This window comes from Shinella zoogloeoides (genome assembly GCF_033705735.1).
Lineage (GTDB): Bacteria > Pseudomonadota > Alphaproteobacteria > Rhizobiales > Rhizobiaceae > Shinella > Shinella zoogloeoides_A.
In genome coordinates, this window is the sequence record NZ_CP131130.1 from 540,906 (window position 1) to 594,576 (window position 53,671).

Consider the following 53,671-nt stretch of genomic DNA (forward strand, 5'->3'; position numbering starts at 1 on the left):
CTACCGCAACGCCCGCCCGAAATACCTCGAAGCCTTCGTCGACAGCCTGATCAACTGGGACTACGTCCTGGAGCGCTACGAAGCCGCAACGAAGTAAGCTTTCGGCTTATCGGATTTTGGAAACCCCGGTCGGAAACGGCCGGGGTTTTTGTTTGGCTAGCCTTCTTCTCCAGCTGCCGAAAAGGAACGGGTTTTTCAATTTCGTCCGATGTGTGATATTGTGCTGGCATGTACACAAGCCAGTACGGATGGCCACCATGAGCAGCACGACGATGACGATCCGCGTCAGCACCGACATCAAGGAAAAGCTCGACAGGCTGGCGGCGGACACGCGCCGCAGCCGCTCCTTCCTCGCCGCCGAGGCGGTCTCGGCCTATGTCGCAAGGGAACTGGCGATCGTAGAGGGCATCAGCGAAGGCCTTGAGGACGTTCGCAAGGGGCGGACGGTTTCGCATGAGGAAGCCATGTCCGAACTCGCCTCCGCGATCGATACGGCTGAGCGCGACCGGTCGTGAAGCGTCCCGTCCGATGGTCCAGCGCGGCCCTCGATGACCTGAAGCAGCAGGTCCGCCACATCGCGAAGGACGATCCCGCAGCGGCACGCTCGGTTGCCGCGCGGATCGGTGCGGCGGCGGTCCTGCTGGGCGAACGCGCCGTCGGCCGGCCGGGCCGGGTCGGCGGCACCTACGAGAAATCGGTGAGCGGTCTTCCCTATGTTCTCGCCTATTGCATGAAGATGACCGAGGGGCGGGAGACCCTGTTCATCCTGCGTGTCATCCATGCCGCGCGGCAATGGCCGCGCGAGGAATGGCCGGAATAGGGCAAATCCCGCAAAAGTGCATCGCGGTTTTTCGTCCGGAATGCGTGAAACGCTTAGGAACCTGTCGCCGCCCGGTTCTCCGCCCAGCCGGAAATCCAGATCTGCCGCAGCCCGTCGCCTTCGCCGCGAAAGTGCCCGCCCGTCGCTTCGCAGGCCTCCACCCGGTCCGCGCGGAAATTGCGGATGGCCTGGCGCAGCTCGCACCAGGCGACGATGTTCGCCGTTTCCGAATAGTAGATGAGCGCGATGGGGCGGATGGTGCGCTCGGTGGCGCGGGCATATTCGTCGCGGTAGTCGATGAGCAGCTTCTCCTCGTCGCGGATCGCCCGGCGCACCGTGGCAAGGTCGATGCCCTCGGGCTGGCGCGGCGCGGTGCCCCAGGCGTGCAGCGCGCGGGCGGAAAGCGTTTGGCGCAGCGGCGGCGGCACGGCGCCGGCGACCTTCTCGCCCACCCTTCTGGCGGCCGCCTTCAGCTCCGCGTCCCCTGTTCGCTCCAGAAGGGCGAGCGCCAGCACCACGGCCTCCGTCTCCTCGATGGTGAACATCAGCGGCGGCAGGTCGAAGCCGGGACGCAGGATATAGCCGATGCCGCGCTCGCCCTCGACCGGCACGCGCATCGCCTGCAGCGCGGCGATGTCGCGGTAGATCGAGCGCGCCGTCACCTCCAGCCGTTCGGCGATCTCGGCCGCGGTCACCGGCTGGCGGGCGAGCCTGAGGATCTGGATGATCTCGAAGAGCCGGGATGCCTTGCGCATGGTTTTCTCCGTCACAACTGACACACCCCTGTCAGTTGGCCTTCGCTATAGCACGCCTCAAGCGCTTGAAACGAAAGGCAGCATAGGGCTGCGGCGCGGCAAAAGGCAACGGCCAACTGACATGACCTATAGCGAAAACCTCTGGCTCTTCTTCCTGCTCGTCTCCGGCATCATCATCGTGCCGGGCATGGACATGGTCTTCGTGCTGGCAAGCGCGCTTTCCGGCGGTCGCAGGGCGGGGCTCTCGGCGACCTTCGGCATCATGGCGGGCGGTCTGGTGCACACGCTTTATGCCGCCCTCGGCGTCGGCATGCTGCTGCATTTCGCGCCGAAACTCTTCAACGGGCTGCTGGTGCTCGGTGCGGCCTATGTCGCCTTCATCGGCTGGCAACTCTTCCGCAGCTCCATCGTCATCGGCGACGTCGATGGCCTCGAGCGGCGCGGCCTTGCCACGCGTTTCCGCCAGGGCGCGCTGACGAGCCTCATGAACCCCAAGGCCTATCTCTTCATGCTCGCCGTCTTCCCGCAGTTCCTGCGCCCGGAATTCGGGCCGCTCTGGCGCCAGACGCTCGTCATGCTGCTGATGATCTGGGCGACGCAGCTTGCCGTCTATGGCGGCCTCGCATTCGCCGCCGCCAAGAGCCGCGCCGCGCTCGTCGGCAGTCCCGCCGCCACCCGCCTGATCGGCCGCGCGGCGGGCGTGCTGCTCGTCGCGATCGCCATGGTCACGGTATGGCGGGGCTGGGGGACGGTTTGAGGTCTTCGGCCGGTGCCGCGGGCCTTGCCGCGAACAGGCGCTTCAGCGCGACATGCAGGAGAAGGACGACCAATATGGAGGTATAGCCGTCGATCAGGTAGTGCCAGCCGAAGAGCGCCGAGCTCATGAGGATGATGAAGACATAGGCAAAGCCGAGAAAGCCGGCGGTGCGGCTGAATTCCCGCAGGAAGAGGGCGTTCATCATCGTGACGCCGACATGGACGCTCGGGAAGGCGGAAATGCCCGTCCCGAGCCCCGCGACGTCCTGAAGATGGTTCTGCCACAGATAGGTCTGGAAGGCCGCCACCACGCCATTGTCGAGCATCCGCAACTGCGCCGCGAAGCGCGCGGCATCGCCGGTGACGTGCCCGTAGAAGGCGGGACCGGCGGAAAGAAAGAGGCAGGCGAGAAGATTGCCGAGTACCGCCCAGACGAGGGCGAAGCCGAGGCAATAGCGCAGGCGGAAAGCGCCCCTTGCGCGCAGCACGATGAAGAAGAGCGGCACGAAGGCGAAGGCCGTCCAGGCGACGGAATAGTTCCATTCGAGGATGGAGAGGATATGCGGATTGCCGAAGAGCGCCATCAGCCGCGGCCCGGGATCGACGCCGCCGAAGAACAGAGCATCCAGATCGGCCTGCACGCGGTCGTAGGGAAAGCCGTTCCTCAGGGCCGGCATCATCGTCTTGAACGTCGTGAACGATCCCATGAAGAGGATGACGGAGCCGAAGACGGCGGCGGCGCCGGCCAGATGGCCGAGCAGCGCGGGCGTCGGCAGCGTCACCCAGGCGAGCGGCGCCTTCGGGTTGCGGAACACGCCGGCAACGAGCTTGCCGAGGAGGAGAATGGCCGGAAGCCCCAGGAAATAGACCGGGCCGAATTGCGCGGCATATTGCAGGTAGGCCGCCGCCGTGAAATCGGCATGCCAGGTGAGGATGCCGACCACCAGCGCCATATGCGCGAGCACGAAGACATGGAACGGCAGCATCTGCCGCAGGTCGGCGGACAGGGTCTTGAGGAATGCGTTCCGCATGCTGGTGGTCCTCGGACCGATACTGTGTCGATGCCCGAGTTGTGCTTATAAAAGATCAAGAAACGTTGAAGATGCGGCCGCCCGTGGCGTTCCGCGCGTCGCCGGCATCAAAAAGATTTTACTGTCGTGGATTTTCTAAAATGCAATCATGGCCGCGCATCGCAAATCGGCGGCGCGGCCCCGGCCGGCCGCCAGCAACGGGGAGAACTCCATGAAGTTCAGGACTTTGGCGGCCGCGGCCGCGCTTGCAGTCATCGGCGCGGGTGCTGTCGTGGCGGCGGACGAGCCGCAGGTCGTGCGCCAGCAGATGATGAAGAAGGTGGGCGGGGCCATGGGCGCGCTTTCCGGCATCGCCAAGGGCGAGAAGCCCTATGATGCAGAGGTCGTCAAGGCATCGCTGACCACGATGAGCGAGGTGGCGAAGGCCTTCCCGGAGCAGTTCCCCGTAGGCTCCGAGACCGGCCACGACACGGAAGCCAAGGCGACGATCTGGGAAAAGATGGACGACTTCAAGGCCCATGCCGCCAAGCTCGGCGCGGCCGCCGACACGGCCCTTGCGAGCCTTCCGGCGGACCAGACGGGTGTCGTCGCGGCGCTCGGCGCGATCGGCCCCAATTGCGGCGGCTGTCATGAGGTCTACCGCGTCAAGAAGTGACCGCGGTGGACCGGATCATCCCGAAAGAATGAACACCGTCCCGGTGCCGGCCGCCGGGATGGAACCTTTGTGTTTATGCGCCGCGGCCTCTTCGTCGGAAGGGGCGGGCGCAGGCGGGGAGGGCCCATGGCACTCAAAAGACTTCTTGGCGGCGTGGTGCTGCTCGGCGCGATCGGCGCGGGCGCATTCGTTTTCCTGACGGCGCCCGAGCGGCTTCCGGCCGAGACCTGGGCCGCCGCCGGCGAGCCGGACCTTGCCAATGGGGAACGCATCTTCCATGCGGGCGGCTGCGTGAGCTGTCACGCGGCGCCGGGCGCGCCGGACGACCAGAAGCTGGTGCTGGCCGGCGGGCTCGCGCTGAAGAGCCCCTTCGGCACCTTCCATGCGCCGAACATCTCGCCGGACGAGACGGCGGGCATCGGCGCCTGGACGCTGGCGGAATTCGGCGACGCCATGAAGCGCGGCACCGGCCGCGACGGCGAGCACCTCTATCCCTCCTTCCCCTACGCCTCCTATGCGCGCATGACGGTCAAGGACATCGGCGATCTCTACGCCTATCTGAAGACCCTGCCGAAGAGCGGCAATGTCGCGCCGGGGCACGAGCTGCCGTTCCCCTTCAACATCCGCCTCGCGCTCGGCGGCTGGAAGTTGCTCTACCTCAACGAGGCGCCGCGCGTGGCGCTCGCCGATGCCGACGAGACGGTCAGGCACGGCCAGTATCTCGTCGAGGGGCCGGGCCATTGCGGCGAATGCCACACGCCGCGCGACATGCTGGGCGGCCTGAAGATCGACCAGTGGCTCGCCGGCGGGCCGAACCCGGAGGGCGAGGGCCGCATCCCCGACATCACCCCCGTCGAGGGCCGCTTCGGCAGCTGGAGCGCAGGCGATATCGTCAACTATCTCGAAACCGGCTTCACGCCGGAATTCGACAGCGTCGGCGGCGCCATGGTCTCCGTGCAGAAGAACATGGCGCTGCTGCCGAAGGAAGACCGCGAGGCGATCGCCGCCTACCTGAAGGCGATCCCGGCGCGGTGAGGTTCGGGGGCGGGGTCTGGCGGTTTGGGGCCAGGCCTGACGGGGTCTGACGGTTTGGCGGAGCTTGAACGCTCGGTCGGCGGAACGCTCAGCGGGCCGGAACGTTCGGCGGGCCTAAGCGTCCGGTAGGCCCGACGCCCCGTGGGCCTCAACGCCCCGTGAGCCTGAACGCCCGGGGCCTTGCGCGAGCCGCATCCTCTCTGCCGCCTTGACGGGACACTCGCCTCTCCTTTGTCATCCTCGGGCTTGCCCCGAGGATCCATGAGTCACGGCACGACCTGAGCTTGGGGCGTGGGTCCTCGCGGCAATCCCGAGGATGACGATGGAGGATGGGGTGAGCAGCCTCCTGCCGCCGTGCAGGGCATGGCCGCCACCAAGTCGGAATGCTTCAGGCCGGGTGCCCAAGCCGAGATGCCTTCAGGCTGGCGAAATGCCGCCAAGCCGCGACAATGCCGACAAGTCGGGTGCTGCGGCCATCAGGTCCGGCATTTCCGCGGCGCGGTCAGTCGCTCCTGCGTCGTCCGACATGCGTTCCGCGCCAGCCCTCAACACTCCTCAGCCCTTCGCCGCCCATGCTCATCCCCGTACATTGCCAGATAATCCCGCAGCTCCGCCGAGCCGAGACCGATGGCCTCGAGGATTTCGCGGGCGAAGGTGGCGGGTGCCGCGCCGGAGGCGGTGATGACGCCGCGGTCGTTCACTGCCTGCGGCTGGTCGCGGTAATGCGCCGCGCCGCGATAGTCCGGCACGAGCTTGCCGAGCTGGCCGGGATAGTTGCCGGTATGCGCCCGGGTATCGAACAGGCCGAGGCGGGCAAATTCCAGCGTGGCGTCGCAGATCGCCGCCACCGGCTTGCCGGCGCTGACGAAACGCCCGACCGGAGCCGAGAGGTCGGGCGCCGCGCCGGATTGCCATATCGTGCCGCCGCACACGACCAGCACGTCGAAATCGGCGGGCATGGCGGCTTCCGCCTTGCCGGCGGATTTGACGGCGAGGCCGCCGAGCGAGGTGACGTCGGCCCCGCCGGGCGTCAGCACCACGGTCTCCGCCCCGCAGTCGCCCCGCGCGGTCGCCATCAGGAGGGCGCATTCCCAGTCCGCGTAGCCTTCCGTCAGCACGATTGCCAGTCGCTTCGCCATGCCGGCCTCCGTCGCTTCAGCCCAATGCCTGGACGTAGCGCATACCCGTCACCGGGCCGGCGCGGAAGTTCATCTGCTCGTAGAAGCGGTGCGCGCCGAAATTGCCGGTCGCCGCGCTCACCGAGAGGTAGCCGCAGCCGGAGATGCGGGCATGCTCGCGGGCGCGGGAAACGAGATGGCGGCCGATGCCGTGGCCGCGATGGCCGTCGCGCACGAAGATCTGGTGCAGCTCCATGCCGCGCACGCCTTCCATGGCGCGGTACATCGGCACCATCAGCGCGTAGCCGATCAGCCGGCCGCCGGCTTCCGCGACGAGGGCGGTGATCCAGGGATGGGTGCCGAAGAGGTCACGGTCGAGGTCGACGGCGGTGATCTTCGCGGTGTCGCCGTGGCATTCGGCGTGCAGCGCGATCATGTCGAGTATCTGCTGCAGGTCGCCCTGGCGCGCGGCGCGGATGGTCAGCATCGGCGGGCGTTCGACGGCGTGGGGATCGAGCTTGATGACGGTATTCAGCATTTCGGGCTCCTTGGTTTTCGTGCCATCAGGTGCCCTAAAACAACAAAGCCGCCTGATGGCGGCTTGTTGACATGATCGAACAGCCGCTCCTTATCGGAACAGCCAAAAATACGTTGCGGCGATGTGCGTGCTCTTGATCATGATCGCGATATTCTCCCTTTCGTGCCGTTTGTCAACCGGCTTTCTTACGGAAAGAGGAAGGATGAAAGCGAAGGCCGGTCAGGCCTTCGCTTCCTCCGTGCCGGCCGCGGATTGCCCTTCCGCGGGGCCGGCCTGTTGGGTGTCGTCGATGCCCAGCCGCTCCTTGATGGCGCGGCGGATCTCCTCTTCGATCGCGTCGCGCTGCTCGGGTGGCAGCGCGGCGAGGCTCTCCTCGGTGAGGCCCATCGATTCGAGCAGCTCCTTGCGCAGGCGCTCGATCGGGTTCATCTTCGAAAGCTCCATGAAATCGGAGAGAAGCCCCTCGCTCTCCCGCTCGGCCTTCTCCTGCTTGTTGACCCACAGCGCATTGGCAAGGCCGGAAGGCATGGTGGAGGAGGTCTCCACCGTCGGGATGTTGCGTTTCCACGCGCCGCCGCCATCGCCCATGCCATTGGAAAGGCTGTCGCCAGCGCCGGCGGCGGGCCGCTGCCGGCCGAGCGCATAGGCGGAAAGCATGTTGCCGTCGATCTTCATGAAAGGCTCCCTCGAATTCCTTTGGGAAACCATTAGCGGTTGCGGCTTTTGCGAGACTTGTCTCAGGTCTCGCTCTCGATGCGCCCGGCGCCGAGGGTGACGACGTGGTCGAGGGGGGCGATCACGCCTTTCCGGTGGGTGACGGCAAGGATCGTCACGTCGCCGGCAAGGCTGCGGATATGCTGCATGATCTCCGCCTCCGTCGCCTCGTCCAGCGCCGAGCTCGCCTCGTCGAGGAAGAGGAACTGCGGATCGGCATAGAGCGCCCGGGCGATGGCGATGCGCTGGCGCTCGCCGCCGGAGAGCTTCATACCCCGCTCGCCGACTATGGTCTCGAAACCGTCGGGCAGGGCCTCGACGAAGGCGAGGATCGCCGCCTTCTCCGCCGCGCGCCGCAGCCGCTCCGGGTCCATCGGCCGGCCGAGCGCGATGTTGACGGCGAGCGTGTCGTTGAGCAGCGTCGGCTCCTGCGGCACGATGCCGACGGCGGTGTACCAGTCGCGCTGGGAGACGGCTTCGAGGTCCATGCCATCGACGGCGATGCGGCCCGAGGCGGGGCTGAGCGATTTGAGGGCGAGGCGCAGCAGCGTCGACTTGCCCGAGCCGGTTTCGCCGACGAGATAGGTGATGCGCCCGCGCTCCGCCGAAAAGCTGATATCCGCGACGCCCCGGCCGTTTTCATGGGCATAGGAGACCCTCTCGAAGGCGAGGCGGCCGTCTCGCGGCAAGAAGCCGCCGGGCGTTACGGCATCCTCTTCCTCCGGCGCGGCCCAGATGCGGGCGAGCGGCAGCAGCGAGGCCCGGGCGCGCACCACGTCGTCCAGCGCATGGCCGATCATCTCGAAGGGCATGTTGAGCTGGAGCAGCAGCGTGTTGAAGAGGACGAGGTCGCCGACGCTGAGCTCGCCCGCCCGGTAGCGCGGCAGGAGCAGGAGGAAGGTGACGACGAATTGCAGCGCCAGTCCCGCGCCGAGCACCGCGCTGTAGCCGATGCGGCGGCGGCAGAAGGCGGCCCAGTTGTCGCGCTCCTCGCGGGCCTTGTCGGCAAAGCGCGCCTGCATCCAGCCGTGGCTGCCGAAATGGCGCAGCGTCTCCATCGCCGCCATGGCGTTGCCGACGAATTTCGCATTCTCCTGCCCGGCCTCGATGGCCGCGTCGAGGAAGCGGCGCGTGCGGTGGTTGGCAAGGGCGGTGAGGGCGACGAAGCCGGTGCCGTAGACGATGACGATCAGCACGACCTCGATATTGATCGTCGCCCCCAGCATGGCGAGCGCGAGCACGATCTGCGTCGTGCCCGGAATGAAGACGATGAGGCCGAGCTGCACGAGCGTCATCAGCGCGCCCTGTCCGCGCCGCCGCGCGCCTTCGATCTCGGCCGGGTTGTGCTCGACGAAGAAGCCGGCCGTCTTCCTCAGCAGGCGGTCGAACAGGCTGGTGCTGGCGATGAAGCTGAGGTTCTCCGCGCTCATGTAGGAGAGATACTGCACCATATGCTGCAGCGCCGCCGCGATGCCGATGAGCAGGGCATAGACGACGAGGCCGGCGGCCAGTCCCTCGGCGAACCGGTCGGCGGCCATGGTGTCGATGAGGCGCGAGAAGAGATAGGGCGCGGCGACGGCGGAAACGGCCGAAAGAAAGACGATGACCGCGACCAGCGCCAGAAGGCCGCGCGAGGCGCGCCCGTAATTGGCAAGGATGATCTGCACCGGCGCGGCGATCAGCCGCCAGTCGTCTTTCATGGCGAATCTCCCGGGGAGGATGGGCAGGGCGGCATAATGGAAAGACCGGCGCGGAGAGGCAACCCCGCCCGGTATTTCCGTGGTCAAGGCTACGTGAAGTGCTTGCCGCAGCCGCCGCTCTGTCCAGCCGGGCATCTCCCTCATGGAGTTGGACATTGCCGCGCTTTCCTTCTCCCCTCGGGGGGGGTGGCGCGTAGGGCCGGATGAGGGGATAAGGCAGCGTAAGCCTTGCATGCTCGTGCTGGAGAGGCCCCTCATCCGCCTGCCGGGACCTTCTCCCCGAGGGGGAGAAGGGAAAAGCGGCAGCGCCGAATTCCCTGACGGGCAGCCCCTTGTGGAGGAGAAGCCCGGCAGGGCAGACGGGGATGAACCTCACGCCCCCTTACGGCAGCGTATAGGCGATCACGTAATCCCCCGGCTTCGTGCCCACCGAGCCGTGGCCGCCGGCGACGATCAGCACATATTGCTTGTCGCCGACCGTGTAGGTCATGGGCGTCGCCTGTCCGCCGGCGGGAAGGCGGGCTTCCCAGAGCTGGCGGCCGGTGGTCACGTCATAGGCGCGCAGATAATCGTCCACCGCCGCGCCGAGGAAGGCGACGCCGCCCTTGGTCATCATCGGGCCGCCGATGCCGGGCACGCCCACCTTGAAGGGCAGCGGCAGCGGCGTCATGTCCATGACCGTGCCGTTCTTGTGCTTCCAGGCGATCTTGCCGGTGGCAAGGTCAGCGCCCGCGACATAGCCCCATGGCGGCGCCTGGCAGGGAATGCCGAGCGGTCCGAGGAACGGGCCCATATAGACGCCGTAGGGCGCGCCGTCGTTGCGGTTGAGGCCCTGTTCGGAACCCTTCTCGTCCTGCCCCTTCGGCGGCACCTGGTCGCGCGGCACGAGGCGGGAGGTGAAGGCGAGGTAGGTCGGCATGCCGAACATCACCTGCCGCTCGGGATCGACCGCGACCGAGCCCCAGTTGAACGTGCCGAAATTGCCGGGATAGACGATGGTGCCCTCAAGCGAGGGCGGCGTGTAGCGGCCCTCGTATTTCATCGACAGGAAGTCGATGCGGCACATCATCTGGTCGAACATGGTGATGCCCCACATGTTCTTCTCGGTCAGCGGATCGGGCATGAAGGTGAGGTCGGAGACCGGCTGGGTCGGCGCGGAGAAATCCTCCGGGATCGCGCCGGTCGGGGCGGGCACTTCCTTGACCGGGATGATCGGCTCGCCGGTGCGCCGGTCGAGCACGTAGATGTCGCCCTGCTTGGTGGCGCCGACGAGGGCGGGAACGGTCGTGCCGTCCCGGGTGATGTCGATCAGCGCCGGCTGGGCGGGCACGTCCATGTCCCACAGGTCATGATGCACCGTCTGGCGCACCCAGCGCAGCGCGCCGGTCTTGATGTCGAGCGCCACGATGGAGGAGGAGAACTTCTCCACATTCTCGCTGCGCCCCATGCCGAGCTGGTCCGGCACCTGGTTGCCGAGCGGGACATAGACGAGGCCGAGCGCCTCGTCATAACTGAACACCGACCAGGAATTCGGCGAGTTGACGGTGTAGACCTGCCCCTCGGGCAGCGGCGTCGTCACGTCCGGATTGCCGGAATCCCAGTTCCAGACCAGCGCGCCGGAATTGACGTCGAAGGCGCGGATGACGCCGGACTGTTCCTTGGTGGAATAGTTGTCGTTCACCGCCCCGCCGATGATGATCTTGCCGTCGGTGATGACGGGCGGCGAGGTGGAGTAGTAGTAGCCGGCCGGATTGTAGGGCATGCCCTTTTCGAGATGCAGCACGCCGTTCTCGGCAAAGCCGGTGCAGACGTCGCCGGTCTCGGCGTCCAGCGCGATCAGCCGGGCGTCGGAGGTCGGCAGGTAGACGCGCGTGGCGCAGGCCGTGCCGGCGGTGGCGGCGGGGTCGGCATAATATGTCACGCCGCGGCAGGTCTGGTGCTGGCGGTCCGGGTTCATGCCGGAATTGGAATCGTATTTCCATTTCTCCTTGCCGCTTGCCGCGTCGAGCGCGATCGCCCAGTTGTGCGGGGTGCACATGTAGAGCGTGTCGCCGACCTTCAGCGGCGTCACCTGATAGGTGGTCTCGCCGACGTCCGCCGGCTGCTTCACGTCGCCGGTCTGGTACTGCCAGGCGACCTTCAGCGTGGAGACGTTATCGGCATTGATCTGGTCGAGCGGCGAATAGCGCTGGCCGTATTGCGTGCGGCCGTACTGGTGCCATTCGCCGGCCGGCACGTTGCCGCCGAGCGCGGGCGTCGCATTGGCGATCTCCTTCGGCAGGCTGCCGGCAAGGTCGTGCGGGTCCTGCGTCATCGAATAGCCGGCGACCGCGATGGCGACGAGGACGGCGACGGCAAGCGGCATCGCCGAGGCGGGGTAGGGCGTGCCGGTGGGGCTCGCAAAACCGAGCGGCCGGCGGATGGCCGGCAGCATCAGCCACAGGCCGATGAGCACGATGACGCCGCCGCGCGGGCCGAGCTGCCACCAGTCGAAGCCGACCTCCCAGACCGCCCAGCCGAGCGAGCCGAGGACGATGAGGGCATAGAGCCAGAGCGCCGCCGCCGAGCGGCGGAAGAGCAGGGCGGCGGTGACGAGGAAGGCAAGGCCGGTGACGAGATAATAGGGGCTGCCGCCGAGCGACAGCAGCCACCCGCCTCCGCCCGTCAGCACCAGTCCTATGATGGTGAAGAGGACAGCGGTCAGCGTGAGCAACATGATGATCTCCGTGGTTATGCCGGCCGGGGAGATGCCGACATGACGTCCGGCTCAAGGAGGGACGTTTGTGAAACTAGGGCACAAGCGTGACGCTTCAATGCTGCCGCATTTCAAGTTTCGGAGCAATCTATAGGTGTGGTTTCTCCTATGTGCCGCAGAAGGTTGCCGTCACCTCCTCGCCCGGTTTCGGCGGCTGCGCATAGGCGTCAAAGGCCGGCTGGTCCTCGTAGGGGCGGGCAAGCACGTCGTTGAGCGCCTCGAACAGCGAGAAATCGCCATGATCGACGGCCTCCGTCAGGGCTTCCTCGACCTTGTGATTGCGCGGGATGAAGGCGGGATTGACCCGGTGCATCGCCGCCGTGCGCGCCTGCGGGGAGGTTGCCTCCCGCGACAATCGCTCGCGCCAGACGGCGAGCCACGGTGCAAGGGCGCCCGGATCTTCGAGCAGCGCGCCGAGCGCGGCATCCCCGCCGCTGTCTTCCGCCGCATCCGCCAGCCGGCGGAAGGCCAGCGTATAATCGGCCTTCTGCTCGTAAAGCAGGATGAGCAGGTCGCGGATCAGCGCCTGGTCGCCCTCTTCTTCATGCTCGCCGAGCCCGATCTTGGCGCGGATGACATCTTTCCAGTGCTCCTGGAAGCGCTCCATGAAGCGCCCGACGGCCGCGTTCGCCGCCTCCACCGCCTTGTCCTGGTCGTCGTCGAGAATGGCGAGCATCGCCTCGGCGAGCCGGGCGATGTTCCACTGGCCGATCATCGGCTGGTTGCCGAAGGCATAGCGCCCACCATGATCGATGGAGGAATAAACGGTGCGCGGATCGTAGCGGTCCATGAAGGCGCAGGGGCCGAAATCGATGGTCTCGCCCGAGATCGTCATGTTGTCCGTATTCATCACGCCATGGATGAACCCGACGCCGAGCCACTTGGCGATCAGCGCCGCCTGCCGCTCGGCCACCGCGTCGAGCAGCGCGAGATAGGGCTTTTCCGCGCCCTTCAGCTCCGGATAGTGCCGCTCGATGACATGGTCCGCCAGCACGCGCACGTTTTCGGTATCGCCGCGCGCGGCGAAGAACTGGAAGGTGCCGACGCGGACATGGCTGGAGGCGACGCGGGTGAAGACCGCGCCCGGCAGCACCCGGTCGCGATAGACCGGCTGGCCGGTGGCGACGGCCGCGAGCGCCCGCGTCGTCGGGATGCCGAGCGCATGCATCGCCTCGCTGATAATATATTCGCGCAGCACCGGCCCCAGCGCCGCCCGCCCGTCGCCGCGCCGCGAATAGGGCGTCTGGCCGGCGCCCTTGAGCTGGATGTCGCGGCGCTTGCCGTTTCGGTCGATCACCTCGCCGAGCAGGATGGCCCGCCCGTCGCCGAGCTGCGGCACGAACTGGCCGAACTGGTGGCCGGCATAGGCCATGGCGAGCGGCAGCGAGCCGGGCAGGGGCGTATTGCCGGAGAAATAGGCCGCGCCATGCCGCTCCAGCGCATCGGCGTCGAGCCCGAGCTCTTCGGCGAGCGGCCGGTTGAACTTGATCAGCCGCGGCGCCTCGACCGGCGTGGGGTCGACCGGCGCGAAGAAGGCGTCCGGCAGCCGCGCATAGCTGTTGTCGAAGGGAATGGGGCGGGTCTTGTCCGCCGCTGCCGTCGTCGTACCGCTCATGATCTCCGTCCCTTGCTGCCTTTCCTATCAGATAGGGTGTCGCGGGGCGGAGCGAAAGGTTTTCGTGTTTTGTCGGAGAATTGCGGTAACGCCCCTGCTTCGCGGGGCTACCCCCTCTGCCTGCCGGCTTCTCCCCCACAAGGGGGGAGAACGATAAAGGCTTGCTCATCGTTTCATAATGAAATGCCAACGGAGCGGCGCGGTAAGTCCCTCCCCCTTGTGGGGAGGGATTTAGGGAGGGGCCTTCCCGTCTACCCTACATCTTCCCCGCCACCTTGATCGCGAAGGCATATTCGAAGGCGATCTCCTCCAGCCGCTGGAAGCGGCCCGAAGCGCCGCCGTGGCCGGCGCCCATATTGGTCTTGAGGAGGATGGGCTCGCTGCCCGTCGTCTTCTCGCGCAGGCGCGCCACCCATTTGGTGGGCTCCCAATAGGTCACGCGCGGATCGGTGAGGCCGGAAAGGGCGAGGATGGCAGGGTAGGGCTTTTGCCCGACATTGTCATAGGGCGAATAGCTCGCCATGAGCTGGTAGAAGTCCTTGCTCTCGATCGGGTTGCCCCATTCCGGCCATTCCGGCGGGGTGAGCGGCAGCGTGTCGTCGAGCATCGTGTTGAGCACGTCGACGAAGGGCACGGCGGCGATGATGCCGCCGAACTTTTCCGGCGCCATGTTGGCGATGGCGCCCATCAGCATGCCGCCGGCCGAGCCGCCTTCGGCGACGATGTTCGCGTAGGACGTGAACTTCTCCTGATTCAGATAGTCCGCCGCGGCGATGAAGTCCTTGAAGGTATTGGTCTTCTTGTCCATCTTGCCGTCTTCGTACCAGGCAAAGCCCTTGTCCTTGCCGCCGCGGATATGGGCGATGGCATAGACGAAGCCGCGGTCGACCAGCGACAGGCAATTGGTGTTGAAGGATGCCGGGATGGTGATGCCGTAGGCGCCGTAGCCGTAGAGAAGGCACGGCGCGGAACCGTCGAGCGGCGTGTCCTTGCGGTAGAGCAGGGTGACGGGCACCTTTTCACCGTCCCATGCGGGGGCGAAGACGCGGCGGGTGACATAGTCGTCCGGGTTGTGGCCCGAGGGGACCTCCTGTGTCTTCAGCAGCCTGCGCTCGCGCGTCGTCATGTCGTAGTCGAAGAGCTGCGAAGGCGTCGTCATCGAGGAATAGGAGAAGCGGATGACGTCGGTGTCGTATTCCGCCGCGCCCGAAAGGCCGAGCGAATAGGCCTCCTCGGCAAACGCGATGGCATGTTCCGCGCCGCTCTCGCGTTCGCGCACCACGATGCGCGGCAGGCCCTCGTGGCGCTCCAGCCAGACGAGGTGGCGGGCAAAGGCCATGTGGCTGAGGATCAGCGTGCCGGGGCGGTGCGGCACGACCTCGGTCCAGTTCTCCCGGCCGGGCGCCGTTACCGGCGTCTGCATGATCTTGAAGTCCTTCGCGCCGTCGGCATTGGTGAGGATGTAGAAGACGTCGCCGCCCTCCGTCATCGAATATTCGAGGCCCGTCTGGCGCGGGGTGACGACGACCGGATTGGCCGTCAGGTCCCTGGTCGAGAGGAGGCGGTACTCGCTCGTCTCGTGGTCGTGGATGTCGATATAGATGAAGTCATCGAGCAGCGACCCGCCGACCGACATGAAGAAGCCCGCGTCCTTCTCCTCGTAGACCAGCCGGTCGTTCTCCTGCCGCTCGCCGAGGATGTGGTGGTAGATCTTCGATGGGCGGTGGTTCTCGTCGAGCGCGGTGTAGAAGAAGCTCTTCGCATCGGGCGCCCAGACGCCGCCGCCGCCCGAATTGACGATCTCGTCGGCATGGTCCCTGCCGGTCGCAAGGTCGCGCACCTTCAGCGTGAAATATTCCGAGCCCCTGTCGTCATAGCCCCAGATGCCGACGGAATGGTCGGTGGAATGGTCGATACCGGAGAGGCGGAAATAATCCTTGCCTTCGGCCTCCTTGTCGCCGTCGAGCAGGACGGTGCGTGTCCCCCCGTCGCGCGGCTCGCGGAAATAGCGCGGCTGCTCGCCGCCGGTGACGAAGGACGTGCCGTAGGCGAAGGGACCGTCCTTGACCGGCACGGAGCTGTCGTCCTCCTTGATGCGCCCGCGCATCTCGGCGAACAGCGTCTTCTGCAGTGTCTCGGTATCGGCCATGGCGGCGGCCATATAGGTGTTCTCGGCCTCCAGATGGGCGCGGATCTCCGGCTGGAGGATGGAAGGATCTTTGAACATCGCCTGCCAGTTCTCGTCGCGGAACCAGGCATAGTCGTCGGTGCGGGTGATGCCGTGGCGGGTGTCGGAAACGGGCTTCCTGGCGGCGACGGGGGCGGCGGGCAGGTTTTTGAAGACGGACAAGGGCTCACTCCGCAAATCGGTAGATGGGAATGAGACAGATAGAGAGCCCCGTCCACCGCATCAAGCGGCAAGCTCGCGCGCATGCGAAAGCGCCGGAAGGGGCGCGCGGCATGCCGGCAGGGGCGCGAAGGGAGGCCCCTTTAGAAAGGGGGCTTTGGTTCCGAAGGGAAAATGGCACCGAGCGCGCCCATCAGCTGGACGGCTCTTTCATCGGTCAGCCTGTAGAAAATCTGCTTGCCTTCCCGGCGCGATTCGACCAGTCCCGCCTCGCGCAGCACGTTGAGCTGCTGGGACAGGGTGGGTTGGTGAACGCAAAGTTCCTCTTCCAGTTCGCTGACAGAGGCTTCTTTTTCGCAGAGTGTACAGACCAGCATAAGTCGGGCCGGGTGGGCCAGTGACTTCAAGAGGCTGGCGACTCTTGCCGCACGAATGGCCCGGGCCCGCGAGGCAGGCATTGCCTCCCGGAACGGGATGATGACCACAGGATACTCCGTACATTAGTAGTCTATTTTATATTATACCATATGTTAACCAAGAGCCAACCCTGTCAGCCCGGCAGGTTGGGCTTGGCCTTGCGTTTTGCGGGGCGCAGCTCGTCGGCGATGGTCATGCCGATGATGGAAAGGGGCAGGGCCAGCATCGCACCGGCGGCTCCCCACATCCAGGTCCAGAAGATGATGGCGGTGAAGATGATGAAGGCGTTGACCTCCAGCCGCTTTCCCATCACCGCCGGCATGATGAGGTTCTCCATGGTTAGGTGCACCAGGAAGAAGGCGAGCGCCGGCAGGAGGCCCATGGTCAGCGTCTCGTGCGTCAGCAGGCCCGCTACGGCGAGCGAGATCGTCATCAGCGTGACGCCGAGGAACGGCACGAAGCTGGAGATGAAGGCGAAGAGCCCCCACAGCGCCGGCATGGCGAGCCCGCCGCCCCAGGTGATCAGCGCCGTAACGACGCCGAGCGCCGCATAGACCAGCGAGGCCGTGGCGAAATAGTAGCCGAGCGCGCTGTCGATGGCGTTCATGATGCGGATGGTGGTCAGCCGCTGGTTGCGGCGCGGAAAGGCCATGATGATCATCTGCCGCAGCTTCAGCCGCGCCGAGAGGAAGAGCACCAGGGCCGCGAAGAAGATCATGCCCTGCAGAAGGGCGGGCGTCAGGCTGCCCGACACGATGCTGAGCACGCTGCCGGTGTTTTCCAGCACCTTTTCCATCGACATCTGCCCGCTCTCGAACATCTGCGGGCTGATGTTCAGCCAGCCGAAGCGGGAAAAGAGCGGGGTGATGCGGTCATAGGCGCCGCGCACGAGGTCCGGTGCGTTGGCGGCGAGCTGAGCGATCGGATCGGCAAGCGTGCCGGCCACGAAGAAGACGCCGAGCCCGAACAGCCCCGCCAGCAGCAGCGCGGTCGGCAGCGGCGGAATGCCGAGGTCGTTCAGCTTTTCCGCCGCCACGCCGAAGATCAGCCCGGTGACGACGGCAAGGCAGAGCGGAGTGAGGATCGGCGCCATGAGATAGACGACGCCCATCGCCATGATGAAGAAAATACCGATGGCCGCCCAGGCGGCGGCGATGTCGAGCCCGTAGCGGCGCGGCTTGCCGGCGGCAGCCTCTCCGTCCGGCTCGATGCTGCCCTGCAAGAGCCGGCGTTCGGCCGGTTTTCCGGATATGTCATGCATGGCGCACCCCTCGATTTCGCGCTACAAACGCGGGTCGCGACGATAAGTTCCAGCAATGACTCATGAAACCTTGGGTAGGTTGCAGCCCGTCGTCAAATAGACATATTGCGCGCTAACCCCGAATTAAGACGTCAGGCATGACGCCAAGAAGAGGAGGCAGAGAGTTGAAACCGCATGCAATCGGGCTCCATATCGCCCTTTGCACTCTTGCGTTCGCACCGCTTTTCGCCGAGCCCGCCATGGCGATAGACACCCGCGTGCGCAACCAGTTGCAGAAGCTGACCCCGGACGAACGGCTGGAGCAGCGCTGCGATATCGAGGCGATGGACGAGATCAGCGGCGCCAGGGCCGGCTTCCGCCCGGACAAGGTGATCGCCTACGCCTTCGGCGACCCCAAGCTCGACGGCACGACCTTCAAGACGAAGGGCGCCGTCTTCCGCAGCAAGGGCGAATGGTATCGCCTGTCCTACAAGTGCGAGGCGAGCTCCGACCGGCTCGACATCCACGCCTTCAAATACAAGATCGGCGACCAGGTTCCCCATGAGGACTGGGCCGAGCATTATCTCTACGATTGAGATCGTCGGTAACTTTTGAGTGATCGGCCTCTCCCTGCGGGCGGTGAGACGGTCGTATTCGGCGTCAACGTTGCCCCTTTTCCCTTCTCCCCGCTTGCGGGGAAAAGGTGGCCGGCAGGCCGGATGAGGGGCAGCATACGCGTCTGCCCCGTCCGATGGTTCAGGCCGAAAGCCTCAGACCGATCCCCCACGGATCGACCAGCGAGACCGCGCCGCCCGAGCGGGTGGTGGGGATCGCCAGTTCGTCGAGCTTTTTCGTCGCCGCTTCGAGCTTTGCCGCATCGTTGAAGCGGATCGTGTAGTCCGAAAGGCCGGTCATGCCGTCCTCGCGCTTCGGCTGGCCGCGCGAATTCCAGACATTCGCCGCGACATGATGGTGGTATTTGCCGGTGGCGAAGAAGCTCGCGCCCGGATAGCGCGCCATGACGTCGAGGCCGAGCACGTCGCGGAAGAAGGCGTCGGCTTCGGGGATATCGGAGACCTGCAAATGGATATGGCCGATGACGGTGCCGTTCTCCTGCCCCGTCCAGCCGTCCTTCGGCGCCTCGTCGTAGAGCGCCTGCAGGTCGAGCCGGTGCGTCGCCATCTTCACCGTACCGTCCGGCACATAGGTCCATTCGGCGCGGTCGCGGTCGCGATAGATCTCGATGCCGTTGCCTTCCGGGTCGTCGAGATAGATCGCCTCGCTGACCAGGTGGTCCGAAGCGCCGGTCAGCGCCACGTTGTTATGGGCGGCATGGGCGAGCCAGCGGCCGAGCTCCCTGCGGTTCGGCACGAGGAAGGCGGTGTGGAAAAGGCCGGGCGCATTGCGCGGCGCGCGGGCGGCGTTGCTGCCCGTCGTCAGCGTGAGCAGCGGCCGCTCGCCGACGCCGAGCGTCTCGCCCGAGGCCGATCCGTCGAGCACCGAAAGGCCCATGACCTTCTGGTAGAAGGAAGAGACCATCGGCAGGTCGATCACCGTCAGGTGCGAATGGTCGACGAAGGCCGGCATGTCGACGGCGTGGCTGGCATTGTCTGTCATGGATGCGGTCTCCGCGCGAAGGGGCCCGGCCTTGCCGGCGGCGATGCCCGCGGCGGCGGCGCCGAGGAATGTCCGTCTGTCGAGGTCCGTCATGATATGATCCCTGTCTCGGTTTCCCTCGGAAACCGTTCTGTCGGGAGGAATATGGCGGAGCCGCAGCGTTCACGAAAGATGGCGTTTCGGCGATTTACCGTCAACATGGTGTTGACGAAGCGCGGCCGGGACTTGATTCCGATCAATGCCGATCGACAATCGCAATGCCAGTTTCACGCCCATCGAGAAAAGGAGACCCGCATCGTGAAGGACCTGGCGCATTATAAAGACATTCTTCTCACCCGCAAACGCGAGCTTTACGGCCGCCTGAACAAGATCGAGAAGGATCTCGACACGCTCAAGAGCGGCGACAGCGGCGACCGCGCCATCGAGCGCGAGAACGACGAGGTGCTGGAAGAATTCGGCACGACGGGCCTCAAGGAGCTTCAGGCCATCGAGGCCGCCCTCGACCGCATCGCGGCCGGCACCTTCGGCCTCTGTGCCAAGTGCGGCGAGCCGATCTCGCCCGCGCGCCTTGCGGCCGTGCCGCATGCTGCCCTGTGCGAGGAATGCATCGCACGGCAGTGAGGACGGGCTGCATGTCGCGCGGCAAACTTTCGTGATGGCCGCGCGGCGCGGGAAATCTTGCCTGCGAGGCGAAAACGCGACACCATGAGGAGAGGTTATCGCAGGCAGGACACCCATGGAAATCAAGGGCATCAAATGGGACTATGACCGCTACGAGGTGATCGCCGACGGCATCGTGCATGGCGTCGGGGTGGTCTTCGCGCTGGTGGGCGTCACCGCTCTCATCTTCTACGCCACGGTCTGGGCGACGAGCGGGCAGCTGGCCGCGGCCTGGATCTACGGCATCGGCCTCGTCCTCGCGCTGGCGACGTCCTTCGCCTACAATCTCTGGCCGGTCTCGACGGTGAAGTGGCACCTGCGCCGCTTCGACCATTCGGCGATCTTCGTGCTGATCGCCGCCACCTATACGCCCTTCCTGCAGCGCGGCATCGAGGACCCGTTCCTCGCCGGCATGCTCGTCTTCATCTGGGTAATGGCGGGGGCGGGCGTGGCGCTGAAGTTCCTCTTTCCCGGCCGCTACGACAGGCTGGCGATCCTCATCTATCTCGGCATGGGCTGGAGCGGCGTCTTCGCCGCCGGCCCGCTGCTGACGCATCTTTCCGTCGCCACCCTGACGCTGATCGTCGTCGGCGGCCTGCTCTATTCGGTCGGCGTCATCTTCCATGTCTGGGAGCGCCTTCGCTTCCAGAACGCCATCTGGCACGCCTTCGTCGTCGCGGCCGCGGCCGTCCACTATTCGGCCGTCGTCACCAGCGTCGTTTCCGGCATCTGATCCCGCTTACTGCGCGGCCGGCGCGGCGCCCTGCGCGCTGGAGCAGCCCTCCGCCGCATGCAGCGACTTCACGAGGCGACCGAGCAGCGGCGAAATCTCCGCCTTCATCGCCGCCGGATAATCCAGCACGAAGGAGGAGACGGCATCGTCGCAGAGCCGGACGACGCGGTGATAGAGGATCCGGTCACCGCGCGTGCCGGAAAGGCTGGCCCAGCCGGCCGTCTGCCGGTCATAGGACATGTCCCAGCCGTCCTTGCGGTAGGTCTCCCGCCGCCCGGCGACCTCGTCCTTGAAATCCCCCTCCGCGAGATAATGCCCCCAGACGGCAAGCGTCGCCGCGCCGCGCGCATAGGTGCGGCCGTCGCCATTGTCGGCCTCCTGCACCATCGCGAAGCCCGGGGGGATCTCGACGGCGAAGCCGAAGCGCGGATTGGCATAGGGCTCCCAGCCGGCGGCGAGGGCTGCGGCGGGGAGAAGGAAGAGCAAAAGGAAGCGTTGCACGGCGGTCTACTCGTCGATGATGTTCTGCGGGGAACGGATGAGAGCGGGCGTTTCATCGACCCGCCGTTGAAGCAGGCTGGACAGCTTTCCCGCTCCTCCTGTATGGCATGGGCAAAGGCAGGGGGGAACCATGGACATCACGATACGCGACGCCGCGGAGGCCGATCTCCCCGGTATCATGGACATCTACAACGATGCCGTCGCCAACACGACGGCGATCTGGAACGAGGCCGTGGTCGACCTCGAGAACCGCAGGGCGTGGTTTTCCGCCCGCCGCGAGCGCGGCTTTCCGGTCCTCGTCGCGGTTCGCGGCAAGCAGGTGCTCGGCTATGCCTCCTACGGCGACTGGCGCGCCTTCGACGGCTTCCGCCACACCGTGGAGCACTCCGTCTACGTGCAGAAGGATGCGCGCGGCACCGGCACGGGCAAGCGCCTCCTGAAAGCGCTGATCGACCGGGCGGGCTTCAATGGCATCCATGTCATGGTGGGCTGTATCGAGGCGGAGAACACCGCCTCGATCAGGCTGCACGAAAAGCTCGGCTTCCGCGTCGTCGGCCGCTTCAGCGAGGTCGGCATCAAGTTCGGCCGCTGGCTGGACCTGACCTGCATGGAGCTGAAGGTTCCGGCACGCTGATTGGAGCGTCTCCGCTTTTCTCCGAACCGCAAAACCGCTTCGCACTTTTGCTGGAAATGCTCTAGTCCTCGTCGAAGCTGAGCGCCACGCCGTTCATGCAGTAGCGCAGGCCCGTCGGCGGCGGGCCGTCCGGGAAGACGTGGCCGAGATGGGCGTCGCAATCCGCACAGCGGATTTCCGTGCGCGTCATGCCGTAGGAATAGTCGGAATGATCCGTGACCGCGCCCGGCTCGATCGGCTGGTAGAAGCTCGGCCAGCCAGTGCCGGAATTGTACTTCGCCTCGGATCGGTAGAGCGGCCTGTTGCAGCAGATGCAGCGATAGGTGCCCTTCTTGGAAAGGTCGAAGTCGGGGCTGGAGAAGGCGCGTTCCGTGCCGTGCTCGCGCGTGATGCGGAATTGCTCCGGCGTCAGAACCTGCCGCCATTCTTCCTTGGTCTTGTTAACCTTCAACGTCGTCGTGTCGCTCATGGCGTCCTCCTGTCGAGCCATAGATAAGACGGCGATTGTGGCAAGACAATTGGCGGCTGCGCGAATGTCGGACTCGCAATCCTACGTCCCGCATATTAAAGTAATACCGATGAAGGACGAGGTATTACGATGGGTGCGACGGTAACGAGCAAGGGACAGGTGACGATCCCCAAGAGCGTGCGCGACTTTCTCGGCATCGGTCCCGGCAGCAAGGTCGAGTTCCGCCGCGCCGCGGATGGCAGCGTCGTCGTCGTTCCGCTCGGCAAGACACAGCCGGAAAGGCGTTTTGCGCATCTGCGCGGCCATGCCGGCGCCGGGCTGACGACGGACGAGATCATGGCGCTCACCCGCGGCGAAGACTGACCCCCGTGTTCCTGGTCGACACCAACGTCCTGCTCGATCTGGTGACCGGCGATCCCGTTTTCGCCGACTGGTCGGTGGCGGCGCTGGAGGGGGCGGCGCTGCTCGGTCCTCTCGCCATCAACGATGTGATCTATGCGGAACTTTCCGTGCGCTACCGCGACATCGCCGATCTCGATGCGATGATCGCGGCCGCCGCGCTCGAGCACCTTTCCATCCCGCGCGAAGCGCTTTTCCTCGCGGGCAAGGTCTTCCACGCCTACCGCAAGGCGGGCGGCAGCCGGACGGGCGTCCTGCCGGACTTCTTCATCGGCGCCCACGCCGCGGTGGCGGGACTGACCCTCATCACCCGCGATGTCGGGCGGTACCGCACCTATTTTCCCGACCTCGATCTTCGCACCCCCGCCGCGCCGGACGATCAAGCTGGGTAAAAACGCCGCGCCCCTGCCGGTGAGGGGTGGCGAATTCGTGCAGGGCCACGTAGAAACGACGCTCTGGCCTTTTTGAAGGGTAACGACGGGCGAAGCCCGCGGATGGGGAGAGGGGATGACGCCGGACACGATGGGCCTGACTTTCGTTGCCTTCTGTCTGCCGTTTCTCGGCGCGCTGATCGCGCCCGCCCTCACGCGGCTTCTCGGCCACAATGCCGCCTGGCCGCTGGCGCTCGTGCCGCTCGCCGTCTTCCTGCATTTCCTCGGCTTCAACGCGGAGGTCTCGCATGGCGAGGTCATCACCGGCGGCTATGCCTGGGTGCCGTCCTACAATGTCAGCTTCTCCTGGCTGATCGACGGCCTGTCGCTCGCCTTCCTGCTGCTGATCTCCGGCATCGGCACGCTGATCGTGCTCTATGCCGGCGGCTACCTGAAGGGGCATCCGCACCAGGGGCGGTTCTTCTCCTTCATCCTGATGTTCATGGGCTCGATGCTCGGGCTCGTCGCCTCCGACAGTTTCCTGATGCTCTTCGTCTTCTGGGAGCTGACCTCGATCACCTCCTTCCTGCTGATCGGCTTCGACCATACGCGGGCGGCCGCGCGCCGCGCGGCGCTGCAGGCGCTGGTCGTCACCGGCGGGGGCGGGCTCTTCCTGCTCGCCGGCCTGCTGCTCATGTGGGACGTCACCGACGTCACGCAGCTCTCGCTGCTGATGTCCTTCGGCGATGAGGTGCGGGCGAGCCCCTTCTACCTGCCGCTGTTCTTCCTCATCCTCGGCGGGGCCTTCACCAAGTCGGCGCAGTTCCCGTTCCATTTCTGGCTGCCGAACGCCATGGAGGCGCCGACGCCGGTTTCGGCCTACCTGCATTCGGCGACCATGGTGAAGGCCGGCATCTATCTCCTGATGCGGCTCAATCCGGTGCTTGGCGACACGCTGGCCTGGGAGACGATCCTGCCGGCCTTCGGCGGCCTGACGCTGCTTGTCGGCAGCGTGCTCGCCATCCGCCAGAGCGACCTCAAGCTGATGCTCGCCTATACGACGGTCGCCTCGCTCGGTCTCCTGGTGCTGCTGACCGGCTTCGGCTCGGAATATGCGGCGGCGGCCGCCGCCCTCTATCTCGTCGCCCATTCGCTCTTCAAGGGCGCGCTCTTCATGGTCGCCGGCATTATCGACCACGAGACCGGCACGCGCGACATCACGAAACTGCGCGGGCTCGCCCGCGCCATGCCCGTCACCTATCTCGCCGCGCTCGTCGCCGCGCTCTCCATGGCGGGCCTGCCGCCCTTCTTCGGCTTCCTCGCCAAGGAGGAGATCTATGTCGCGCTTGCCGGCGGCAATCTCCGCGCCATCGCCTTCACGCTGGCGGCCATTATCGGCAACGGCCTGATGTTCGCCGTCGCCTTCGCCGTGGCGCTGAAGCCCTTCCTCGGCGCGCCCGTCGAGACGCCGAAGAAGCCGCATGAAGGCCCCTTGCTGCTCTGGGCCGGCCCGATGCTGCTGGCGATCAAGGGGCTGACCATCGGCGTCTTCTCCGCCACGGCCCATGCGCTGCTGACCTCGCCGCTCGCCTCGGCCATCGCCGGCAAGCCGGAGGTCGTCACCGTCTCGGCCGTGCCGCATGTCGGCATGCCGCTTCTCCTCTCCGCCGTCACGGTCGCCCTCGGCGTCGTCGTCTTCCTGTCGCTCGACAAGGCCCGCGCCGCCGCGGACCGGCTGGTCGAGGACATCGGCTGGGGGCCGGACAGGGGCTTCGACCAGGTGATGGCCGGGCTGGTGCGCGGCGCATCGCTCGTCACGCGCCTCGCCCAGCCGGGCCGGATGGAAATCTACATGACCGCGACCTTCGCGGCGGTCGCGCTGGCGCTCCTCGTGCCGCCCGCCGTCTATGGCGAATGGCCGCGCCTGCCGGTCTGGCCCGCCGGCATGCCGTTCCATGAGCTTGCGGTCGTCGTGCTCGCCGTCGTCGGCATCGGCGCGGTGCTGACGGCGAAGAGCCGCCTCACCGCCATCGTCGCGCTCGGCATCCAGGGTTTCTGCGTCGCGCTGCTCTTCCTGCTCTTCGGCGCGCCGGACCTCGCCTTCACCCAGTTCATGATCGAGACGCTTTCCGTCGTCATCCTCGCCCTCGTCATGACGCGCCTCCGGCTGACGCCGCGCGACCACCGGCCGCTGAGGGAAAAGATCCCGGATGCCGCCATCGCTATAGCCTGCGGCCTCGGCTTCGCGCTCTATCTGCTGAAAGTCACGCAGGGCCGCTTCGACACGGCGCTCACCGATTTCTTCAACCTCTATTCGAAAACCATCGCCCACGGCGCCAATGTGGTGAACGTCATCATCGTCGATTTCCGCGGCACGGACACGCTCGGCGAGATCGCCGTCGTCATGGTGACGGGGCTGGCGATCCTGTCGATCATCCGCATCCGCAAGGGCGGCAGGGCGAGGGGGGACGCATGATGGCGCGTCTACAAGTTCGGATGGCCTCCCGGTTGTCTTCCTTGCAATGCTGGGAGGATCGCGCGTTGCCACATCTTCCTTCTCCCCGCTTGCGGGGAGAAGGTGCCGGCAGGCGGATGAGGGGCGGGCGGGCAGCGCTCCCGCCGCTGTCGGGGCTCATCGGTCGGCGCTGCCCCTCATCCCACTGCCGCGACCTTCTCCCCGCAGGCGGGGAGAAGGGGCTTCCGGTTCCCCGGCTGCGCTCCTGCCTTGGCCGGAAGGCGTTCGGGCACGCCGCCCCCGGAGGCGTCCACCCATGAACACCCTCATCTTCCGCACCGTCGCGCCGTTCCTCACCGCCCTCATGGTGCTCTTCTCGATCTTCGTGCTGCTGCGCGGCCACAACGAGCCGGGCGGGGGCTTCATCGGCGGGCTGATCGCGGTGTCGGCGCTGGCGATCTTTGGCATCGCCAACGGCATTTCGGCCGTGCGCCAGGCGCTGTGGTTCCACCCGATGGCGATCTCGGCCTTCGGCCTCTTCATCGCCTGCATCGCCGGCCTGATGTCCATCCTCTTTGCCGTGCCCTTCATGACGGGGCTGTGGATCTATCCCTCGGTGTTCGGCGTCGAGATCCCGCTGTCCAGCGTCATGCTGTTCGATACCGGCGTCTATCTCGTGGTGGTGGGGTCGATCACCTCCATCGCGCTGGCGCTCGAGGCGGGGGACGACGTCTGATGGAAGTGCCCTTCATCCTTCTCGTCGGCCTGTTCTTCGCCGCCGCCGTCTACCTGATGCTGTCGAAGTTCCTGGTGCGCGTGCTGCTCGGCGTCGTGCTGCTCGGCAATGCGGTGAACCTCCTGCTCTTCACCAATGGCCGCATCCTGCGCGAGGTGCCGCCGATCATCCCGGCCGGGCATGACGTGCCGGCGACGCTCACCGCCAATCCGCTGCCGCAGGCGCTCATCCTGACGGCCATCGTCATTTCCTTCTCCTTCTTCGCCTTCCTGCTGGTGCTCGTCTACCGCGCCTACCAGGATCTCGGCACCGACAACGGCAACGAGATGCGCCTGGCGGAGCCGGAGGACGAACCCCTTCCGCCGACCGGCTACTGACAGGAACCGACCCGCCAATGGCCGTGAACCCGCAAGACCTTTCCGCAGCACTCGTCACGACGCCGGTCGCGACCGCCGACTGGCTGGTCGTGCTGCCGCCCGCCTGGTGCATCCTTGTCGGCGCCGTGCTGCTGATGCTACGCAAGTCGCTGCATCTGCAGGGCTGGATCGCCGTGCCGGCGCTCGCCGTGCTCGTCGCGCTCGATGCGCTGCTGCTCGCCCATGTCGCGACGAACGGGCCGGTCACCATGGTCATGGGCCGCTGGCTGCCGCCCTTCGGCATCGCCTTCACGGCGGACCTGACGGGCGTGCTCTTCGCGCTTTCCGGCGCGGTGGTGGCGCTGGCCGGCGGCGTCCATGCGCTCGCCGATATCGACGGCAGCGGCCGGCGCTACGGCTTCTATCCGTTCCTGCTGCTGCTGATGGCCGGCGTTTCCGGCGCCTTCCTGACGGGCGACATCTTCAACCTCTATGTCTGGTTCGAGGTGCTGCTGATCTCGTCCTTCGGCCTCATCACGCTCGGCTCCGAGCCGCGCCAGATCGACGGCGCGATCAAATACGCCTTCCTCAACCTCATCGCGACGACGCTCTTCCTCATCGCCACCGGCTATCTCTACGGCACCTTCGGCACGCTCAACATGGCCGACATCGCCGCCAAGGCGGCGGCGGGGCGTGAACACCTGCCGCTGATGACGCTCGCCACGCTTTACCTCCTCGCCTTCGGCATGAAGGCGGCGGCCTTCCCGGTGAATTTCTGGCTGCCGGCCTCCTACCACACGCCGAAAGTCGTCGTTTCCGCGCTCTTCGCCGGCCTTCTCACCAAGGTCGGCATCTATGCGCTGCTGCGCACGCTGGTCATGCTCTTTCCCGTCGAGCGGGAGGCGCTGAGCTTCGTCATCGCGCTCATCGCCGTCGCCACCATGCTCGTCGGCGCGCTCGGCGCGCTCGGGCAGAGCGATATCCGCCGCCTTCTCGGCTATGTCGTCATTTCCGGCATCGGCGTCATGCTGGCGGGCCTGTCGCTCGGCAGTCCCGGCGGCATCGGCGGGGCGATCTTCTATGCGCTGCATTCCATGGTGGTCATGACCGCGCTCTACATGGCGGCGGGTCTGGCGGGACGGCTCGCCGGCTCGTTCGACCTCAACCGGCTCGGCGGGCTTTATAGCCGCTCGGCGCTCTTTTCCGCCCTGTCGCTGGTGCTGTTCTTCGCCGTCTCCGGCCTGCCGCCGTTCTCCGGCTTCTGGCCCAAGGTCATGGTGGCCAAGGCCGCCATCGATATCGGCGCCTGGTGGCTGACGGCGGCGGTCTTCCTCACCGGCTTCCTGACCACCATCGCGCTCGGCCGCGTCTTCCTCCTCGCCTATTGGCGTCCCGCCGGCGAGGCCCTGCCGGCCGAAGCGATCCCGGTGAGCGCGCTCCTGCCGCTGGCGGCGCTGACGGCGCTCACCGTCGTCTTCGGCCTCTTCCCGGAGGCGCTGCTCTCGACCGTCCAGCACGCCGCCGAGGGGCTTTCCGATCCGCGGGCCTATCTCGGCTCGGTCTTTCCGGGGGTGAACTGACCATGCGGCCGACCGTCACCATCGCGCTCTTCGCCCTCGTCTGGCTCGCCGTTTCCGGCAGCTTCACCGTGCCGAACCTCCTGCTCGGCATGGCCGCCGGCGCGCTGTCGCTGTTGTTGATCCGCGGCCACATCCAGCCGGACGGCCGGCGCCTGCGGCCGCTGAAGATCCTCTCGCTGCTGGCGCTCTTCATCAAGGAACTGGCGCTCTCGGCATGGAAGGTCGCGGTGCTGGTGGCGAGCCCGAAAATGGCGCTGAAGCCCGGCATCTTCGCCTTCCCGCTGACGGTCGACCGGGATTTCGAGATCACGCTGCTCGCCAACCTCATCACGCTGACGCCGGGCACGCTCTCCGTCGACGTCTCGGCGGACCGCATGGTGCTCTACGTGCATGCCATCGACTGCTCCGACCCGGCCGGCGCGCGGCGCGACATCGCGAACGGCTTCGAGAGGAAGATCCTGGAGGCTTTCCGCTGATGGACGCGCAAACGATCATCTCCGCCGCCGCCGCGATCGCACTTCTCCTGATGTGCGCGGCCTTCTTCCTGACGGCCTTCCGCGTCGTCCGGGGGCCGACGCTGCCGGACCGCATCGTCGCGCTCGACATGCTGGTCGCCATCGCCATCGGCTTCATCGCCGTCGTGGCGATCCGCACCGGCTTCAACCTCTATATCGATATCGCCATCGCGCTCGGCCTCGTCGGTTTCCTGGCGACCGTCGCCTTCGCGCGCTTCGTCATGCGGCAGGGCATGGAGGCGGGCGAGGAGAGCGAGGCACTTGTGGAAGGGCGCAAGCGGGAAAAGGCGGGCAAGCGGAGGAAACGCCGATGACGGAGATGATCCTGGCGCTCGTCGTCGCCGTCATGCTGGTGGCGGGCGGCATCTTCACCTTCCTCGCCGCCGTCGGCCTCGTGCGCCTGCCGGACGTCTATACGCGCATGCACGCGGCCTCCAAGGCCGGCACCGTGGGCTCGGGCCTGATGCTGCTTGCGGCGGGCATCCACGCCTTCGACATCGCGATCCTCACCCGGGCGCTCGCCGGCTTCGTCTTCTTCGTGCTGACGGCGCCGGTCGCCGCCCACCTCGTCGCCAAGGCCGCCCATGGCGTGGGCTATCGCCTCGCGCGCGCGACCGTGATGGACGATATGCGCGAGGCAGAGAAGCGCAACGCCAAGAAGCGTTGACATTTGGTTTATAGATCATGGCCGGAATTTGAGTATCCACTGAATTTCAGCGGATAGATTGAAGGCGTGAAAGCTCTTTCTGTGCTTTGTCAAAATAATACTGGACAATCAAACCGGGAATGATATTTCAGGCGAAGTAAAGCATTCCGGTTGATTTAGCGCCTGCATCGATTTCCTGTCTAAGTTGAGTTCCTGCCGTAGTCGCGCGAATGCGGTATTGATGACGGCAAGAGAATCGCTGAAAACAGCGGCCGCTGTAGTGAAAAGTTATATTGGCGTAAAATGCCGCTGTTTCGAACGTCATCGTTCGCGCGAGCATCGTTTTGCCACATAATCAGCTCGAAGTAAGGCTTTATCCGGAATTCAGGAACGCGGTCGTCAGCAGCGCTTTCGACTACAACGATATCCGACAGGAGAAAGAAATGACAGAAACAACCCTTGGCGCCGGCTCCAATCTTCTCGTCGAGCTTACTGCCGATATCGTTGCGGCCTATGTCGGCAACCATGTCGTGCCGGTCTCGGAGCTGCCGGGCCTGATCGCCGACGTGCATGCGGCGCTCAACAACACCACGCAGCCCGTCGCCACCGTCGAGGCGCCCGTCGCCGCCGAGAAGCCGAAGCCGCCGGTGCCGGTGAAGAAGTCCGTGCAGAACGACTACATCATCTGCCTCGAGGACGGCCAGAAGTTCAAGTCGCTCAAGCGCCACCTGATGACCCATTACGGCATGACCCCGGAAGAATACCGCGAGAAGTGGGACCTGCCGGCCGATTACCCGATGGTCGCCCCCGCCTATGCCGAGGCCCGCTCGCGTCTCGCCAAGGAAATGGGCCTCGGCCAGCGCCGCAAGGCCGGCAAGTAATCCAGCTTACTTAGCCTGCTGCCAGTCCAAGGGCCGGTGCCGTGAGGCGCCGGCCTGATGCTGCCGGCCAGACCAAAATCTTCCCTCGTCATGCGCGGGCCCGACCCGAGCATCCACAAACCTCGGACTCAACGCCGGGGATCGCGACGGGAACGAGGGGGCCGATGATCCAAGGCCGGAGCCGCAAGGCTCCGGCCTTTTGCGTTGCGGAGACGCCGGCAAGGCCGTGTCTTTCGCGCAAAGCTTCGCAAGGGAAAAGGAATATAAGCCTATATCGGGGATGCCTGTCACAAATATATGAAGAAATTCAACGGATGATTGCGCCAGGGTGCTTCATTCATCCTCGCACATCCTCTAGGGTGTATGAATAAATTCCTATCAACGGAGTGGCCAGTCATGCACCAGTTCATCGTTTCCCAGAGACGGTCGTCCCGAGCGGTTCCACCTTCCGCCGGCCCCGCGCCGGAAGTCAAGGGCGCCGGATCCGGCATGGAGCCGGGCGAGGGGACGCGTGCCGCCCGCCGGACGATGGCCGTGCGGGAGCCGCCGACGGTGCCGGCGCCCGTCGCCTGCCGCATCGTGCGCCGGCTCGTTCTGGAGATGACGGCCCTTGCGGGCGACCGGCCGCTCTGGCGCCGCGACAGCCGGCGCACCACCTGCCATGTGCGCCAGATCGCCATGTATGTCTCCCACGTCGTGCTGCGGCTTTCGCTCTCGGAGATCGGCATGGCCTTCGGCCGCGACCGCACCACGGTCGGCCATGCCTGCAACGTGGTGGAGGATCGCCGCGACGATGCCGCCTTCGACGCCTTCGTCTCGGCCATCGAGCGCGTCGTCCTTTCGGTGTTCGGCCCGGCGGGGATCGGCAGCCATGAGTGACGCGACCGCACGGAAGAATGCCGTCGACCTTGCAAAGCTCCTGCGCTTCCTGCTGGCGGCCGGCGAAGCGCGCCTCGAGGGCGAGGGCACGCTTGCCGCTGCCGGCGGCAGGGCGCAGTCCGTCTCCCCCGCGATCTTCGGGGAGGCCCTCAGCCTCGGCCTCGTCCGCCGCGACGGGAACCTGCTGGCGGCGACGCCGGAGGCGCGCGCGCATCTGCGCCGCCGGCTCTGCGAGGCGGAAACGCCCTTCGCCGGCCAGCACCGGGATATCGAGGAGGTCGTCGTGCTGCGTGACGGCGTGCGCGAAAAGGCGCTCGCCAACCGCCTCGAATCGCCGCTGGCGGGCCTTTCCCGGCTGAAGGAGAAGTCGGGCGACGCCTACCTTCCGGAAAGCGCGCTCGCCGCGGGCGAACGGCTGCACGCCGATTTCACCCGCGGCGGCCTCCAGCCGCGCATGACCATGTCCTGGGAGCCGCGCATCGCCGGCCGCCAGAAGGGCGAGGCCGGCGCGTCGCGCGACCTTACCGACACGGCGCTCGCCGCGCGCCTGCGCGTCGCCCGCGCCATCGAGGCGATGGGCCCCGAACTCTCGGGCGTCGCCCTCGACGTCTGCTGCTTCATGAAGGGGCTGGAAACCGTGGAACGGGAACGCCAATGGCCCGCCCGCTCCGCAAAACTCCTCCTGCGCGCCTCCCTGATGGCGCTCGCCCGGCACTATGCCCCGCCTGCCGCCGGTGAGCGACGGGCACATGCCTGGGGAACGGAAGGGTATCGGCCGGAACTGCCGCGCTGAGATTCGCCCCTCGCCCTGACCCTCTCCGTCAGGCAGGGAGAGGGGACGTGCCCCACGCATGGTTATTGGCTAGGGAAAACGGTGCGGCATATCCCCTTCGCCCCGCTTGCGGGGAGAAGGTGGCCGGCAGGCCGGATGAGGGGCAAGGGGCCTCGCCTCTCCAAAGAGAGCAGGACCGTTACCCGCCTTCGGGCAAGCCTCCCTAAGCCGCCACCTGCATCGCCGCCTCTTCCCGGATGCGGCGCACCATCGAGCGCAGGCCGTTGGCGCGCTGGGAGGAGAGGTGTTCGACGAGGCCGATCGTGTTGAAGGTGTCGATGGCGTCGAGGGCGGCGATTTCGGAGGCATGCCTGCCGGAATAGATGGCGAGCACGATGGCGACGAGGCCGCGCACGATATGGGCATCCGAATCGCCTTCGAAGGTCATCACCGGGTCGGCGCCGCCCGCGCTGTGGCTGACGAGCCAGACCTGGCTGGCGCAACCCTGCACCTTGTTGGCCGCGGTGCGCTGGTCTTCCGGCAGGTCCGGCAGCGCCTTGCCGAGCTCGATGACATAGCGGTAGCGGTCCTCCCATTCGTCGAGGAAGGCGAAGTCGTCGATGATCTCTTGCAGCGTGGCCATGTTCGTTCCGTCCGGGCTATCGCCTTCCATATAGGCGAGCCGGCCGGCCATTTGAACCGCAAACCGCCGCGCGCAAAAAGAAACGCCGCAGGGAACGGGTCCATGCGGCGGTTGCTAGGCAACGAGTGAGGCAGGCAGAAACTTGGGAAGCAATGCCGCAAAGGCTGCGGGATCGCGGCTTGGAAGGGGGCGGCGTCAGCCCTTGTGGTCGGGACGGCGGGTCGGCACGGCGATGGTGCCGGTGATGACCTCGTCGTCGGCATCGATCTTCGCGACGGCCGGAAGCGGCTGGTTCAGCGCTTCCTTCTTTGCCGGCTCGGCAGAGGCGACGTCCTCGTCGGCGAACTGGGTGTCGAGGAACTGGTAGGCGATGCGGGCGCCTTCACGGGCCCGGTGGCCGAGGGCGACGAAGGTCTCGCTGCCCTTCTGGCAGACATCCGGCTTTTCGGCGCACATGCCGGTCACATAGTTGAGCGCCTCGCTGGCGGCGCTGAACGTGTCGCCGATCTCGACGCTCGGCCCTTTGCTCAGCTTGTCGGAGGATTCCGGGTCCAGGAAGGGGAGCAGGACCAGAACCAGTGAGAACCAGAACGTTCCCTTGATCAGAAACCACATTGCTTGCCATCCTCGTTGGTGCCCCGGCGTCTTGCGGCCGTCGGCTCGTTTGGTCCTTGGCGAACCGTTGATGCGAGAATAGGGGCCGGAAGGAAATTCCCCTTTGCAGGAATCGTTCGGGTTTTGCCCAGTTTTGATTAAAATGCGATCTATTTCGCACTTTACCGGCATTTGCGGCAGATTTTAGCGATCCGCGTTAAGGATGATGGCGCGCCATCGGGGTCCAAGCTGCCGGAATGCCGGGAAGGGGGCGGCAGGGGCCTTGCCCCAAAAGTTAATATGAACAGAAAAATGCCGCAAAATGAGGCGCTTACGCCCCGTTAACCACGCCGGACGAATGGCCGTTGGATTGCCCCGAAATGGGACTTTTGGGCCTTTTTCGCCCGCTTGCGGCCCCTGCCGTTTATCCTTTCCTTAAGTCGCCGATGCGATTTTGACCTCACAGAAAAGAACATGAACGGCAGGGTTTTGCGTTGCGCCAATTGACCATCATCGCGGACAGAATGGCAGCCCGTCTGGGCGCCGTTGCTGGCGTTGCTGGCGCGGGCGCTGCCGATGCGCGCCCCTCCGCCTCGCTGCGCGCGACGACGCTGGCGCTGCTTGCCGCCGTGCCCGGCCTGCCGCTGGCGCTCTCCGCCGTCCTGCCCGCTTCCGCCGCGCTTCCGGCGGGCGTCGCGCTTGCCGGCGCCGGCGCGCTGCTTTCGGCCGCCGTCACCTCGGTGCGCCGCCCGAAGCCGCTCCCGCACAAGAGCTTCGCCGAGGCGATGGCAGAAGCCGCGCCGAGCGACGTCTCGCCCTACGATCTCTTCGCCGGCCTCGTCACGCTGCACGATGCGCGCGGCTTCGTCACCGCCGTGCACGGCCGCGACCGCGCCGACATGCTCTCCTGGATGCGCGATCCGGCGGGCCGCGGCTATCTTGACCAGATCCACGTTTCCGACCGCATCGCCTTCCTCGCCGCCATCGACAGGCTGCGCCAGGGCGGCGCCCGCGAGACGGTGGACATCCGCATCGACCGCCCGCGCATCGAGGTGGATGCCGAGCAGTTCATGCACATGCGCGTGGAGATGACGGCGCTGGCCGGCCCCGACGGCGCGCTTGCCTCCGTCGTCGCCCAGTCGCGCGACATGTCCGACGAGGCGCGTCTGCGCAACGAGAATGCACGCAAGGCCGAGGAGGCCGAATCGGCCAACGACGCCAAGACGCGCTTCCTTGCCGCCGTCAGCCACGAGCTGCGCACGCCGCTCAACGCCATCCTCGGCTTTTCCGACATCCTCGCCGGCGAATATTTCGGCCGGCTGGAGAACGATCGCCAGCGTGAATATGTCGGGCTGATCCACCAGTCGGGCTCGCATCTCCTGTCGGTGGTCAACACCATGCTGGACGTCTCGAAGATCGAGGCCGGCCGCTACGAGCTGCTGACGGAGCCTTTCCTCGTCGCCGACAGCGTCAAGGCCTGCGAGCAGATGCTCGGCCTCCAGGCGCGCGAGAAGGGCATCAAGCTGACGAGCCGCGTGCCGCGGGCCATCGGCGAGGCCGTCGCCGACCAGCGGGCGATCCAGCAGATCCTCATCAACCTCGTCGGCAACGCCATCAAGTTCACCGACCGCGGCGGTATCGTCACCATCGATGCGGCGCGCGAGGGTCGCGACCTGCTGCTGACGGTCAGCGATACCGGCATCGGCATCCCCGCCGACAAGCTGGCGTCGATCGGCCAGCCCTTCATGCAGGTGCAGAACGAGTATACCCGCAAATACGAGGGCACCGGTCTCGGCCTGTCGCTGGTCAAGGGCCTCGTCGCGCTGCACGGCGGCAGCTTCGCCGTCGAGAGCCGGCCGGGCGAGGGTACCGTCATCACCATCCGCATTCCGGCGGACGGGGCGGGCGTGGCGCGCGACGGGGAGCTGCGGCCCGCGGCATCCACCGTCGATTTCCCGCCGCGCCTTGCAGCGGGGGCAGAGAAAGTTTACCAGCCATCGGACGATGGCAAGGACACGCAAGATGAACGCGCACGTCAGAAGACAGCCTGAGCGGCGGCCCCAGGGCCAGGCCCGCAAGGGCGGGTCTCGCGGGCGCAGCCAGCCGCAGCGCCGGCCGAATATGGTGATCGCCGGGCTTTCCGCCCTCGGCGGGCTCGCCGCGCGCCATCCGGGCGTGATCGGCGGCGTCTCGGCCTTCGTCGTCGTCTTCTCCTTCGTGGCGGCCAATGCGCTCTGGTACCAGCCGGGCGGCCATCCGTCGCCGTTCCTGAAGACCCGCTCGGCCGACAATTCCCTCGGCTTCACCGCCACCCGGCCGGAGCCGCACGACCAGACGACCTTCGTCATCGAGCGACTGGAGGAGGGCGAGGCCCTGCCGGAAGTCACCGACGTCACCCCCGCCGAACGCCCCTTCGACGAGGTGGCGAGCCTCATCGAGAAGCAGCCCGCCACGGCGGCGGGCACGCAGGCGAGCGCCAAGGACGAGGCCGACCCGGTCGCCGCCGCCATCCTGCGCGCCGAGGCCGATCCCGGCGTCACCTCGGCGGTCGCAAGGCCCGCGCCGAGCGAACTGGTGATGCAGATCCAGAAGGGCCTCAGCAACATCGCCTATGCCGACATCGCCGTCGACGGCCTGATCGGCGAGAAGACGCGCACCGCGATCCGCCATTTCGAGAAGCATTACCGCCTTCCGGTTACCGGCGAGCCGAACGAGCACGTCCTCGCCAAGCTCAAGGACATCGGCGCGCTGTAGCGCCCGCCGCGTGAGGCCCCGGACATGCGCCTTCGCACCGATATCTTCGTCTCCGCCCTGATGCGCCGGGTCTTCGCCCGCGGCGATTTCGCCGCCGTGGAGGCCAAGGGCGCGGAGGAGGCGGGGGCGGTCTTCGTGCGGCAGATATTCCGCGACGGCACGGAAAGTCTCCACGCGCCCGCCCCGCAAAGTTTCTTCGACGAGGACGACAGTGGCCGGCGGCTCTTCGAAACGCGGCTGGATCGGGTGGAGGCGACCGCGGTCACCGACGCCGTGGCGCGCGAACGCCGCTTCGACGGCGATCTCTGGGTGGTCTCCATCGAGACGGACGATCTCGGCGATCTCATCGCGTTCGCCGGGGAGGAGCCGAAGGATGACGGGTTCTTCCGGCGATAGAGGAGGGTGGCCTCCGATGTTGGCGATGCGCCCCTCATCCGGCCTGCCGGCCACCTTCTCCCCACAAGCGGGGCGAAGGAGATATGCCGCACCGGTTTCCCAAATAACTACCGTGCGTGGGGCACGTCCCCTCTCTCCGCTTGCGGGGAGAGGGTTAGGGTGAGGGGCAAGCCTCCGCATGACGCCTGTTCCGCCGGGAACAGCGGCCCACATCCGGCCATGGGAAAAGCAAGGCACACAGGCAGCGGCCTGTGCAAACCCCTGGAGAGACCCATGCTGATCGTGCTGCCTGCCCTCGCACTGCTGATTTCGGGAATGTTCGTGCTGATGACGCTGGCCGCGCTTTCGGGCGGGCGGGACGAGGAAGCTGCGGTCCGCGCGCCGGTGCGGCGCCGGGTGTTTTGAGGGGGCGTCAGCCGGCGGCGCTCTGCCGGCCCGGTCCTGGGAATGCGTCCCGATGCGCCTGCCCCCTGGCCGGGGCATCGTCGCCATTGGCGGCCTTCGGCAGGCCGTCGCCGTTCGTGTAGCGGTCCGCCCTCTGCCAGCTCTCGACCCGGCGGGTCGCCTCGGCGGGGTCGAGCGAGGCGATGAGCGTCTCGGCGCCGCCTTCGGCCAGATGCGGATAGATCGTCCTCAACACGAAGAGGCCGTCGGCCTCCGCCACGCCGAGCGCCAGCAGCGTTTCGCCGAGCTGCCGGCCCGAGACATCGAGAAGGATGCGTTCGGAAAGCCACTGGCTGGACGCGAGCGCATCGGCGAGCGTCACCGCGATCATGCCGATATCGCCCGAGCGCGCGAATCGCACGAACAGCGCCTGATGGATCTCGCTCGCCGGCACCAGCCTGACGGGCGCCTCGGCGGCGGGCGTCGCCGCGCGCACGAGCGCGCGCAATTCCGCACGGATTTCCTCTTCCCGCTCCAGCCGCGCGGCCTCGCGAAGGGCCTCCGCGCGGTCCTCGCCGGTCCTGCGGCTGGCGTGCTCCTGGTGGGTGCCGACCAGCGCCTCGATGACGGCGGGCGAAAGATCGTCGCGCCGGCCGATGGCGCGGGCATGGTCCGGGCCGGTGGCGCGCAGGATGTCGAGCAGCGTGCCGTCGGTTATCGCCTTCGAGCCCATCAGGAAGATGGCCGCGATGCCGATCGGCTGATGCGCGATGAACAGGGCGGTTTCCTGCGGCACCTGCGGGCAGCGCGACAGGGCGGCGACGGCCTGCCGGCGTGCTTCATCGCTGGAAGCGGCATAGAGCTGTTCGAAAAGTTCGCCGAACTGGACGAGATCCGACCGCGACGGAAAACGCAGGCTCTCGAAGCTGGAAACCGTGGCCATCAATACGATGTCCTTCGGCCGCCCGGCTTGCGGTCTCTCCAGTTCGCGAAACCTGTCCGCCACGAAACACCTGTCATCCCCGGACCGGCAGCCCCCTGCCGATCCCCATATCACTCATGAAAAGTAGAGGAAAAACCTTAGCGAGCCGTTAACCTTGCCTTTTCGTAAACGATAGCGAATACAAACAGCTATACTGTCCGGAACCGGGATTTTCCGGGTGTGCCGGCCGATTGGCGCCGGCTTTGCGCGGGCGGCATTCGTTGTTGCCCTGCTTCATGCTAGAGTGGTGAAACGACGATGCCGAGCCTGCTGTGGGTTCCGGGGAAAACGGGGACATTCACCGCTTTCACGTATTTAAGGCCATACTAATGCCCAACTTGCCCGTTTTTTCCGGTCTTGCGCGCACCGCCTTGTCCTGCGTTTTACCCACGGCCGTTTCCCGTGCGGTTTCGGAGTAGCGCTTGAAGAAAGGCCGGCCTTTGCCGGTCCCCTTTCCACCGGGCGCGCATTCAGCGCTACATCTTAACGGGAATTTTAGGAATGACTGATAGACGTCTCGTAAACGGAGACACTCTCATGAAGCCGATCGCCAGCACTGCTCGCATTGCATCCATCGCCCTGGTCGCACTTGCGACGACGACCGCCACGGCAATGGCCGTGTCGGGGACGGGGGCCTTCTACACGGTCGGCAATGACCACGGTGGCATGATCGTCGATTATGCCCTCAAGGCGGCTCAACTCGAACAGACGGGGCAGCCGGTGAAATTCAGCGGCCGCTGCGATTCCGCCTGCACCATCTATCTCGGCCTCAACCAGGAGCAGCTTTGCGTGACGCCCGCCGCGCGCTTCGGCTTCCACCTGCCGTTCGGCAGCTCCTCGCAGGGCAACAGGGTCGCCGCGACCTATCTGCTGAAGAAGTATCCGCGCTGGGTTCTCGGCTGGCTGAGGGACAATGGCGGGCTGAACCGCAATCTCAAGGTCATGCCCTATGAATATGTCAGCCAGCATATCAGGCCCTGCGGAACGCAGACCACGGATTTGTAAAACGGCAGGCGGCCGGAGCGGGAACGCTTGCGACCGGGCTGGTTGACATGGAATGAACAACGCATGAGGCCAAGGGAGCGCTGCTCCCTTGGCCTTTTTCGTTTCGAGGTTCAAGCAACGACCGTTGCTGCGGTTCCTTGCTTAACGATGGCCACCGCCACCGCCACCGCCGCCGCCATTACCGCCGCCCTGGCTGCCGCCATTGCCGCCGTTGCCGCCGCCGCCACCGTTACCGCCGCCCTGGCTACCGCCATTGCCGCCGTTGCCGCCGCCGCCACCGTTACCGCCGCCCTGGCTACCGCCATTGCCGCCGCCGCCGCCGTTACCGCCGCCCTGGTTTCCGCCATTGCCGCCGTTACCGCCACCACCGCCATTGCCGCCGTGGTTGTCACCGCCGTGGCCGCCATTACCGCCACCACCGCCGTTACCGCCATGGTTGTTGCCACCGTTGCCGCCGTTACCGCCGCCACCGCCATTGCCGCCATGGTTGTCACCGCCGTGGCCGCCGTTACCGCCGCCACCGCCATTGCCGCCGTGGTTGTCGCCGCCGTGGCCGCCATTGCCGCCGCCGCCGCCGTTACCGCCGCCGCCATGCCCATGCCCGTTTCCGTGGCCATCGCCGTCGCCATTACCGCCGTGGTGGCCACCATGGTGACCGCCATGGCCGCCGTGGCCGCCATTGCCACCGTGGTGGCCGTGATGGCCACCGTGATGACCATGATGACCGCCGCCGTTACCATCGCCATCGCCATCGTCGCCATTGTTGCCGGGGATGGCAAGGCGGCCGGCGGATGAACCGCCGCTGCTTCCAGGAAGGGTGACGAAGGTTGTCGCCAAGGCGGTGCAAGCCGTCAGTTCATTCTTGAAACGCCGCTGTACCTGCCGCAACGCGGCCATATCGCCGGAGGCGAGGGCTGCTTCGCAAGCGCTTTCAGCACGGTCCTGCCGTGTTGTCTGGGCGTCGGCATTGAAAGCATAAAGGCCAACGCAGGCCGCAACTGTAGTTGCGGAGAATAGGATTCTACGCGAAAACATGACTAATCCTCTCAGTGTTGCTTGGTAATGAGGAACGCCGCCTTCTATTTCGTGTGGCGTTAACGTTACATTAGCCACCTTTAATGGAAAATTCAATTTCTTAATCAGGAGTTGCTAAAAAGGAAATGGAATTTTTACTATGAAAAAGTCATAAAATATCTTTTGGATTATCTTTTTTACTATAAATATTAGAGCGCACTTTTTCATGTCTATCTTCGGGCGCGGCGCGCATTATTCCACGTATTTTCCCTTAATATATTAAATTAGAAATATATAATATATAGCAATGTTAACGGGCGGAGAACCGGTCCGGCCCATCCGCTACCGAAAAGCTGTGAAGGGGTCTTGATTCAATGTATATCTAAATTAGATTATTGTAATGTTTTTGGATGGAGAGCTGGAGGCGGATGGAAATCGTGCCGGAATCTCGAGCGAAAAACGGCGGCTTTCCCGACTCACTACGGTCCCGGACGTGGCCGGGAAGAGGGGTTTTGGCGGGGTCCTGTTCCTTGCGAAACAGCGCGAAGATGCGTTCCTGCTTATTCTTAACAGGCTGTTAACCCGATCACCGCTATTTCTGGGGACATGGATCGGCTCGTCTCTCTTGAAAGACGTGCTATGATTCGACCAGGAAGCGGGATCCGCCCTCGGGCGCGCCGCTTCGGCAGGGAAAGGTGCGATGTTCCGGATACCGGACGGCCGCCAGACACATTCCCGTGAAAGGGAAACTTCTGGTCCCGTATCGCCGTTTTCCACCCGTATGCGACAGGGATGACGATGCGCTCCTGCCGCGTCCGGGTGACGGAACCGGAGGCACCGGCCCGTTCGAACGGGCAGGGTGAGATTTGTAGGAGTACTTCATCCGTCTCGATTCTTCTCTTGGAGGCGAGAATGGCAGACGTGGTACGAATGAGCGAATGGCGCACGCGAATGCCGCGGCGCGAGGCCGCCCGCCCGGAGGCGCCGGCAAAGATCCTTCTCTTTACCGGCGTGCGCTACGAGCGCCTGACGCCGGCCATGATCGCGCCCCGCGGCAAGACCGCAAAGCGCGGCGCCCAGGATACGGCCCGCCGGCCCTGAAGCCGCCTTGGCTGTCGACCCTTGCCCGCGCCTACTGGTCGGGCGTCAAGGGCTCGCAGCTTGCGTCCGCGAGAAAGCCGTCAGCGGCTTTCCGCCGGCTCTCCGTCGGCACGAAGGTGCGCAGCACCGCATAGCCTTCCTCTCCCCGCATCTCCACGAGGATCGACTGTTCCAGTTCCGGCGGCACCGCCTTGCGGATGCCGATGAGCTGGATGGGCGTCGCGATCAGCGTATCGAGCGCGCCCGAGACCGAAGTGCGGTCGTTCATGCTGAAGACCTCGTTTGAGGCCTCGTCATAGACGGCGAGCGACCAGAAGGGCACGTCGCCTTCCGCATAGAGGCGGATCGGGCCGCTCTCGACCGAAAAGGTGCAGACGGAGGTCTCCATCGCCGGGTCGTCGTTGATCGGCGCCAGCGTGTCGCCGGGCTTTTCCGCCAGCTTGTAGAAGCGGTTCGCCTCGCCGAGGCTCTGCACGCGCGTATAGGCGTCGCGGCCGGTGAAGCTCGGCAGGGAAAGGATGATGACGATATGCAGCAGCGCCGCGCCGATCAGGCCGATGGCGATGGCGTAGAGGAAGCTACGCATCGGCGCAGTCCAGCCGCTTGATGCCGGGCATGGCAAGGTCGATGACGCCGGAGCTGCCGGCCGTCGGCGTGTCGAGGAGGGTCATGACGAGCAGGAACGAGGCCCGGCCCTCCGGCACGGCGAGCCAGTTGCCGGGCATGGCGGAGGAGGCGATGTCGATCGAGAAGTCGCCGTCGGCGCCGCGCAGCACCGACCAGGCGTTGAGGCCCGTCGGCAGGTCCGGCCGCGCGCCGGCGAGCGGATTGCCGCGTGCGTCCGTCGCATGCAGCGTCCACAGGCGGGCCGGCGGGGTGATGCCGGTGATCTCGTAGCGGCAGTTCTCGACCAGGGTGCGGCGGTCGCTGTCCGTCGCGGCGGTGAAGACGAGGCCCTCCGCCCCGCCGAGCAGCAGCTTTCCATCGCGCGCGCGGTGCGCCTTGGCATAGGGGTCGGCATCCACGGTCTGCGCCGCCGGAAAGGCCGTCCACGGCCCGAGCGTGATGGCGCCGAAGCCGACCGTTGCCCTCAGGGCATAGATCGAGCTCAGGATGCCGAGGCCGAAGGCGACGGCGAGCGCTGTGGCGATGACGAGGGGCGTGCGGAACAAGACGATCGGACCGTTGGAGTAAGCTGGAGTTTGTCAGGGAAAGTGGACCCCGGTTTTCCCGACAAGACAAACGAAAACAAAAAGCAGTTCCGGCAAAAGTGCGAAGCGGTCTTGCGTCCGGAACTGCGTCGAAACGAAGAGATAGAGCGTTTTTGCGATTCGGAGAAACGCGGAAACGCTCTATCCGTCACTCTGTCCGCTTCACGGAAGCCCCGTCAAGCGCGGCCACGCGGCCATCGGCCTTCAGCGGCGTTGCCTCGCCGAGCTGCCGGGCGATGTCCTTCAGGAGCCGGGTGACCTCGGAGGAGAGCGAACGGGGACGAACGAGCACGGGCAGCGGATTGTCGTCGCTCGGCGCCTTGGCGGTCTCGGTGGCCTTCTTGCCGTCCGGCAGCGGGTTCTCGATGCCGGGGATGGGGCGAAGCTCGATGCCCTGGTGAGCATAGTCCATCAGCCGCTTGAAGGTCATGGCCGGCAGCGAGCCGCCCGTCATGTTGTTGGTCGAGGTATAGTCGTCGTTGCCGAACCAGACGGCGGCCGTGTAGTTGCCGGTGAAGCCGACATACCAGGCGTCGCGATAGGCCTGCGTCGTGCCCGTCTTGCCGCCCGAGACGATGCCGCGGTCGAGCGCGCCGCGCCGCGCGGTGCCGTTGACCGGGATGGTGACGAAGATGCGGTTCATCGAGCTGTTCGCCTGTTCGGAAAGCACCCGCCTTGCCGGCGCCTCGTCGCGGCCGAAATCGTAGAGGATCTTGCCGTCGTAGTTGAGGATCTGGCTGATGCCGTGGCGGCGCGACTGCATGCCGTCGGCGGGAAAGACGCCATAGGCCGTCGCCTGGTCGAGCACGGTCAGCTCCGAGGTGCCGAGCGGCATGGTCTTGTCGGTGCGCAGCGGCGTTTCCACGCCCATTTCCTTGGCCATCTCCGCGATGCGCTTGGTGCCGAGCTTGTCCTTGGCAAGGCGCACCGGCACGGTATTGATGGATTTCGCCATGGCGGTCATCAGCGTGATGCGGCCGGCATAGCTGCGGCCGTAGTTCTGCGGCGACCAGCCGCCCCAGCTGATCGGCGCGTCGACGATGGTCGTCTCCGGAGTCATGCCGGCCTCCATGGCGGCGGCATAGGTATAGGCCTTGAAGGAGGAGCCCGGCTGGCGCAGCGCCCGGGTGGCGCGGTTGAACTGGCTTTCGCCATAGTCGCGCCCGCCCACCATGGCGCGCACCGCCCCGCCGTTCTCCATCATCACCAGCGCGCCCTGCTTGACGCGGTAGCTCTCGCCATACTGGCGAAGGCCGCTCTCGATGGCCTCCTCGGCGGCGGCCTGCAGGCCCATGTCGATGGTCGTGCGCACGATGAGCGAATGCTGGGCGAAGGGCCTTGCGATGCGCTGCACCTCGTCGAAGGCCCAGTCGAGGAAGAAGTCCGGCGCGGTCTTCTCGTTGCGGTCGATGACGCTCGCCGGGTTGCGCCGCGCGGCGATCACCTGGCCCTCGGTCATCAAGCCGCCCTGCACGAGGTTGCTCAGCACCTCGTTGGCGCGGGCGCGCGCCGCCGGCAGGTTGACATGCGGGGCATAGCGGGCGGGCGCCTTGAAGAGGCCGGCCAGCATGGCGGATTCGGCAAGGTTCACATCCGTCACGTTCTTGCCGAAATAGAACTGCGCCGCCGCCGCCACCCCGAAGGTGCCGCCGCCCATATAGGCGCGGTCGAGATAGAGCCGCAGGATCTCCTTCTTGGAAAGGTTCGCCTCCAGCCACAGCGCCAGGAACGCCTCCTTGATCTTGCGCTCGATGGTGCGCTCGTTGGAGAGGAACAGGTTCTTGGCGAGCTGCTGGGTGAGCGTGGAGCCGCCCTGCACGACGCCGCCGGCGCGCGCGTTCTCGTTCATGGCGCGGGCAAGGCCGAGGAAGTCGATGCCGAAATGGGTGAAGAAGCGGCGGTCCTCCGTCGCCAGCACCGCCTTGATCAGGTGGTCCGGCAATTCGTCGATGGGAACGGAATCCTCGTGGATGATGCCGCGATGGCCGATCTCGTTGCCGTAGCGGTCGAGGAAGGTGACGGCGAAGTCGCTCTGGTTGCGCCAGTCGCCCTTGGTCTCCTCGAAGGCGGGCAGCGCCAGCGCCAGCAGCAGCACGAAGCCGGCGCTGCCGAGGTTCATGCCCTCGCCGGCGACCTCGAAGGCCGCCTTCTTCCAGCCTTTGACGTGGAAGCGACGGGAGAAGATGGTGATCTCCTCCCAGATCTCCGCCGCGCGAAAGCCGGCGTTCCAGACCGTGGAGTCGATCCAGGAATCGATGCGCAGGAAGATGTGCCGCTTGCGGCGGCGGGGTTTTTCGGGCTTCTGGCTGTCGTCTTCCACGATCGCATACCTTGTGACGGGATGGGTGACGGGACGGCCCGCAGCCTGCCCGGGTCTGGTTAACGTCCTGTCACCAGCGGTTTATTCAGCCACGATATCAGCCTTTTGAAGACAACAGAACGGATTTTGCGGGGAAGGGCGCGGGGGCAAGGGCCTTGACCTTTGGCCGCAAGGGGTTCAGGGGTCGGGCATGACGACCGATACTGCGGAAAAGCCCGGCGACCTGCCGTTCTGGAAGACCAAGACGCTTGCCGAGATGAACGACGCGGAGTGGGAGAGCCTGTGCGACGGCTGCGGGCTCTGTTGCCTCAACAAGCTGGAGGACTGGGACACCGGCGAGATCGCCTGGACCTCCATCCGCTGCGTGCTGCTCGACGGGGAGAGCTGTCGCTGCTCCGACTACGAGAACCGGCAGGCGACCGTGCCCGACTGCATCCGCCTGACGGTGGAGAGCGTCGCCGAGATTTCCTGGCTGCCGCCGACCTGCGGCTACCGCCTCATCCGCGACGGCCACGACCTCTACTGGTGGCACCCGCTCGTCTCCGGCGATCCCGATACCGTGCACCAGGCCGGCATCTCCGCGCGCGGGCGCACCGTCAGCGAGGAGGGCATCGATATCGACGACTACGAGGACTACCTCGTGACGTGGCCGCTGGAAGTGGGCGAGGGCAAGTAGCTGCCCCAGGAGCGTTTTTTCTTTTCTCCGGATCGCGAAAGACGCTCCATCTCCTTGTTTCCACGCAATTGCGGACGGGCACTTCTGCCCTAGTGAAGGCTGGCGGCGAGCTTCCTCGGCGCGACATTGCGCCAGGCGGTGCCGATCAGCGCGCGCACCCGTTCGCCGTCCGCATCGTCGAAATAGAGCGAGGTCCAGCCCTTCTGTCCCCAGCCGCCGGGCACCGGCGCGCAGAGGCCGGGATCGGTCTCCAGCACCAGCGATTGCTGGTCCCGCGTGAACTTCAGGACCGCACGGCCGGGCTCGGGCAGGGTCATGAACACCTTCTCGCCCACCCGGAAGTCCCGCTTCCCGAAATGGGCGCTTTCCCGCGCTCCCGGCATGCCGAGCGCCATCGTGATGAGGTCGTCGGATATCATGGCCGAAGGATAGCACCGAACGGTCCCTTGGAAAAGTTTTCGGCCGAAATAGGAAAATAGTCCTTGACGGCGTCACGGTCGTTTGCTAGGGTTATGTCATGGTCGGAAAGGTGCGGGCGGCGGGTTCGCCGGGCTTTCCGGAGGCTGAAGGTTCGGCGATGGCCGCCCGCGGCCGGCCAGGACAGTTCCGCCACGGCGCGTTGCGCCTCGGGATTGTACAGAAACCCTGGTGATGGGGCATGTCCGCTTTCGGAGGGAGGCGGGGTGCCCGGATGAGATTTTGGCAGGCGCTCGTTCCGTTCGGACCGGGCGCCTTTTCATTTTCGGGCCTTGCGATGGAAACGGATATGACGATCGATCCCGACCTTTACGGCATCCTGCCGGAATGGGCGGTCTATGACGGGCTTTCGGCAAAGGGCGCGGGCCTCGAGAACGGCGCGGCGCCGGTGCTCGACACCAAGGCGGAGGCGCCGGGCGATCCTTTCCTCGACATGCAGGCCATGCTTCTCGAAATGACCAAGGAGCTGCGCGAACGCTTCCAGCGCTTCCAGAGCCAGAAGGTGCTGGCCGAGCGCGACGCGGACGATGCCGGCGACGAGGCCGCGCGCAAGCTGGCCCAGACCGACGCCAAGGCGGCCATCGAGGCCGTCTCGCTGATCGTGCGCACGCTGGAGAAGATCGACAGCCTGCAGCGCACGCTGATCGCCGGTCGCACCGAGGCGGAAGCTGGCGGAGAGGACGACGAGGCCGCGCTGATCGAGGAATTCGACCGGCTCGTGGAAGAGCGCGTGGAGGAGCGGGTGCATGCCGCGAAACAGAAATGGATGCGGGAAGCCGGGGCTGGCGGCGATGCTGCCGCGGCCATGGAAGGCGGGCCGTAGGGAGCGGCTGGCCTGCCGGGCGGCGCGCAAGAAACTGGACAGGACTATGCAGGCGGCGGCCGCGGGCTTGAGGATGATCGAGGAACGACGGGCGGCACTGGCGGAAGCGGGCGATGCGCTGGAGGCGGGGCTGGGGCGGCGAGGGGCGGTCGGTGAAGATTGCCCCTCATCCCCCTGCCGGGACCTTCTCCCCGCGAGCGGGGAGAAGGGGATCGGGGACATGCCTCATCCTCCGGCAACGACCGATGGGAAGGAAACCCTGGCATCCCACCCTTCTCCCCGCCTGCGGGGAGAAGGTCCCGGCAGGGGGATGAGGGGCTCGCTCGACGCGCCCTCCTACGAAATCGCGTCTGACGGAGCGCAAATCCCGGCATCCCACCCTTCTCCCCGCCTGCGGGGAGAAGGTCCCGGCAGCGGGATGAGGGGCTCGCCCGATACACCTTCGTCTTCAAACGAACGGCTTGTCCCCCACTCCCTGCACCAGCTCCGCGGCTGGCACTTCACCTGCCGCACCGCACAGACGCCCCCGCCGGGCGACTGGCGGGTCTGGCTTTTGATGGGCGGGCGCGGCTCGGGCAAGACGCGGGCGGGCGCCGAATGGGTGCATGCGCTGGCGCTGGCGCGGCCGGAAAGCCGCATCGCGCTGGTGGCCGAAACGCTGGGCGACGCGCGCGAGGTGATGATCGACGGCGTATCGGGCATCTGCCGCATCGCGCGGCGTTTCCGGCCGGACTTCGAGGCCTCGCGCCGCCGGCTCGTCTGGCCGAACGGGTCCATCGGGCAGATCTTCTCCTCGGAGGATCCGGAAAGCCTGCGCGGGCCGCAGTTCCATTTCGGCTGGTGCGACGAGCTCGGCAAATGGAAGCACGCGCAGGAGACCTGGGACATGCTGCAATTCGGCCTGCGCCTCGGCGACGATCCGCGCGTGCTGGTGACGACGACGCCGCGCCCGGTGCCGCTGCTGCGGGGGCTCGCCGGCGATCCGGCGACGGCGGTGCGGCGCATCGCGACCGCCGACAATGCGAAGAACCTCTCACCGGGTTTCCTTTCCGCCATGGCCGACCGCTACGGCGGCACGCGGCTCGGGCGGCAGGAGCTCGACGGCGAGCTGATCGCCGACCGCGAGGATGCGCTGTGGACGAGGGCGCGGCTGGAGGCGATCCGCCTGCGCCAGCCGGGGCCGCTGTCGCGCATCGTCGTGGCGGTCGATCCGCCGGCGACGGCGTCCGCGGCTTCGGTCTGCGGCATCGTGGTGGCGGGGCTGGACGGCAGTGGCCGCGCGGTGGTGCTGGCCGACGGATCGGTGACGGGCGCGAGCCCGGCGGGCTGGGCGGGCGCGGTGGTGCGCGCCTTCCGTCGTTTCGACGCCGATCGGGTGGTGGCCGAGGTGAACCAGGGCGGCGACATGGTGACGGCGATGCTGAAGAGCGTCGACGCCAACCTGCCGGTTTCGACGGTGCGGGCGACGCGCGGGAAATTCCTGCGCGCCGAGCCGGTGGCCGCGCTCTACGAGCAGGGGCGCGTCGCCCATGCCGGCGCCTTCGCCGAACTGGAAGACCAGATGTGCGATTTCGGGCCGGACGGGCTTTCCGCCGGCCGCTCGCCGGATCGGCTCGACGCGCTCGTCTGGGCGCTGACGGCGCTGGTGATCGACCGGCAGGGCGAACCGCGGGTGCGAGGGATCTGACGATGGATATCGACCGCAAGGTTTTCTTCGATACCGTGCGCGGGACGCTTTACGGCGGGCGGCTGGCGCGCGGCCAGGTACGCGGCATGACGGCGCTCCTCGACCGCTTCGAGCGGGGCGGCGAGACGGCCGACGGCCGCTTCCTCGCCTATATGCTGGCGACGGCCCATCACGAGACGGGCGGGCGCATGCAGCCGGTGCGCGAGACCTTCGCCAAGACGGATGTGGCGGCCATCGCGCAACTCGACCGGGCATTTTCCGAGGGGCGTCTGCCGCAGGTCTCCGCGCCCTATTGGCGGCGGGACGCGGACGGCAAGAGCTGGCTCGGGCGCGGGTTGGTGCAGATTACGCACAGGCGGAATTACGAGCGGCTTTCGGCACTGACGGGCGTCGACCTCGTCGCGCGGCCGGAGCGGGCGATGGCGCTGGCGGTGTCGGTGGAGATCCTCTTCGCGGGCATGCTGCAGGGCGCCTTCACGGGGCGGCGGCTGGCGGATCATTTTTTCGGCAGCGGTTCGGACTGGGTGGGCGCGCGGCGGATCGTCAACGGGCTGGACCGGGCGGAGCGGGTTGCCGGCTATGGGCGGGCGTTTCTTGCGGCTTTGGGCGGGTAGGCGCCCCTCATCCGGCCTGCCGGCACCTTTGTAACTTCCCTTTATCCGCGAAAGCCGGTGTATTTGGCATTGCGGTGGCGGATGGCATCCCGCAGCACTTTTGGGACACCAAGCCCGCGGGAGAGCCCGGGTCTCCATCCGCCGTTCCATCGAACCCGAACAGTCGCCAGGGCCGCTCGACATTGCGAAGCCCGCTTAGGCAAGGATGGGATCGGATGGACAAGGTTGTCGTCGGTATCGACGTATCGAAGGACTGGCTCGACGTGCATGTCGCACCGTCGGGTGAACATTTCCGGGTCGGCAACGATCATGCCGGCGTGGAGGCGCTGATAGCCCGGCTGTCGTCGCACGGCCCCGCTCTGGTGGCGCTGGAGGCGACGGGCGGCTACGAGCATGTGGCGGTGGCGGCGCTTTCGGCGGCGGGGCTTGCCGTGGTGGTCGTCAATCCGGCACAGGTTCGCGCCTATGCGAATGCTCTGGGCAAACATGCCAAGACCGATCCGATCGACGCGGCAGTGATCGCGGCCTTCGTCGAAGCGGCCAAGCCCGACATACGTCCCTTGAAGGACGAGGCGGCGCGGGCCTTCGGCGAACTGGTGACACGGCGGCGCCAGATCGTGCAGATGATGGTGGCGGAAGAGAACCGCGAGCGGATGGCCGCATCCCCGCCCGCCCGCAAGAGCATCCGGCGCGTCCTGACGGCGCTGCGGCGCGAGCTGGAGAGCCTTGATGCCGATATGGACGACCGGATCCGCAAATCACCGTTGTGGCGGGTGCGCGAGAGGCTGTTGACCTCGGTGCCGGGCGTGGGACCGGCGGTGGCGCGCACGCTTTTGGCACATATGCCGGAACTGGGCAGCCTCGACCGGCGACAGATCGCGGCGCTGGCCGGGCTTGCACCGTGGACGCGGCAATCGGGCAAGTGGAAGGGCAGGAGCTTCATCGGCGGAGGCCGGAGCAACGTGCGGTCCGTGCTGTTCATGGCAGCCCTCGTGGCCAGTCGCCACAATGCGGTGCTCAAGGCCTTCCGCGATCATCTCGTGGCGGCCGGCAAGCCGAAGATCGTCGCCATCGTCGCAACCATGCGGAAGCTGCTGACCATGCTCAACGCCATCATCAGGGACCAAAGGCCATGGCAAAACACTTGACAACAAAGACAGTCGCTCTCCCCGCAGGCGGGGAGAAGGGGATTGGGGGCACCCGCTCGCTTGGTAAGCAATGTCGATGGGGAGGAAAACGCTCCCACATGTTCCTTCGCCCCGCTTGCGGGGAGAAGGTGGCGGCAGCCGGATGAGGGGCGATGCCTCCGCCGGCTTTTGTGCTTTTCATAACGATCGAGGACACCATGAAACTGCCATCCTTCCTCACGCGCCGCCGCCAGGCGGCGGAAACCAAGGCGTCGGGCTTCTTCACGCTGACGGCGGAGGGCCGGGCGCACTGGTCGAGCCGGTCCTATGCCTCGCTGTCGCGCGAGGGCTTCATGAAGAACCCGGTGGCGCACCGGGCGGTGCGCATGATCGCCGAGGCGGCGGCTTCGGTGCCCTGGCTCGCCTATGAGGGTGAGGCGGAGCGGCCGGATGATTTTCGCCTGGCACTGCTGGCCCGGCCGAACGGGCGCATGGCGGGGACGGATTTCTTCGAGACGCTCTACGGGCACCTGCTGCTTTCCGGCAACGCCTTCGTCGAGGGCGTGCAGGTGGGCGAGGAGTTGCGCGAGCTGCATCTGCTGCGGCCCGACCGGATGCGCATCGTCGAGGGGCGGGACGGCTGGCCGGAGGTCTATGAATATCGCACCGGCAACCATGTGCGCCGGCATGCTGCTGCGGGCGAGGGGCAGGCGATCCTGCATCTGCGGCTCTTCCATCCGCTCGACGACCAGCTCGGCTTCGCGCCGCTGGAGGCGGCCTCCATGGCGCTCGACCTCTCCAATGCGGCGGCGGTGTGGAACAAGGCGCTACTCGACAATTCGGCGCGGCCTTCCGGTGCGCTGGTCTACCAGCCGAAGGAGGGCGGCAACCTTTCGCCCGACCAGTACGACCGGCTGAAGAGCGAGCTGGAGGAGGGCTATTCCGGCGCGGCGCGGGCCGGGCGACCGATGCTGCTGGAGGGCGGGCTCGACTGGAAGGCGATGGGGCTTTCGCCGCGCGAGATGGATTTCGTGGAGGCGAAGAACGGTGCGGCGCGCGACATCGCGCTCGCCTTCGGCGTGCCGCCCATGCTGATCGGCATTCCGGGCGATGCGACCTATGCCAACTATCAGGAGGCCAACCGCGCCTTCTGGCGGCTGACCGTGCTGCCGCTCGTCAGCCGCACGGCGGCGTCCTTCGCGGCGTGGTTCTCCGAGGAGGGGGACGGGCTGCGACTGGTGCCGGACCTCGACCAGGTGAGCGGGCTCGTGGCGGAACGCTCCGAGCTCTGGGCGCGGGTGGGAACGGCGGGGTTTTTGACGGACGAGGAGAAGCGGCGGGCGGTGGGGTATTGAGGGCTGGCGCGTGCCGCTTCACCCCCCTCTGCCCTGCCGGGCATCTCCCCCACAAGGGGGGAGATTGGATGGAGCGCCGTCTCGCCTAACGCCAGCATTGCCGATTGAGCAAGGCTTGTGCCTCTTGCCGATCTCCCCCCTTGTGGGGGAGATGCCCGGCAGGGCAGAGGGGGGTATCGCACCCTCCCAGGCCGACAATTCTGCAGGAAAAGCAGACGCTTGATCTGAAGAAGATGACTCTCTTTCCCGTTTTCCGGATCCCAGCCGTGAAAGCGCTGAATCGGATTTCGAGGAAAGCGCCGTAAGAGATTCGAAAGATTCGAGGATTGCCGGTGCCGGCTCTGCGAGCCGGCGCGCCTTCGGTCGTTCCTGCTGGATTTCCTAACAATCTGAAAGGCTTGACAATGGCTGACATCGGAAACGACGGCGGGCTGTGGACGGCCCGGCTCATCGGCGCGTCCGCGGGCGCGGCCGTCTCGCTCATCTATCTCCTGCCGAGAAGCCGCCGCGAGGCGGGATGCCGCTTCCTCACCGGGCTTGCCTGTGGGCTCGTCTTCGGCGGGCCGGCGGGGCTGTGGATCGCGGTTCGGCTCGGCATCGCGGGCTATCTCGGGCCAGCGGAGGTGCTGCTGACCGGCTCGGCCGCGGCCAGCCTTTCGGCCTGGTGGGGGCTCGGCGTGCTGGCGCGGCTGGCGGAGAAGATGAGGCAGTAGCCAATAGGAAATAGGCAGTAGGGGGGCGGATTTGTCGGGAACCCTACTGCCGACTGCCTAACCCCTAATTCCTTCCAGGAGAGACCAATGACAACCGACGACCTGCCGGTCTGGCGGACGAAGAAATATGCCGATCTGACGCTTGCGGGCGTCTCCGGCGACGGGGTGTTTTCCGGCTATGCCAGCCTGTTCGGCGAGGTGGACCTCGGCAAGGATGCGATCGCGCCCGGCGCCTTCGTGCAGTCGCTGCGAAAGCGCGGCGCCTCGGGCGTGCGCATGCTGTTCCAGCACGACCCGGCCGAGCCCATCGGCCGCTGGCGCACCATCCGCGAGGACGAGCGCGGGCTTTATGTCGAGGGCGTGCTGTCGCCCGGCGTCGCCCGGGCCCGCGAGGTGCTGCAGCTCATGAAATCGGGGGCGCTCGATGGGTTGTCCATCGGCTTCCAGACGGTGCGCTCCAGGACCGACCGGGGCAGCGGCGTGCGCCGCATCCTGGAGGCGGACCTTTGGGAAATCTCGATCGTCACCTTTCCCATGCTGCCCTCGGCGCGGGTGTCGAACGTGAAGAATGCGCGGTGGTTCCGCGACCGGGAAACGGAGCTCGTGCGCACCATGCGCCGGGCGGCCCGGATCATGAAACGCTAACAGGAGAGACGTCTGGGGCGCGCTTGTCGCGATTCTCGCCTCGCTCGCCCATGCCGCCGGGGTCGAGGTGACGGCCGGCGACGAGGCCGAGCTTGCCGATCTCCTCGTCGCGGCGGTGGGCATGGTCGGCGGCCTCGTGGCGCTGATCGGCCGGATTTCGGCGAGCCGGCGCGTGCACTAGGCGGCATTTCCGACCCCGGCCCGCATTCATTTGCCATTCAGCGTGGATCGTTTATTGCTTGCATCACACTGATCCGCATCTGAAAGTATGTTCATGGCCTCGCCACTTCTCATATCCGCGCTTGCGGCCAGCCTGATGCTCCCGGCGCCCGTCGAAACGGGCGCGCGGCGGGATGTCGTCGCGGTGGGCGGCGATTGCAGCAGCGCGGCCGCGCAGGTGGTGGCCCAGACCGGCGGCGAGCTTCTGTCCGCCAAGCCGGATGGCAATAGCTGCGTGGTGACCGTGCTGGTGCCCGGCAATGGCAATGCCCGCCCGCGCAAGGTGACGGTGCGCGTGCCGATGTAAGGGCCGCCGGGCTATCTTGCCCGGCGATGGAGTTGAGACGGGGACGACGCGATGCGCATTCTGGTGGTCGAGGACGACGTCAATCTGAGCCGGCAGCTCAGCGAGGCGCTGAAGGAGGCGGGCTACGTGGTGGACCAGGCCTTCGATGGCGAGGAAGGCCACTATCTCGGCGACACCGAGCCCTATGACGCCATCATCCTCGATATTGGCCTGCCGGAGATGGACGGCATCACCGTCCTCGAGAAATGGCGCGCCGACGGCAAGGCGATGCCTGTCCTGCTGCTGACCGCCCGCGACCGCTGGAGCGACAAGGTCGCCGGCATCGACGCCGGCGCCGACGACTATGTGGCAAAGCCCTTCCATGTCGAGGAGGTGCTGGCGCGCATCCGCGCCCTCATTCGCCGCGCGGCCGGCCATGCCAGCCCCGACATCGTCTGCGGCCCTGTCCGGCTCGACACCAAGGGTTCCAAGGCGACTGTCAACGGCGAGACGCTGAAGCTCACCTCGCACGAATACCGCCTGCTTTCCTACCTCATGCACCATATGGGCGAGGTCGTCTCGCGCACCGAGCTGGTCGAGCACATGTACGACCAGGATTTCGACCGCGATTCCAACACGATCGAGGTGTTCGTCGGGCGCCTGCGCAAGAAGATCGGCGTCGACCTGATCGAGACCGTGCGCGGCCTCGGCTACCGGATGCAAGCGCCGGCCAATGGAAAATAAGGCCAGACGCTCCCGCTCGCTCACCTTCCGCGTCCTCTTCCTCGCCTCCCTCTGGGCCGCGGTGGCGCTCGTCGTCATCGCCGTGGTCATCTCCACGCTCTATCGGCAGAGCGCGGAAAAGAGCTTCCGCGACCTGCTGCGCGCGCAGCTGTACAACGTCATCAATTCGGTCTCGGCGGGCGACAACACCCGGCTTGCCGG

General features: G+C 66.3%; 61 protein-coding genes (2 of these 61 only partly in view). 40 read left to right on the top strand and 21 right to left on the bottom strand.

Features of this window, described 5'->3' with window-relative positions:
* The 3 genes from ShzoTeo12_RS02655 to ShzoTeo12_RS02665 all read left to right on the top strand — a co-directional run.
* Positions 1-97, top strand: the 3' end of a protein-coding gene (locus ShzoTeo12_RS02655; RefSeq protein WP_119258180.1) for a superoxide dismutase. 506 nt of this gene lie to the left of the window's left edge; the window shows 97 of its 603 coding nt (coding positions 507-603); the start codon falls outside the window, past its left edge; its stop codon occupies positions 95-97.
* A 160-nt stretch (positions 98-257) separates the two neighbouring features.
* Complete coding sequence (locus ShzoTeo12_RS02660; protein ID WP_318911189.1) at positions 258-515, top strand: CopG family ribbon-helix-helix protein; 258 nt, start codon at positions 258-260, stop codon at positions 513-515.
* A complete protein-coding gene (locus ShzoTeo12_RS02665) occupies positions 512-820 on the top strand; it encodes a type II toxin-antitoxin system RelE/ParE family toxin (RefSeq protein ID WP_318911190.1) in 309 nt (102 codons plus the stop codon). Before ShzoTeo12_RS02660 ends, ShzoTeo12_RS02665 begins: the two co-directional genes overlap by 4 nt.
* Positions 821-873: 53 nt before the next feature.
* Here the strand turns inward: ShzoTeo12_RS02665 and ShzoTeo12_RS02670 are convergent, their stop codons facing one another.
* Positions 874-1,575, bottom strand: a complete 702-nt coding sequence (locus ShzoTeo12_RS02670) for a YafY family protein (RefSeq protein ID WP_318911191.1) — start codon at positions 1,573-1,575, stop codon at positions 874-876.
* Between the two features lie 121 nt (positions 1,576-1,696).
* Between ShzoTeo12_RS02670 and ShzoTeo12_RS02675 the strand changes: the two genes are divergently transcribed.
* Entirely contained in the window at positions 1,697-2,332 is a 636-nt protein-coding gene (locus tag ShzoTeo12_RS02675) for a LysE family translocator (RefSeq protein WP_318911192.1), read from the top strand.
* On the opposite strand, the gene ShzoTeo12_RS02680 is transcribed toward ShzoTeo12_RS02675, so the two are convergent.
* A complete protein-coding gene (locus ShzoTeo12_RS02680) occupies positions 2,301-3,362 on the bottom strand; it encodes a phosphatase PAP2 family protein (RefSeq protein ID WP_318911193.1) in 1,062 nt (353 codons plus the stop codon). The genes ShzoTeo12_RS02675 and ShzoTeo12_RS02680 overlap by 32 nt on opposite strands.
* Before the next feature lie 211 nt (positions 3,363-3,573).
* On the opposite strand from ShzoTeo12_RS02680, the gene ShzoTeo12_RS02685 reads away from it, so the two are divergent.
* Both ShzoTeo12_RS02685 and ShzoTeo12_RS02690 read left to right on the top strand, forming a co-directional pair.
* Entirely contained in the window at positions 3,574-4,017 is a 444-nt protein-coding gene (locus tag ShzoTeo12_RS02685) for a c-type cytochrome (protein ID WP_318911194.1), read from the top strand.
* A 126-nt stretch (positions 4,018-4,143) separates the two neighbouring features.
* On the top strand, positions 4,144-5,052 hold the full coding sequence (locus tag ShzoTeo12_RS02690; RefSeq protein ID WP_318911195.1) for a cytochrome c: 909 nt from the start codon (positions 4,144-4,146) through the stop codon (positions 5,050-5,052).
* Between the two features lie 545 nt (positions 5,053-5,597).
* Here ShzoTeo12_RS02690 and ShzoTeo12_RS02695 read toward each other — a convergent pair.
* From ShzoTeo12_RS02695 to ShzoTeo12_RS02735, 9 genes are all read right to left on the bottom strand, one after another.
* Complete coding sequence (locus tag ShzoTeo12_RS02695; RefSeq protein ID WP_318911196.1) at positions 5,598-6,191, bottom strand: DJ-1/PfpI family protein; 594 nt, start codon at positions 6,189-6,191, stop codon at positions 5,598-5,600.
* Positions 6,192-6,207: 16 nt separating this feature from the next.
* Entirely contained in the window at positions 6,208-6,708 is a 501-nt protein-coding gene (locus tag ShzoTeo12_RS02700; protein ID WP_313194083.1) for a GNAT family N-acetyltransferase, read from the bottom strand.
* Between the two features lie 219 nt (positions 6,709-6,927).
* Positions 6,928-7,383, bottom strand: a complete 456-nt coding sequence (locus ShzoTeo12_RS02705) for a hypothetical protein (RefSeq protein ID WP_318911197.1) — start codon at positions 7,381-7,383, stop codon at positions 6,928-6,930.
* 62 nt (positions 7,384-7,445) lie between these two features.
* Positions 7,446-9,122 carry an ABC transporter ATP-binding protein gene (locus ShzoTeo12_RS02710; protein ID WP_318911198.1) on the bottom strand — a complete coding sequence of 559 codons (1,677 nt, stop codon included), beginning with the start codon at positions 9,120-9,122 and terminating at the stop codon, positions 7,446-7,448.
* Positions 9,123-9,504: 382 nt separating this feature from the next.
* Entirely contained in the window at positions 9,505-11,838 is a 2,334-nt protein-coding gene (locus ShzoTeo12_RS02715; protein WP_318911199.1) for a glucose/quinate/shikimate family membrane-bound PQQ-dependent dehydrogenase, read from the bottom strand.
* Between the two features lie 145 nt (positions 11,839-11,983).
* Positions 11,984-13,492, bottom strand: coding sequence for a protein adenylyltransferase SelO (locus ShzoTeo12_RS02720; protein WP_318911200.1), 1,509 nt, complete (start codon positions 13,490-13,492; stop codon positions 11,984-11,986).
* 256 nt (positions 13,493-13,748) lie between these two features.
* Entirely contained in the window at positions 13,749-15,842 is a 2,094-nt protein-coding gene (locus ShzoTeo12_RS02725; RefSeq protein ID WP_318911201.1) for a S9 family peptidase, read from the bottom strand.
* A 140-nt stretch (positions 15,843-15,982) separates the two neighbouring features.
* On the bottom strand, positions 15,983-16,297 hold the full coding sequence (locus ShzoTeo12_RS02730) for an ArsR/SmtB family transcription factor (protein ID WP_119258237.1): 315 nt from the start codon (positions 16,295-16,297) through the stop codon (positions 15,983-15,985).
* A gap of 92 nt (positions 16,298-16,389) precedes the next feature.
* Positions 16,390-17,517, bottom strand: a complete 1,128-nt coding sequence (locus ShzoTeo12_RS02735; RefSeq protein ID WP_318911202.1) for an AI-2E family transporter — start codon at positions 17,515-17,517, stop codon at positions 16,390-16,392.
* A 239-nt stretch (positions 17,518-17,756) separates the two neighbouring features.
* Here ShzoTeo12_RS02735 and ShzoTeo12_RS02740 point away from each other — a divergent pair, with 239 nt between their 5' ends.
* A complete protein-coding gene (locus ShzoTeo12_RS02740; RefSeq protein ID WP_245424885.1) occupies positions 17,757-18,092 on the top strand; it encodes a DUF930 domain-containing protein in 336 nt (111 codons plus the stop codon).
* Between the two features lie 160 nt (positions 18,093-18,252).
* Here ShzoTeo12_RS02740 and ShzoTeo12_RS02745 read toward each other — a convergent pair whose 3' ends face one another.
* Positions 18,253-19,113: a VOC family protein gene (locus ShzoTeo12_RS02745; protein WP_318912359.1), complete on the bottom strand. Its 861-nt coding sequence runs from the start codon at positions 19,111-19,113 to the stop codon at positions 18,253-18,255.
* Positions 19,114-19,410: 297 nt separating this feature from the next.
* Between ShzoTeo12_RS02745 and ShzoTeo12_RS02750 the strand changes: the two genes are divergently transcribed.
* Together ShzoTeo12_RS02750 and trhA are read left to right on the top strand one after the other, a co-directional pair.
* Complete coding sequence (locus ShzoTeo12_RS02750; protein WP_318911203.1) at positions 19,411-19,734, top strand: TraR/DksA family transcriptional regulator; 324 nt, start codon at positions 19,411-19,413, stop codon at positions 19,732-19,734.
* A gap of 115 nt (positions 19,735-19,849) precedes the next feature.
* A complete protein-coding gene (gene trhA / locus ShzoTeo12_RS02755; RefSeq protein WP_119258198.1) occupies positions 19,850-20,506 on the top strand; it encodes a PAQR family membrane homeostasis protein TrhA in 657 nt (218 codons plus the stop codon).
* A gap of 6 nt (positions 20,507-20,512) precedes the next feature.
* On the opposite strand, the gene ShzoTeo12_RS02760 is transcribed toward trhA, so the two are convergent.
* Positions 20,513-21,007 (bottom strand): hypothetical protein, encoded by a 495-nt coding sequence (locus ShzoTeo12_RS02760; RefSeq protein WP_318911204.1) that lies wholly within the window; start codon positions 21,005-21,007, stop codon positions 20,513-20,515.
* 130 nt (positions 21,008-21,137) lie between these two features.
* Here ShzoTeo12_RS02760 and ShzoTeo12_RS02765 point away from each other — a divergent pair, with 130 nt between their 5' ends.
* The gene (locus ShzoTeo12_RS02765) at positions 21,138-21,641 is read left to right on the top strand and encodes a GNAT family N-acetyltransferase (protein ID WP_119258200.1); all 504 of its coding nucleotides are present in this window, start codon (positions 21,138-21,140) and stop codon (positions 21,639-21,641) included.
* Between the two features lie 61 nt (positions 21,642-21,702).
* Here ShzoTeo12_RS02765 and msrB read toward each other — a convergent pair whose 3' ends face one another.
* On the bottom strand, positions 21,703-22,110 hold the full coding sequence (msrB, locus tag ShzoTeo12_RS02770) for a peptide-methionine (R)-S-oxide reductase MsrB (RefSeq protein ID WP_119258201.1): 408 nt from the start codon (positions 22,108-22,110) through the stop codon (positions 21,703-21,705).
* Positions 22,111-22,239: 129 nt separating this feature from the next.
* Here msrB and ShzoTeo12_RS02775 point away from each other — a divergent pair, with 129 nt between their 5' ends.
* The 12 genes from ShzoTeo12_RS02775 to ShzoTeo12_RS02830 all read left to right on the top strand — a co-directional run bounded on the left by ShzoTeo12_RS02775 (position 22,240) and on the right by ShzoTeo12_RS02830 (position 31,721).
* Positions 22,240-22,473 carry an AbrB/MazE/SpoVT family DNA-binding domain-containing protein gene (locus ShzoTeo12_RS02775; RefSeq protein WP_318911205.1) on the top strand — a complete coding sequence of 78 codons (234 nt, stop codon included), beginning with the start codon at positions 22,240-22,242 and terminating at the stop codon, positions 22,471-22,473.
* A 5-nt stretch (positions 22,474-22,478) separates the two neighbouring features.
* Positions 22,479-22,901: a type II toxin-antitoxin system VapC family toxin gene (locus ShzoTeo12_RS02780; RefSeq protein ID WP_318911206.1), complete on the top strand. Its 423-nt coding sequence runs from the start codon at positions 22,479-22,481 to the stop codon at positions 22,899-22,901.
* 115 nt (positions 22,902-23,016) lie between these two features.
* Positions 23,017-25,356 (top strand): putative monovalent cation/H+ antiporter subunit A, encoded by a 2,340-nt coding sequence (locus ShzoTeo12_RS02785; protein WP_318911207.1) that lies wholly within the window; start codon positions 23,017-23,019, stop codon positions 25,354-25,356.
* Between the two features lie 295 nt (positions 25,357-25,651).
* A complete protein-coding gene (locus tag ShzoTeo12_RS02790; RefSeq protein WP_119258204.1) occupies positions 25,652-26,071 on the top strand; it encodes a Na(+)/H(+) antiporter subunit B in 420 nt (139 codons plus the stop codon).
* Entirely contained in the window at positions 26,071-26,448 is a 378-nt protein-coding gene (locus ShzoTeo12_RS02795) for a Na+/H+ antiporter subunit C (RefSeq protein ID WP_119258205.1), read from the top strand. Before ShzoTeo12_RS02790 ends, ShzoTeo12_RS02795 begins: the two co-directional genes overlap by 1 nt.
* A gap of 17 nt (positions 26,449-26,465) precedes the next feature.
* Positions 26,466-28,007, top strand: a complete 1,542-nt coding sequence (locus ShzoTeo12_RS02800) for a Na+/H+ antiporter subunit D (RefSeq protein WP_318911208.1) — start codon at positions 26,466-26,468, stop codon at positions 28,005-28,007.
* Between the two features lie 2 nt (positions 28,008-28,009).
* Complete coding sequence (locus ShzoTeo12_RS02805; protein WP_318911209.1) at positions 28,010-28,483, top strand: Na+/H+ antiporter subunit E; 474 nt, start codon at positions 28,010-28,012, stop codon at positions 28,481-28,483.
* Complete coding sequence (locus tag ShzoTeo12_RS02810; protein WP_318911210.1) at positions 28,483-28,836, top strand: cation:proton antiporter; 354 nt, start codon at positions 28,483-28,485, stop codon at positions 28,834-28,836. Before ShzoTeo12_RS02805 ends, ShzoTeo12_RS02810 begins: the two co-directional genes overlap by 1 nt.
* Positions 28,833-29,189, top strand: a complete 357-nt coding sequence (gene mnhG / locus ShzoTeo12_RS02815) for a monovalent cation/H(+) antiporter subunit G (RefSeq protein WP_318911211.1) — start codon at positions 28,833-28,835, stop codon at positions 29,187-29,189. The genes ShzoTeo12_RS02810 and mnhG overlap by 4 nt, the downstream gene beginning before the upstream one ends.
* Positions 29,190-29,611: 422 nt before the next feature.
* The gene (locus ShzoTeo12_RS02820; RefSeq protein ID WP_119258210.1) at positions 29,612-30,049 is read left to right on the top strand and encodes a MucR family transcriptional regulator; all 438 of its coding nucleotides are present in this window, start codon (positions 29,612-29,614) and stop codon (positions 30,047-30,049) included.
* A 396-nt stretch (positions 30,050-30,445) separates the two neighbouring features.
* Entirely contained in the window at positions 30,446-30,928 is a 483-nt protein-coding gene (locus ShzoTeo12_RS02825) for a helix-turn-helix domain-containing protein (protein ID WP_413251114.1), read from the top strand.
* Positions 30,921-31,721, top strand: a complete 801-nt coding sequence (locus ShzoTeo12_RS02830) for a DUF6456 domain-containing protein (protein WP_318911212.1) — start codon at positions 30,921-30,923, stop codon at positions 31,719-31,721. The genes ShzoTeo12_RS02825 and ShzoTeo12_RS02830 overlap by 8 nt, the downstream gene beginning before the upstream one ends.
* 202 nt (positions 31,722-31,923) lie before the next feature.
* Here ShzoTeo12_RS02830 and ShzoTeo12_RS02835 read toward each other — a convergent pair whose 3' ends face one another.
* Positions 31,924-32,343 carry a SufE family protein gene (locus tag ShzoTeo12_RS02835; protein ID WP_318911213.1) on the bottom strand — a complete coding sequence of 140 codons (420 nt, stop codon included), beginning with the start codon at positions 32,341-32,343 and terminating at the stop codon, positions 31,924-31,926.
* A gap of 195 nt (positions 32,344-32,538) precedes the next feature.
* Entirely contained in the window at positions 32,539-32,958 is a 420-nt protein-coding gene (locus ShzoTeo12_RS02840) for a DUF5330 domain-containing protein (RefSeq protein ID WP_318911214.1), read from the bottom strand.
* Positions 32,959-33,461: 503 nt separating this feature from the next.
* Here ShzoTeo12_RS02840 and ShzoTeo12_RS02845 point away from each other — a divergent pair.
* From ShzoTeo12_RS02845 to ShzoTeo12_RS02860, 4 genes are all read left to right on the top strand, one after another.
* Positions 33,462-34,988, top strand: coding sequence for a HAMP domain-containing sensor histidine kinase (locus tag ShzoTeo12_RS02845; protein WP_318911215.1), 1,527 nt, complete (start codon positions 33,462-33,464; stop codon positions 34,986-34,988).
* Positions 34,960-35,691 (top strand): peptidoglycan-binding domain-containing protein, encoded by a 732-nt coding sequence (locus tag ShzoTeo12_RS02850; RefSeq protein ID WP_318911216.1) that lies wholly within the window; start codon positions 34,960-34,962, stop codon positions 35,689-35,691. The genes ShzoTeo12_RS02845 and ShzoTeo12_RS02850 overlap by 29 nt, the downstream gene beginning before the upstream one ends.
* Before the next feature lie 24 nt (positions 35,692-35,715).
* A complete protein-coding gene (locus ShzoTeo12_RS02855) occupies positions 35,716-36,087 on the top strand; it encodes a DUF1491 family protein (protein ID WP_318911217.1) in 372 nt (123 codons plus the stop codon).
* 273 nt (positions 36,088-36,360) lie between these two features.
* Entirely contained in the window at positions 36,361-36,492 is a 132-nt protein-coding gene (locus tag ShzoTeo12_RS02860; RefSeq protein WP_318911219.1) for a hypothetical protein, read from the top strand.
* A gap of 7 nt (positions 36,493-36,499) precedes the next feature.
* On the opposite strand, the gene ShzoTeo12_RS02865 is transcribed toward ShzoTeo12_RS02860, so the two are convergent.
* Complete coding sequence (locus tag ShzoTeo12_RS02865; RefSeq protein ID WP_413251115.1) at positions 36,500-37,477, bottom strand: DUF2336 domain-containing protein; 978 nt, start codon at positions 37,475-37,477, stop codon at positions 36,500-36,502.
* Positions 37,478-37,990: 513 nt separating this feature from the next.
* On the opposite strand from ShzoTeo12_RS02865, the gene ShzoTeo12_RS02870 reads away from it, so the two are divergent.
* From ShzoTeo12_RS02870 to ShzoTeo12_RS02880, 3 genes are all read left to right on the top strand, one after another.
* A complete protein-coding gene (locus ShzoTeo12_RS02870) occupies positions 37,991-38,458 on the top strand; it encodes a hypothetical protein (RefSeq protein WP_119258217.1) in 468 nt (155 codons plus the stop codon).
* 147 nt (positions 38,459-38,605) lie between these two features.
* Entirely contained in the window at positions 38,606-39,253 is a 648-nt protein-coding gene (locus ShzoTeo12_RS02875) for a hypothetical protein (RefSeq protein ID WP_318911221.1), read from the top strand.
* Positions 39,254-40,384: 1,131 nt separating this feature from the next.
* Positions 40,385-40,573, top strand: coding sequence for a hypothetical protein (locus ShzoTeo12_RS02880; RefSeq protein ID WP_119258917.1), 189 nt, complete (start codon positions 40,385-40,387; stop codon positions 40,571-40,573).
* Positions 40,574-40,604: 31 nt separating this feature from the next.
* Here the strand turns inward: ShzoTeo12_RS02880 and ShzoTeo12_RS02885 are convergent, their stop codons facing one another.
* From ShzoTeo12_RS02885 to ShzoTeo12_RS02895, 3 genes are all read right to left on the bottom strand, one after another.
* Entirely contained in the window at positions 40,605-41,159 is a 555-nt protein-coding gene (locus ShzoTeo12_RS02885) for a DUF1254 domain-containing protein (protein ID WP_318911222.1), read from the bottom strand.
* Entirely contained in the window at positions 41,152-41,745 is a 594-nt protein-coding gene (locus tag ShzoTeo12_RS02890) for a DUF1214 domain-containing protein (RefSeq protein ID WP_318911223.1), read from the bottom strand. Before ShzoTeo12_RS02890 ends, ShzoTeo12_RS02885 begins: the two co-directional genes overlap by 8 nt.
* Positions 41,746-41,932: 187 nt before the next feature.
* Positions 41,933-44,107: a transglycosylase domain-containing protein gene (locus tag ShzoTeo12_RS02895; RefSeq protein ID WP_413251136.1), complete on the bottom strand. Its 2,175-nt coding sequence runs from the start codon at positions 44,105-44,107 to the stop codon at positions 41,933-41,935.
* Positions 44,108-44,294: 187 nt separating this feature from the next.
* Here ShzoTeo12_RS02895 and ShzoTeo12_RS02900 point away from each other — a divergent pair, with 187 nt between their 5' ends.
* Positions 44,295-44,780, top strand: coding sequence for a YcgN family cysteine cluster protein (locus ShzoTeo12_RS02900; protein WP_119258913.1), 486 nt, complete (start codon positions 44,295-44,297; stop codon positions 44,778-44,780).
* Positions 44,781-44,869: 89 nt separating this feature from the next.
* Here the strand turns inward: ShzoTeo12_RS02900 and ShzoTeo12_RS02905 are convergent, their stop codons facing one another.
* The gene (locus ShzoTeo12_RS02905) at positions 44,870-45,199 is read right to left on the bottom strand and encodes an MmcQ/YjbR family DNA-binding protein (protein ID WP_318911225.1); all 330 of its coding nucleotides are present in this window, start codon (positions 45,197-45,199) and stop codon (positions 44,870-44,872) included.
* A gap of 347 nt (positions 45,200-45,546) precedes the next feature.
* Between ShzoTeo12_RS02905 and ShzoTeo12_RS02910 the strand changes: the two genes are divergently transcribed.
* From ShzoTeo12_RS02910 to ShzoTeo12_RS02960, 10 genes are all read left to right on the top strand, one after another.
* Positions 45,547-46,080 (top strand): hypothetical protein, encoded by a 534-nt coding sequence (locus ShzoTeo12_RS02910; RefSeq protein WP_318911226.1) that lies wholly within the window; start codon positions 45,547-45,549, stop codon positions 46,078-46,080.
* A 418-nt stretch (positions 46,081-46,498) separates the two neighbouring features.
* The gene (locus tag ShzoTeo12_RS02915) at positions 46,499-47,767 is read left to right on the top strand and encodes a DNA-packaging protein (protein ID WP_318911227.1); all 1,269 of its coding nucleotides are present in this window, start codon (positions 46,499-46,501) and stop codon (positions 47,765-47,767) included.
* A 2-nt stretch (positions 47,768-47,769) separates the two neighbouring features.
* On the top strand, positions 47,770-48,381 hold the full coding sequence (locus ShzoTeo12_RS02920; protein WP_318911228.1) for a glycoside hydrolase family 19 protein: 612 nt from the start codon (positions 47,770-47,772) through the stop codon (positions 48,379-48,381).
* A gap of 215 nt (positions 48,382-48,596) precedes the next feature.
* Positions 48,597-49,529, top strand: a complete 933-nt coding sequence (locus ShzoTeo12_RS02925; protein ID WP_318909409.1) for an IS110 family transposase — start codon at positions 48,597-48,599, stop codon at positions 49,527-49,529.
* Between the two features lie 197 nt (positions 49,530-49,726).
* Positions 49,727-50,863: a phage portal protein gene (locus ShzoTeo12_RS02930; RefSeq protein ID WP_318911229.1), complete on the top strand. Its 1,137-nt coding sequence runs from the start codon at positions 49,727-49,729 to the stop codon at positions 50,861-50,863.
* A 404-nt stretch (positions 50,864-51,267) separates the two neighbouring features.
* Positions 51,268-51,576 carry a DUF6107 family protein gene (locus ShzoTeo12_RS02940; protein ID WP_318911230.1) on the top strand — a complete coding sequence of 103 codons (309 nt, stop codon included), beginning with the start codon at positions 51,268-51,270 and terminating at the stop codon, positions 51,574-51,576.
* 87 nt (positions 51,577-51,663) lie between these two features.
* Positions 51,664-52,221, top strand: coding sequence for an HK97 family phage prohead protease (locus tag ShzoTeo12_RS02945; protein WP_234188673.1), 558 nt, complete (start codon positions 51,664-51,666; stop codon positions 52,219-52,221).
* Between the two features lie 274 nt (positions 52,222-52,495).
* Complete coding sequence (locus ShzoTeo12_RS02950; protein ID WP_119258930.1) at positions 52,496-52,747, top strand: hypothetical protein; 252 nt, start codon at positions 52,496-52,498, stop codon at positions 52,745-52,747.
* A gap of 51 nt (positions 52,748-52,798) precedes the next feature.
* Complete coding sequence (locus ShzoTeo12_RS02955) at positions 52,799-53,470, top strand: response regulator transcription factor (protein ID WP_119258894.1); 672 nt, start codon at positions 52,799-52,801, stop codon at positions 53,468-53,470.
* Positions 53,460-53,671 carry the beginning of a HAMP domain-containing sensor histidine kinase gene (locus ShzoTeo12_RS02960; protein ID WP_318911231.1) on the top strand. Its footprint extends 1,207 nt past the window's final position, so 212 of the gene's 1,419 nt are visible here — the first part of the coding sequence; it begins with the start codon at positions 53,460-53,462; its stop codon lies off the right edge, out of view. The genes ShzoTeo12_RS02955 and ShzoTeo12_RS02960 overlap by 11 nt, the downstream gene beginning before the upstream one ends.

Coding starts and splice junctions, on each gene's coding strand:
- ShzoTeo12_RS02825 (WP_413251114.1), top strand. CDS start 30,446: ATGCACCAGTTCATCGTTTCCCAGAGACGGTCGTCCCGAGCGGTTCCA.
- ShzoTeo12_RS02680 (WP_318911193.1), bottom strand. CDS start 3,362: ATGCGGAACGCATTCCTCAAGACCCTGTCCGCCGACCTGCGGCAGATG.
- ShzoTeo12_RS02675 (WP_318911192.1), top strand. CDS start 1,697: ATGACCTATAGCGAAAACCTCTGGCTCTTCTTCCTGCTCGTCTCCGGC.
- ShzoTeo12_RS02660 (WP_318911189.1), top strand. CDS start 258: ATGAGCAGCACGACGATGACGATCCGCGTCAGCACCGACATCAAGGAA.
- ShzoTeo12_RS02930 (WP_318911229.1), top strand. CDS start 49,727: ATGAAACTGCCATCCTTCCTCACGCGCCGCCGCCAGGCGGCGGAAACC.
- ShzoTeo12_RS02870 (WP_119258217.1), top strand. CDS start 37,991: ATGAAGCCGATCGCCAGCACTGCTCGCATTGCATCCATCGCCCTGGTC.
- ShzoTeo12_RS02765 (WP_119258200.1), top strand. CDS start 21,138: ATGGACATCACGATACGCGACGCCGCGGAGGCCGATCTCCCCGGTATC.
- ShzoTeo12_RS02740 (WP_245424885.1), top strand. CDS start 17,757: ATGGCGATAGACACCCGCGTGCGCAACCAGTTGCAGAAGCTGACCCCG.
- ShzoTeo12_RS02730 (WP_119258237.1), bottom strand. CDS start 16,297: ATGCCTGCCTCGCGGGCCCGGGCCATTCGTGCGGCAAGAGTCGCCAGC.
- ShzoTeo12_RS02845 (WP_318911215.1), top strand. CDS start 33,462: ATGGCAGCCCGTCTGGGCGCCGTTGCTGGCGTTGCTGGCGCGGGCGCT.
- ShzoTeo12_RS02875 (WP_318911221.1), top strand. CDS start 38,606: ATGGCCACCGCCACCGCCACCGCCGCCGCCATTACCGCCGCCCTGGCT.
- ShzoTeo12_RS02945 (WP_234188673.1), top strand. CDS start 51,664: ATGACAACCGACGACCTGCCGGTCTGGCGGACGAAGAAATATGCCGAT.
- ShzoTeo12_RS02920 (WP_318911228.1), top strand. CDS start 47,770: ATGGATATCGACCGCAAGGTTTTCTTCGATACCGTGCGCGGGACGCTT.
- ShzoTeo12_RS02840 (WP_318911214.1), bottom strand. CDS start 32,958: ATGTGGTTTCTGATCAAGGGAACGTTCTGGTTCTCACTGGTTCTGGTC.
- ShzoTeo12_RS02735 (WP_318911202.1), bottom strand. CDS start 17,517: ATGCATGACATATCCGGAAAACCGGCCGAACGCCGGCTCTTGCAGGGC.
- ShzoTeo12_RS02940 (WP_318911230.1), top strand. CDS start 51,268: ATGGCTGACATCGGAAACGACGGCGGGCTGTGGACGGCCCGGCTCATC.
- ShzoTeo12_RS02700 (WP_313194083.1), bottom strand. CDS start 6,708: ATGCTGAATACCGTCATCAAGCTCGATCCCCACGCCGTCGAACGCCCG.
- ShzoTeo12_RS02810 (WP_318911210.1), top strand. CDS start 28,483: ATGGACGCGCAAACGATCATCTCCGCCGCCGCCGCGATCGCACTTCTC.
- ShzoTeo12_RS02855 (WP_318911217.1), top strand. CDS start 35,716: ATGCGCCTTCGCACCGATATCTTCGTCTCCGCCCTGATGCGCCGGGTC.
- msrB (WP_119258201.1), bottom strand. CDS start 22,110: ATGAGCGACACGACGACGTTGAAGGTTAACAAGACCAAGGAAGAATGG.
- ShzoTeo12_RS02860 (WP_318911219.1), top strand. CDS start 36,361: ATGCTGATCGTGCTGCCTGCCCTCGCACTGCTGATTTCGGGAATGTTC.
- ShzoTeo12_RS02905 (WP_318911225.1), bottom strand. CDS start 45,199: ATGATATCCGACGACCTCATCACGATGGCGCTCGGCATGCCGGGAGCG.
- ShzoTeo12_RS02695 (WP_318911196.1), bottom strand. CDS start 6,191: ATGGCGAAGCGACTGGCAATCGTGCTGACGGAAGGCTACGCGGACTGG.
- ShzoTeo12_RS02795 (WP_119258205.1), top strand. CDS start 26,071: ATGGAAGTGCCCTTCATCCTTCTCGTCGGCCTGTTCTTCGCCGCCGCC.
- ShzoTeo12_RS02685 (WP_318911194.1), top strand. CDS start 3,574: ATGAAGTTCAGGACTTTGGCGGCCGCGGCCGCGCTTGCAGTCATCGGC.
- ShzoTeo12_RS02785 (WP_318911207.1), top strand. CDS start 23,017: ATGACGCCGGACACGATGGGCCTGACTTTCGTTGCCTTCTGTCTGCCG.
- ShzoTeo12_RS02830 (WP_318911212.1), top strand. CDS start 30,921: ATGAGTGACGCGACCGCACGGAAGAATGCCGTCGACCTTGCAAAGCTC.
- ShzoTeo12_RS02955 (WP_119258894.1), top strand. CDS start 52,799: ATGCGCATTCTGGTGGTCGAGGACGACGTCAATCTGAGCCGGCAGCTC.
- ShzoTeo12_RS02790 (WP_119258204.1), top strand. CDS start 25,652: ATGAACACCCTCATCTTCCGCACCGTCGCGCCGTTCCTCACCGCCCTC.
- mnhG (WP_318911211.1), top strand. CDS start 28,833: ATGACGGAGATGATCCTGGCGCTCGTCGTCGCCGTCATGCTGGTGGCG.
- ShzoTeo12_RS02670 (WP_318911191.1), bottom strand. CDS start 1,575: ATGCGCAAGGCATCCCGGCTCTTCGAGATCATCCAGATCCTCAGGCTC.
- ShzoTeo12_RS02705 (WP_318911197.1), bottom strand. CDS start 7,383: ATGAAGATCGACGGCAACATGCTTTCCGCCTATGCGCTCGGCCGGCAG.
- ShzoTeo12_RS02885 (WP_318911222.1), bottom strand. CDS start 41,159: ATGCGTAGCTTCCTCTACGCCATCGCCATCGGCCTGATCGGCGCGGCG.
- ShzoTeo12_RS02775 (WP_318911205.1), top strand. CDS start 22,240: ATGGGTGCGACGGTAACGAGCAAGGGACAGGTGACGATCCCCAAGAGC.
- ShzoTeo12_RS02800 (WP_318911208.1), top strand. CDS start 26,466: ATGGCCGTGAACCCGCAAGACCTTTCCGCAGCACTCGTCACGACGCCG.
- ShzoTeo12_RS02720 (WP_318911200.1), bottom strand. CDS start 13,492: ATGAGCGGTACGACGACGGCAGCGGCGGACAAGACCCGCCCCATTCCC.
- ShzoTeo12_RS02915 (WP_318911227.1), top strand. CDS start 46,499: ATGAGGGGCTCGCCCGATACACCTTCGTCTTCAAACGAACGGCTTGTC.
- ShzoTeo12_RS02880 (WP_119258917.1), top strand. CDS start 40,385: ATGGCAGACGTGGTACGAATGAGCGAATGGCGCACGCGAATGCCGCGG.
- ShzoTeo12_RS02950 (WP_119258930.1), top strand. CDS start 52,496: ATGGCCTCGCCACTTCTCATATCCGCGCTTGCGGCCAGCCTGATGCTC.
- ShzoTeo12_RS02715 (WP_318911199.1), bottom strand. CDS start 11,838: ATGTTGCTCACGCTGACCGCTGTCCTCTTCACCATCATAGGACTGGTG.
- ShzoTeo12_RS02850 (WP_318911216.1), top strand. CDS start 34,960: ATGAACGCGCACGTCAGAAGACAGCCTGAGCGGCGGCCCCAGGGCCAG.
- ShzoTeo12_RS02805 (WP_318911209.1), top strand. CDS start 28,010: ATGCGGCCGACCGTCACCATCGCGCTCTTCGCCCTCGTCTGGCTCGCC.
- ShzoTeo12_RS02690 (WP_318911195.1), top strand. CDS start 4,144: ATGGCACTCAAAAGACTTCTTGGCGGCGTGGTGCTGCTCGGCGCGATC.
- ShzoTeo12_RS02835 (WP_318911213.1), bottom strand. CDS start 32,343: ATGGCCACGCTGCAAGAGATCATCGACGACTTCGCCTTCCTCGACGAA.
- trhA (WP_119258198.1), top strand. CDS start 19,850: ATGGAAATCAAGGGCATCAAATGGGACTATGACCGCTACGAGGTGATC.
- ShzoTeo12_RS02910 (WP_318911226.1), top strand. CDS start 45,547: ATGACGATCGATCCCGACCTTTACGGCATCCTGCCGGAATGGGCGGTC.
- ShzoTeo12_RS02925 (WP_318909409.1), top strand. CDS start 48,597: ATGGACAAGGTTGTCGTCGGTATCGACGTATCGAAGGACTGGCTCGAC.
- ShzoTeo12_RS02820 (WP_119258210.1), top strand. CDS start 29,612: ATGACAGAAACAACCCTTGGCGCCGGCTCCAATCTTCTCGTCGAGCTT.
- ShzoTeo12_RS02710 (WP_318911198.1), bottom strand. CDS start 9,122: ATGAAAGACGACTGGCGGCTGATCGCCGCGCCGGTGCAGATCATCCTT.
- ShzoTeo12_RS02745 (WP_318912359.1), bottom strand. CDS start 19,113: ATGACAGACAATGCCAGCCACGCCGTCGACATGCCGGCCTTCGTCGAC.
- ShzoTeo12_RS02900 (WP_119258913.1), top strand. CDS start 44,295: ATGACGACCGATACTGCGGAAAAGCCCGGCGACCTGCCGTTCTGGAAG.